Origin of the sequence: Pantoea sp. SIMBA_079, from assembly GCF_046940275.1 — a bacterium.
Taxonomy (GTDB): Bacteria; Pseudomonadota; Gammaproteobacteria; order Enterobacterales; family Enterobacteriaceae; genus Pantoea; species Pantoea borealis.
Map to the genome: position 1 here is coordinate 1 of NZ_JAWRYR010000006.1, position 57,671 is coordinate 57,671.

52 protein-coding genes (1 of these 52 running past the window's edge) are annotated in these 57,671 nt (G+C 56.4%); 36 read left to right on the plus strand and 16 right to left on the minus strand.

What is annotated here, in order from left to right:
• Positions 1–276: 276 nt before the first annotated feature.
• Complete coding sequence (gene mdtD / locus SB719_RS10095; RefSeq protein WP_314688434.1) at positions 277–1,680, plus strand: multidrug transporter subunit MdtD; 1,404 nt, start codon at positions 277–279, stop codon at positions 1,678–1,680.
• On the opposite strand, the gene rbsR is transcribed toward mdtD, so the two are convergent.
• From rbsR to SB719_RS10130, 7 genes are all read right to left on the minus strand, one after another.
• A complete protein-coding gene (gene rbsR / locus SB719_RS10100) occupies positions 1,677–2,669 on the minus strand; it encodes a ribose operon transcriptional repressor RbsR (RefSeq protein WP_412159209.1) in 993 nt (330 codons plus the stop codon). The two genes, mdtD and rbsR, sit on opposite strands and share 4 nt — an antisense overlap.
• A gap of 4 nt (positions 2,670–2,673) precedes the next feature.
• Positions 2,674–3,603: a ribokinase gene (rbsK, locus tag SB719_RS10105; protein ID WP_065647911.1), complete on the minus strand. Its 930-nt coding sequence runs from the start codon at positions 3,601–3,603 to the stop codon at positions 2,674–2,676.
• Positions 3,604–3,666: 63 nt separating this feature from the next.
• Positions 3,667–4,542, minus strand: a complete 876-nt coding sequence (gene rbsB / locus SB719_RS10110) for a ribose ABC transporter substrate-binding protein RbsB (RefSeq protein WP_065647910.1) — start codon at positions 4,540–4,542, stop codon at positions 3,667–3,669.
• Positions 4,543–4,569: 27 nt separating this feature from the next.
• Positions 4,570–5,541, minus strand: coding sequence for a ribose ABC transporter permease (rbsC, locus tag SB719_RS10115; RefSeq protein ID WP_065647909.1), 972 nt, complete (start codon positions 5,539–5,541; stop codon positions 4,570–4,572).
• Positions 5,538–7,046 (minus strand): ribose ABC transporter ATP-binding protein RbsA, encoded by a 1,509-nt coding sequence (rbsA, locus tag SB719_RS10120; RefSeq protein WP_412159210.1) that lies wholly within the window; start codon positions 7,044–7,046, stop codon positions 5,538–5,540. Before rbsA ends, rbsC begins: the two co-directional genes overlap by 4 nt.
• Before the next feature lie 7 nt (positions 7,047–7,053).
• A complete protein-coding gene (gene rbsD / locus SB719_RS10125) occupies positions 7,054–7,473 on the minus strand; it encodes a D-ribose pyranase (protein WP_065647907.1) in 420 nt (139 codons plus the stop codon).
• A gap of 214 nt (positions 7,474–7,687) precedes the next feature.
• A complete protein-coding gene (locus SB719_RS10130; protein WP_292970639.1) occupies positions 7,688–8,086 on the minus strand; it encodes a YgiW/YdeI family stress tolerance OB fold protein in 399 nt (132 codons plus the stop codon).
• Between the two features lie 179 nt (positions 8,087–8,265).
• Here SB719_RS10130 and qseB point away from each other — a divergent pair, with 179 nt between their 5' ends.
• Both qseB and qseC read left to right on the plus strand, forming a co-directional pair.
• Positions 8,266–8,928, plus strand: a complete 663-nt coding sequence (gene qseB / locus SB719_RS10135; RefSeq protein WP_039381386.1) for a quorum sensing response regulator transcription factor QseB — start codon at positions 8,266–8,268, stop codon at positions 8,926–8,928.
• On the plus strand, positions 8,925–10,298 hold the full coding sequence (gene qseC / locus SB719_RS10140) for a quorum sensing histidine kinase QseC (protein ID WP_412159211.1): 1,374 nt from the start codon (positions 8,925–8,927) through the stop codon (positions 10,296–10,298). Before qseB ends, qseC begins: the two co-directional genes overlap by 4 nt.
• Here the strand turns inward: qseC and kup are convergent.
• The gene (gene kup / locus SB719_RS10145; protein WP_065647904.1) at positions 10,267–12,135 is read right to left on the minus strand and encodes a low affinity potassium transporter Kup; all 1,869 of its coding nucleotides are present in this window, start codon (positions 12,133–12,135) and stop codon (positions 10,267–10,269) included. The two genes, qseC and kup, sit on opposite strands and share 32 nt — an antisense overlap.
• 285 nt (positions 12,136–12,420) lie before the next feature.
• Between kup and ravA the strand changes: the two genes are divergently transcribed.
• From ravA to SB719_RS10265, 24 genes are all read left to right on the plus strand, one after another.
• Positions 12,421–13,917 (plus strand): ATPase RavA, encoded by a 1,497-nt coding sequence (gene ravA, locus SB719_RS10150; RefSeq protein WP_065647927.1) that lies wholly within the window; start codon positions 12,421–12,423, stop codon positions 13,915–13,917.
• Positions 13,914–15,374, plus strand: a complete 1,461-nt coding sequence (gene viaA, locus SB719_RS10155; RefSeq protein ID WP_293006261.1) for an ATPase RavA stimulator ViaA — start codon at positions 13,914–13,916, stop codon at positions 15,372–15,374. Before ravA ends, viaA begins: the two co-directional genes overlap by 4 nt.
• 72 nt (positions 15,375–15,446) lie before the next feature.
• On the plus strand, positions 15,447–17,585 hold the full coding sequence (ovoA, locus tag SB719_RS10160) for a 5-histidylcysteine sulfoxide synthase (RefSeq protein ID WP_314688423.1): 2,139 nt from the start codon (positions 15,447–15,449) through the stop codon (positions 17,583–17,585).
• Positions 17,586–17,689: 104 nt separating this feature from the next.
• On the plus strand, positions 17,690–18,151 hold the full coding sequence (gene asnC / locus SB719_RS10165) for a transcriptional regulator AsnC (RefSeq protein WP_039381403.1): 462 nt from the start codon (positions 17,690–17,692) through the stop codon (positions 18,149–18,151).
• Positions 18,152–18,304: 153 nt separating this feature from the next.
• Entirely contained in the window at positions 18,305–18,745 is a 441-nt protein-coding gene (gene mioC / locus SB719_RS10170; RefSeq protein ID WP_304236118.1) for an FMN-binding protein MioC, read from the plus strand.
• 439 nt (positions 18,746–19,184) lie between these two features.
• Positions 19,185–21,074, plus strand: coding sequence for a tRNA uridine-5-carboxymethylaminomethyl(34) synthesis enzyme MnmG (gene mnmG, locus SB719_RS10175; protein WP_412159212.1), 1,890 nt, complete (start codon positions 19,185–19,187; stop codon positions 21,072–21,074).
• A gap of 48 nt (positions 21,075–21,122) precedes the next feature.
• Positions 21,123–21,740 (plus strand): 16S rRNA (guanine(527)-N(7))-methyltransferase RsmG, encoded by a 618-nt coding sequence (gene rsmG / locus SB719_RS10180; protein WP_065647899.1) that lies wholly within the window; start codon positions 21,123–21,125, stop codon positions 21,738–21,740.
• 713 nt (positions 21,741–22,453) lie between these two features.
• Complete coding sequence (atpI, locus tag SB719_RS10185; RefSeq protein WP_304236112.1) at positions 22,454–22,834, plus strand: F0F1 ATP synthase subunit I; 381 nt, start codon at positions 22,454–22,456, stop codon at positions 22,832–22,834.
• A gap of 8 nt (positions 22,835–22,842) precedes the next feature.
• On the plus strand, positions 22,843–23,661 hold the full coding sequence (atpB, locus tag SB719_RS10190; protein ID WP_065647897.1) for a F0F1 ATP synthase subunit A: 819 nt from the start codon (positions 22,843–22,845) through the stop codon (positions 23,659–23,661).
• 49 nt (positions 23,662–23,710) lie between these two features.
• Positions 23,711–23,950 (plus strand): F0F1 ATP synthase subunit C, encoded by a 240-nt coding sequence (gene atpE, locus SB719_RS10195; RefSeq protein WP_003849523.1) that lies wholly within the window; start codon positions 23,711–23,713, stop codon positions 23,948–23,950.
• 108 nt (positions 23,951–24,058) lie between these two features.
• Positions 24,059–24,529 (plus strand): F0F1 ATP synthase subunit B, encoded by a 471-nt coding sequence (gene atpF / locus SB719_RS10200; RefSeq protein WP_039381418.1) that lies wholly within the window; start codon positions 24,059–24,061, stop codon positions 24,527–24,529.
• 14 nt (positions 24,530–24,543) lie between these two features.
• Positions 24,544–25,077 carry a F0F1 ATP synthase subunit delta gene (gene atpH / locus SB719_RS10205; RefSeq protein WP_065647896.1) on the plus strand — a complete coding sequence of 178 codons (534 nt, stop codon included), beginning with the start codon at positions 24,544–24,546 and terminating at the stop codon, positions 25,075–25,077.
• Positions 25,078–25,091: 14 nt separating this feature from the next.
• Entirely contained in the window at positions 25,092–26,633 is a 1,542-nt protein-coding gene (gene atpA, locus SB719_RS10210; RefSeq protein WP_039381427.1) for a F0F1 ATP synthase subunit alpha, read from the plus strand.
• 52 nt (positions 26,634–26,685) lie between these two features.
• Entirely contained in the window at positions 26,686–27,552 is an 867-nt protein-coding gene (gene atpG, locus SB719_RS10215; RefSeq protein WP_039381430.1) for a F0F1 ATP synthase subunit gamma, read from the plus strand.
• 63 nt (positions 27,553–27,615) lie between these two features.
• The gene (gene atpD / locus SB719_RS10220) at positions 27,616–29,013 is read left to right on the plus strand and encodes a F0F1 ATP synthase subunit beta (RefSeq protein ID WP_065647895.1); all 1,398 of its coding nucleotides are present in this window, start codon (positions 27,616–27,618) and stop codon (positions 29,011–29,013) included.
• 24 nt (positions 29,014–29,037) lie between these two features.
• Positions 29,038–29,457 (plus strand): F0F1 ATP synthase subunit epsilon, encoded by a 420-nt coding sequence (locus SB719_RS10225; RefSeq protein ID WP_039381436.1) that lies wholly within the window; start codon positions 29,038–29,040, stop codon positions 29,455–29,457.
• Positions 29,458–29,656: 199 nt separating this feature from the next.
• Positions 29,657–31,027 carry a bifunctional UDP-N-acetylglucosamine diphosphorylase/glucosamine-1-phosphate N-acetyltransferase GlmU gene (gene glmU / locus SB719_RS10230; RefSeq protein WP_412159213.1) on the plus strand — a complete coding sequence of 457 codons (1,371 nt, stop codon included), beginning with the start codon at positions 29,657–29,659 and terminating at the stop codon, positions 31,025–31,027.
• A 144-nt stretch (positions 31,028–31,171) separates the two neighbouring features.
• Positions 31,172–33,001 carry a glutamine--fructose-6-phosphate transaminase (isomerizing) gene (glmS, locus tag SB719_RS10235; protein ID WP_039381443.1) on the plus strand — a complete coding sequence of 610 codons (1,830 nt, stop codon included), beginning with the start codon at positions 31,172–31,174 and terminating at the stop codon, positions 32,999–33,001.
• Positions 33,002–33,173: 172 nt separating this feature from the next.
• Positions 33,174–34,217 (plus strand): phosphate ABC transporter substrate-binding protein PstS, encoded by a 1,044-nt coding sequence (gene pstS, locus SB719_RS10240; RefSeq protein ID WP_065647893.1) that lies wholly within the window; start codon positions 33,174–33,176, stop codon positions 34,215–34,217.
• A gap of 85 nt (positions 34,218–34,302) precedes the next feature.
• A complete protein-coding gene (gene pstC, locus SB719_RS10245; RefSeq protein WP_065647892.1) occupies positions 34,303–35,265 on the plus strand; it encodes a phosphate ABC transporter permease PstC in 963 nt (320 codons plus the stop codon).
• A complete protein-coding gene (gene pstA / locus SB719_RS10250) occupies positions 35,262–36,149 on the plus strand; it encodes a phosphate ABC transporter permease PstA (protein WP_065647891.1) in 888 nt (295 codons plus the stop codon). The genes pstC and pstA overlap by 4 nt, the downstream gene beginning before the upstream one ends.
• Positions 36,150–36,193: 44 nt before the next feature.
• The gene (gene pstB, locus SB719_RS10255) at positions 36,194–36,967 is read left to right on the plus strand and encodes a phosphate ABC transporter ATP-binding protein PstB (protein WP_039381453.1); all 774 of its coding nucleotides are present in this window, start codon (positions 36,194–36,196) and stop codon (positions 36,965–36,967) included.
• Positions 36,968–36,981: 14 nt separating this feature from the next.
• The gene (gene phoU / locus SB719_RS10260; protein ID WP_065647890.1) at positions 36,982–37,716 is read left to right on the plus strand and encodes a phosphate signaling complex protein PhoU; all 735 of its coding nucleotides are present in this window, start codon (positions 36,982–36,984) and stop codon (positions 37,714–37,716) included.
• Positions 37,717–37,821: 105 nt separating this feature from the next.
• Positions 37,822–39,060: an MFS transporter gene (locus SB719_RS10265; RefSeq protein ID WP_065647889.1), complete on the plus strand. Its 1,239-nt coding sequence runs from the start codon at positions 37,822–37,824 to the stop codon at positions 39,058–39,060.
• Positions 39,061–39,680: 620 nt separating this feature from the next.
• On the opposite strand, the gene yieH is transcribed toward SB719_RS10265, so the two are convergent.
• Positions 39,681–40,358: a 6-phosphogluconate phosphatase gene (gene yieH / locus SB719_RS10270; protein ID WP_412159214.1), complete on the minus strand. Its 678-nt coding sequence runs from the start codon at positions 40,356–40,358 to the stop codon at positions 39,681–39,683.
• Positions 40,359–40,507: 149 nt separating this feature from the next.
• Between yieH and SB719_RS10275 the strand changes: the two genes are divergently transcribed.
• Entirely contained in the window at positions 40,508–41,821 is a 1,314-nt protein-coding gene (locus SB719_RS10275; RefSeq protein ID WP_065647887.1) for an NCS2 family permease, read from the plus strand.
• A gap of 30 nt (positions 41,822–41,851) precedes the next feature.
• Here the strand turns inward: SB719_RS10275 and SB719_RS10280 are convergent, their stop codons facing one another.
• From SB719_RS10280 to rpmH, 7 genes are all read right to left on the minus strand, one after another.
• Positions 41,852–42,613, minus strand: a complete 762-nt coding sequence (locus SB719_RS10280) for a 4'-phosphopantetheinyl transferase family protein (protein WP_304234954.1) — start codon at positions 42,611–42,613, stop codon at positions 41,852–41,854.
• 181 nt (positions 42,614–42,794) lie between these two features.
• Positions 42,795–43,385: a malonic semialdehyde reductase gene (locus SB719_RS10285; protein ID WP_293006248.1), complete on the minus strand. Its 591-nt coding sequence runs from the start codon at positions 43,383–43,385 to the stop codon at positions 42,795–42,797.
• Positions 43,386–43,536: 151 nt separating this feature from the next.
• Positions 43,537–44,901 (minus strand): tRNA uridine-5-carboxymethylaminomethyl(34) synthesis GTPase MnmE, encoded by a 1,365-nt coding sequence (mnmE, locus tag SB719_RS10290; RefSeq protein WP_065647884.1) that lies wholly within the window; start codon positions 44,899–44,901, stop codon positions 43,537–43,539.
• Between the two features lie 105 nt (positions 44,902–45,006).
• On the minus strand, positions 45,007–46,653 hold the full coding sequence (gene yidC / locus SB719_RS10295; RefSeq protein ID WP_065647883.1) for a membrane protein insertase YidC: 1,647 nt from the start codon (positions 46,651–46,653) through the stop codon (positions 45,007–45,009).
• Positions 46,654–46,655: 2 nt separating this feature from the next.
• Positions 46,656–46,913, minus strand: coding sequence for a membrane protein insertion efficiency factor YidD (yidD, locus tag SB719_RS10300; protein WP_071668252.1), 258 nt, complete (start codon positions 46,911–46,913; stop codon positions 46,656–46,658).
• Positions 46,877–47,236, minus strand: coding sequence for a ribonuclease P protein component (gene rnpA / locus SB719_RS10305; RefSeq protein WP_071668251.1), 360 nt, complete (start codon positions 47,234–47,236; stop codon positions 46,877–46,879). Before rnpA ends, yidD begins: the two co-directional genes overlap by 37 nt.
• 15 nt (positions 47,237–47,251) lie before the next feature.
• Positions 47,252–47,392, minus strand: a complete 141-nt coding sequence (gene rpmH / locus SB719_RS10310; RefSeq protein ID WP_003849659.1) for a 50S ribosomal protein L34 — start codon at positions 47,390–47,392, stop codon at positions 47,252–47,254.
• Positions 47,393–47,991: 599 nt separating this feature from the next.
• Between rpmH and dnaA the strand changes: the two genes are divergently transcribed.
• From dnaA to SB719_RS10350, 8 genes are all read left to right on the plus strand, one after another.
• Positions 47,992–49,395 (plus strand): chromosomal replication initiator protein DnaA, encoded by a 1,404-nt coding sequence (dnaA, locus tag SB719_RS10315; RefSeq protein WP_039381492.1) that lies wholly within the window; start codon positions 47,992–47,994, stop codon positions 49,393–49,395.
• Positions 49,396–49,400: 5 nt separating this feature from the next.
• Complete coding sequence (gene dnaN, locus SB719_RS10320) at positions 49,401–50,501, plus strand: DNA polymerase III subunit beta (protein ID WP_065647881.1); 1,101 nt, start codon at positions 49,401–49,403, stop codon at positions 50,499–50,501.
• A 172-nt stretch (positions 50,502–50,673) separates the two neighbouring features.
• Positions 50,674–51,762, plus strand: a complete 1,089-nt coding sequence (gene recF / locus SB719_RS10325; protein ID WP_065647880.1) for a DNA replication/repair protein RecF — start codon at positions 50,674–50,676, stop codon at positions 51,760–51,762.
• A gap of 17 nt (positions 51,763–51,779) precedes the next feature.
• The gene (gene gyrB, locus SB719_RS10330; protein WP_039381501.1) at positions 51,780–54,188 is read left to right on the plus strand and encodes a DNA topoisomerase (ATP-hydrolyzing) subunit B; all 2,409 of its coding nucleotides are present in this window, start codon (positions 51,780–51,782) and stop codon (positions 54,186–54,188) included.
• A gap of 194 nt (positions 54,189–54,382) precedes the next feature.
• The gene (gene yidA / locus SB719_RS10335) at positions 54,383–55,192 is read left to right on the plus strand and encodes a sugar-phosphatase (protein WP_065647879.1); all 810 of its coding nucleotides are present in this window, start codon (positions 54,383–54,385) and stop codon (positions 55,190–55,192) included.
• Between the two features lie 456 nt (positions 55,193–55,648).
• Positions 55,649–56,347 carry a FadR/GntR family transcriptional regulator gene (locus SB719_RS10340; RefSeq protein ID WP_065647878.1) on the plus strand — a complete coding sequence of 233 codons (699 nt, stop codon included), beginning with the start codon at positions 55,649–55,651 and terminating at the stop codon, positions 56,345–56,347.
• Positions 56,344–57,222, plus strand: coding sequence for a 2-dehydro-3-deoxygalactonokinase (locus SB719_RS10345; RefSeq protein ID WP_412159215.1), 879 nt, complete (start codon positions 56,344–56,346; stop codon positions 57,220–57,222). The genes SB719_RS10340 and SB719_RS10345 overlap by 4 nt, the downstream gene beginning before the upstream one ends.
• A protein-coding gene (locus SB719_RS10350) for a 2-dehydro-3-deoxy-6-phosphogalactonate aldolase (protein ID WP_412159216.1) crosses the window boundary here: on the plus strand, positions 57,206–57,671 show its 5' portion. It continues 152 nt past the right edge of the window; only the first 466 of its 618 coding nucleotides appear in the window; the start codon lies at positions 57,206–57,208; its stop codon lies beyond the right edge, outside the window. Before SB719_RS10345 ends, SB719_RS10350 begins: the two co-directional genes overlap by 17 nt.

Sequence of the window (57,671 nt, forward strand, 5' to 3'; positions counted from 1 at the left end):
ATCACTTCACGCCCTGCTGAGCCCGTCTGCGTTGCCGCTTTGCCGTCTCAGTGGTGGCGCATTATAGGGAGTTCTCGGCGGGTGACAAGTGTTTATTGCAAAAAAATAGCCGAGCGTCTCTTTTTTGAGCGAAAGCGTTAAAAGCAGGCATTAAATGTCCAATTAATGGCCAAAACGGCGCTGCAACAGGCACAAATCAACGTCATTGCCTGTAACGGCAATGCTATTCTTTTCTGATAATGCTGTTTGCCAGCACCACCAATAGAAGGATTTTCGATGATTCGTTCTGCGCGCAGTATGGCTGGCTTGCCGTGGATAGCCGCAATGGCGTTTTTTATGCAGGCACTCGACGCAACCATTCTTAATACAGCGCTTCCGGCCATAGCCACCAGCCTTGAACGCTCCCCCCTTGCTATGCAATCCGCCGTTATCAGCTATACCCTGACTGTCGCTATGCTGATACCGGTCAGCGGCTGGCTGGCCGACCGGTTTGGTACCCGCCGTATTTTTATTATTGCCGTTTCACTGTTTACGCTGGGATCGCTGGCCTGCGCCCTGTCAGGCTCGCTGAGTATGCTGGTTGTGTCGCGCATTGTGCAGGGCGTGGGCGGTGCCATGATGATGCCGGTGGCGCGTCTGGCGCTGCTGCGTGCCTATCCGCGCAGTGAACTGCTGCCGGTGCTTAACTTTGTGACAATGCCGGGCCTGGTCGGCCCTATCCTCGGACCCATGCTGGGAGGCCTGCTGGTGACCTACGCCAGCTGGCACTGGATTTTCCTGATCAATATTCCCATCGGTATTGCCGGCATTTTTTACGCGCGTAAATATATGCCGGATTTCACCACGCCAAAACGCCGCTTCGATTTTACCGGCTTTCTTCTTTTCGGTCTGGGGCTGGTGCTGATCTCAGTGGGCATTGAGCTGTTCGGCGAGCGCATTGTTGCGTCATGGCAGGCGCTGCTGGTGCTGTTTGGCGGCTTTGCACTGCTGCTTCTTTATATACTGCATGCGCGGCGCCATCCCGCACCGCTGATCGGCCTGCCGATGTTCCGCACCCGCACCTTTTCTGTCGGCATTCTCGGCAATATTGCGGCGCGCCTCGGCACCGGCTGTATTCCCTTTCTGATGCCGCTTATGCTCCAGGTGGGCTTCGGCTATCCGGCTATTATTGCAGGTTGCATGATGGGACCTACGGCCATTGGCTCGCTGCTGGCTAAATCGACGGTGACGCAGGTGCTGCGCCGTTTTGGCTATCGTCGCACCCTGGTGGGCATTACTATCATTATTGGCATCCTGATCGCCAGCTTCTCGCTACAGTCACCGGGTGAGGGCGCGGTAATGCTGCTGACAGGGCTGTTTGTGCTCGGCATGGCGATGTCTACGCAGTTCACCGCGATGAACACGATTACGCTGGCCGATCTGAATGATGACAACGCCAGCGGCGGCAATAGCGTACTGGCGGTAACGCAGCAGGTCTCAATCAGTTTTGGTGTGGCGGTCAGCGCGGCGGTGCTGCGCTTTTATCAGGATATTGAAAGCACAACCGTGCAGCAGTTTCACGCCACGTTTCTGACTATGGGCGTCATTACCGTGCTGTCTGCCGCCGCCTTCCTGCTGCTGCGGCCGGGCGATGGCCGTAACCTGATCGCCAACCGGGAAAAGAAAAAGAAAGCGGCTTAAACAGAACCGCGTTCCACCAGCTCCGGCGTCAGCACCAGCGTTTGCTGGCTGGCGTCGGGTGCGCCCATGCGGTGAATTAATGTATCAATAGCCAGTTCGCCCAGCTCATCTTTTGGCTGATGCACCGTAGTCAGCGGCGGTGTCAGATAACGAGCCAGCTCAATGTTGTCATATCCCATGACCGCAATATCCTGCGGCACCTTCAGACCCGCCTGATATAACGCGTGATAAACGCCCACCGCCATCGCATCATTACTGGTAAACACCGCCTCCGGTACCGGCTCCAGTGCCAGCAGCTGCGTCATGGCATTGAATCCGCCCTGGAACTCAAAATCGCCGTCAACCACATACCCCTCAGGCACCGTTAAACCGTGTGCCGCCATCGCCTGATGAAAGCCCTCAAGGCGAAGTCGCGCCGGCGTTTTGTCCTGCGGTCCCGCAATACAGGCAATACGCCGGTAGCCTCGTTCAATCAGATGGCGGGTCGCCATTTCACCGCCCAGTAAGGCGTTATCCTGAATGATATCGCCCCGTCCTTCGAACGGTGCCCAGTCCATCATCACCATCGGCACCGAGGGATAACGATTCAGGATCTCAGCTGAAGGCAGATGCGTCTCCGTGCACATCAGCAGCAGGCCATCGACGCGCTTCTGCATCAGCGTTTCCAGGCTGCGATTCATGCGCTCCTCATCCCCTTCGGTATTGCACAGGATCAGACTATAGCCGCGTTCATAACAGCTGTTCTCCACGCCGCGTACCACTTCTGCATAGAAAGGGTTGCTGCTGGCCGTCAGTAACATACCGATAGTACGCGTCTGCCGGATTTTCAGGCTGCGCGCCAGCGCCGAGGGCGCATAGTTCAGCTCACGGATAGCCTGTTCAACCTTTTCGCGCACCTGCTCGCTGACAAAGCGATTGTTATTGATCACATGCGAAACAGTAGAGGTGGAAACGCCCGCCTGACGGGCAACATCTTTCATGGTAGCCAAGGGCTTATTCCTGTTGCTGCAGGAAGGCATCGATTTCATGGCGCCACGGCACTGCAGGCTGAGCGCCAGGCCGCGTAACCGCTATCGCTGCCGCCGCATGCGCAAACCGTACCGCATCATGCATCGCCAAGCCTTCCAGCCGCGCGGTGATAAAAGCCCCGTTGAAAGTGTCACCTGCGGCGATGGTGTCAACAGCCTGTACGCTAAAGCCAGGAATACGCTGCCCGTTACCTTCTTCGCTCAGCCATACGCCGCGCCGCCCCAGCGTAATCAGCACGGTGCGGATCCCTTTGGCATGCAGCGCCTGCGCGGCCTGTGCGGCCTCCGCGTCACAGGTTACGGCAATTCCGGTCAGGATCTCCGCTTCGGTTTCGTTAGGCGTAATAATGTCGATCTGCGCCAGCAGTTCATCAGTCAACCTGGTCGCAGGGGCCGGATTGAGGATCACCTGCGTGCCGTGCTGCCGCGCAATCTGTGCAGCTGCAAGCACGCTATCAAGCGGGGACTCCAACTGCATCAGCAGCGCCGCTGCGTCAGCGATCACCTGCTGATGACGCCGCACGTACTCCGGCGTCAGCGCGGCGTTAGCACCGGCATAAATGCCGATGTTGTTTTCACCCTCACCGTTTACGAAGATCATCGCCACGCCGGTTGCCTCTGACGGGATGGCTTCAACCGGCGCAATATCAATATTGTCGCGCTGCAGCTGCTCACAGATGCGTTCGCCCGTGTCATCGCCGCCTACGCAGGCGATAAAAGCGATGTCAGCGCCCGCACGCCCGGCTGCCACCGCCTGATTAGCGCCTTTGCCGCCAAACGCGATCTGATACGCCTTACCGATAACGGTTTCACCGGGGCGGGGGAAGTGGCTCAGGTTCAGGATATGATCGGCGTTAATGCTGCCCATTACCGCCAGTGTTGCGCATTTGCTCATAGAGAGGGATCCAGGAAGTTGCGCCACCCTGAGGGTGGCGCGTGGCCACGCTTTTCTTTGGTTTTATTGAGTGACGAGTTTCAGGTCAACCGGATTGATCGCCTGCACTTTTTCACCTTTCAGCACTTTGTCTGCGGTATCCACACCAATCATACCGATCTTGTCCGGCATCTGCGCCACAGTTGCGGTCAGCTTACCTGACTCAACCGCTTTCACACCGTCGGCCGTACCATCAAACCCTACCACCAGCACGTCGGTTTTACCGGCCGTCTGCAGCGCACGCAGCGCACCCAATGCCATCTCATCGTTTTGTGCAAACACGGCCTGCACATCAGGATGCGCCTGCAGCAGGTTCTGCATCACGTTCAGCCCTTTAGTACGATCAAAGTCAGCCGGCTGGCTGGCAAGAATAGCAAATTTATGCGCGTCAGCTGCCTGTTTAAAGCCTTCACCCCGCTCGCGCGCGGCTGACGTACCGGCAATGCCCTGCAGCTCAATGATTTTTGCTCCGTCACCCAGTTTCTTCGCAATAAAATCACCCGCCATTTTACCGCCAAACCGGTTGTCAGAAGCCACGTGGCTTACTACCTTGCCCTGTGCTGCCATACGGTCCAGCGTAATCACTGGGATGTTTGCCTGGTTAGCCATTTTCACGGCGTTGCCAACGGCGTCGGAATCTGTCGGGTTGATCAGCAGCAGCTTAGTGCCGCGAACGGTCAGATCCTGCACGTTAGCCAGCTCTTTTGCCGGGTTGTTCTGGGAGTCCAGCACCACCAGGTTATAGCCAAGCTTATCCGCTTCTTTCTGAGCGCCATCTTTAAGCGAGACAAAGAAGGGGTTGTTCAGGGTAGAAACCACCAGCGCAATCGTATCCTTGGCCATTGCGCCGGCACTCAGGGTGGCACCAAGAATGACGGCCAGTGCAGTTAATTTTTTCATTTACAGAATCCTGTGTGAGGGTCAGAGTTATTTACTGCTTTTGTTATCTACCAGCACCGCCAGCAAAATCACGACGGCTTTAACAATCATCTGGTAGTAGGAAGATACGCCCATCAGGTTCAGGCCATTATTCAGGAAACCCAGAATCAGCGCGCCAATCAGCGTACCCATAATACGGCCTTTACCGCCTGCCAGGCTGGTGCCGCCCAGTACTACAGCCGCAATCGCATCCAGTTCATAACCGGTGCCAGCCGTAGGCTGTGCTGAGGAGAGACGGGCCACTTCAATCGTGCCTGCCAGCGCTGCCAGCAGTCCGCTCAGCGCATAGACGGTAATTTTGACGCGGTTAACGCTGATGCCTGACAGACGGGTAGCGGCTTCATTACCGCCCAGCGCATAAATATAGCGACCGAGGCGGGTGTGATGCAGCATGTACCACGCCAGCGCGAATACCAGTGCCATCAGCCATACCGGCGTCGGGATCCCCAGCGGGCGACCAATACCGAACCAGCCAAACAGATCGGCGTTTTCACTGAAGCCGGTATTAACCGGACTGCCGTCGGTATAGACCATGGTGACACCGCGCAGCAGCAGCATCATCACCAGCGTCGCGATAAATGCCTGCACCTTGCCGCGCGCCACGATCACGCCGGTGATCCCGCCAATAAATGCGCCCAGCGCCAGGGAAGCAGCAACGGCAACCAGCGCATTAACCTCCATGCCGACTATAGATGCGGCAACCGCACCGGTCAGCGCCAGCAGCGAGCCTACCGACAGGTCGATGCCTGACGTCAGGATCACCAGCGTCATGCCCACTGCCATAATGGCGTTGACCGAGGTCTGCTGCAGGATGTTGAACATGTTGGCCAGCGTAAAGAAGTTCGGGCTCTGGCTGGCGACCACGGCGATCAGCACAATCAGCGCAATCAGTGACTTCTGCTCCAGCAGCCAGCTTTTACTGAACCAGCGGCGGCTGGCGGGTAGGGTGTGGGTACTCATACGACTAAATCCTCGCTGTGTTGCTTACCGACCGCCGCCGCCATCAGGGATTCCTGGGTAGCCTGCTCACGGGAAAATTCGCCACTGATACGGCCTTCATGCATCACCAGAATGCGATCGCTCATGCCCAGTACTTCCGGCATTTCCGATGACACCAGAATGATGCTCAGCCCTTCCGCTTTGAACTGATTGATTAACTGATAGATCTCTTTTTTGGCACCCACATCGACGCCGCGCGTCGGTTCATCCAGGATCAGCACGTCCGGACGGGTCATCAGGCCGCGGGCAATCGCCACCTTTTGCTGGTTACCGCCGGAGAGCAGGCCGATCGGCTGCATCATTGAAGGCGTTTTAACATTGAACAGGCGGATAAAATCACCTACCGCCAGCTGCTCTTCCGCATGCTTCAGATTGCCGCCGGCGTGGCTGAAATAGCGCAGCGCCGTCAGCGACATGTTCTCTTTTACTGACATCCCCAACACCAGTCCGTCGCGCTTACGATCTTCAGAGATATAAACGATACCGCTGGCGAGCCCCTCCTGCGGTGAACGTACGTTCACCGTACGGCCATTGAGCGTGACGCTGCCGCTGCGGCGCGGCAGGGCGCCATACAGCACTTTCATCAGCTCCGTTCGCCCGGCTCCCATCAGCCCTGAAATCCCCAGAATTTCGCCTTTGCGCAGGGTAAAGCTGACATCCTCCACGCCTGAGCCACAGAGTTTTTCAACCTGCAGACGGATTTCACCGGGCGAGTGATCGAGATGGGGATACTGATCTTCCAGCTTGCGTCCTACCATCATCTCAATCAGCTGCTCTTCGCTCAGATCGCTGACGGCGCGCTCGGCAATAAACTGCCCGTCACGGAATACGGTTACGTCATCGCAGATCTCAAAAATTTCTTTCATACGGTGCGAGATATAGACAATGCCGCACCCCTGCGCTTTCAGTTCGTTAATAACGTGAAACAGCGACAGCGTTTCGGTATCCGTCAGCGCATCCGTCGGCTCATCCATGATGATGACGCGTGATTCAAAACTCAGTACTTTGGCAATCTCTACCATCTGCTGATCGCCAATTGAGAGATCGCCCACCAGTTTGTAGCTGCTGAAACGCAGGTTAAGACGCTTAAGCAGCGCCTCTGCCTCACGATGCATCTTTTTCCAGTCGATACGGCCAAACCGGTTTATAAACTCCCGGCCCAGGAAAATATTCTCCGCCACGCTCAGCTGCGGGATCAGATTAAGCTCCTGGTGAATAATGCCGATGCCTGCCTCCTGCGACGCCTTTGGGCCGGAGAACGCAACAGGTTCGCCCAGCCACTGCAGCGAGCCGGCGTCCATGGTGTAGATGCCGGTCAGCACCTTCATCATGGTGGATTTACCGGCTCCGTTTTCGCCCACCAGCGCCATAACGCGCCCCGGGTAGACCGCCAGCGAGGCACCATTCAGCGCCTTTACGCCAGGAAACGACTTTTCGATCCCTTTAAGTTGCAGTAATGGTTGCATAGCGGCCTCAGAAGGTGACGCCGGCGCTCAGGATGACATTCGCATACGGAGAACACTCTCCGCTGCGAATGACCGCCTGACTGCGCTGCGTCTGCTGTTTGAATTGTTCATGAGTGATGTAACGGATGGTAATGCTATTCCCCTGGTGCTGTTGCAAGGCTTCGAGCACGGCGATCAGCTGGCTGTGAAGGTGCGGATTGTGTTCTTTAATCTCCTCCGCAATCAGGGCGCTTTCTACCTGCATCTCCTGCGTGACGATGTCCACAACCTGTAAAAATCCGGGCGTACCCGGCGTCAGCGCCAGGTCAATACGCCGGGGTCCGTGCGGAATGGGCAGGCCTGCATCCGCAAGGGTCAGCGTATCGGTATGCCCGAGGCGGGCAATCACATGAGAGAGTTCAGCGTGTAACAGGCGACCTTTTTTCATTTCATCCACTCCACAGCGAAACGTTTCGCTGTGGAGCAGTGTATAAAAGCAGCATAGTAACGCAACGACACCATCACGGAAGTGTGATCGCCATCGAAACGTTTCGCTGTCGACCGGAAAAATTTGAGTCAGGGAGTGCAGAGAGGCAGGAAATATCGCGGCAGTGCTCTGCCGGAATGAACGAAGCCACTTATGCAGTGGCCTCGTAGTGTGCTTATGGCAGCTTGCGAACCTGTTTTACGTCAAGCTCAATGGCGTTGAAATCTTTATCCAGCTCGCCGGTCAGTTCGACCCGATCTTTTGGCGTAATGGTCACGCCGTTCCAGTGCTTGTGGTCAATCTCAACTTTCATCGTGCCGCTGCTGTCGCGGAACAGATAATCTTCATCGCCAACCTGCTTTTCCAGCGTGCCGCGCACGGTGATCCAGCTGTCATCTTTCATCTCTTCAGCCTGTTTTACCGTCACGACGCTGGTGTCGCCGGCTTTAAAACCGCCCGCCTGATGACTCTGTGCGGCTGGCGCAGCGGGATCCATAAAGCCGCCCTGTGGCGCGGCGAGTACCGGTGCGGTGGCCAGGGCAATCAGGGTCATTAACGCTATACGTGTTTTCATTAGTTACCTCATTTCTGTGAACAGGTGGAATGTCAGCCAGTAAACCAGACACTCCTTAACAGGATCTTAAGAGGTTCTTTTTTTTACCGTTGCGTGAAAAATAGCTGAAAATCGCGCTGCTGGGCTGTACAAGCCCGGACGGGCTTCGTATAACTCGCCTGTAGCCGGGGGAGAGCACAATGCGAATTCTGTTGATTGAAGATGACACGCTGATTGGCGACGGGCTGAAGGTCGGCCTGACAAAACTGGGATTCAGCGTCGACTGGTTTATATCCGGTGAGGCCGGATGTCAGGCGCTGAGCGCAGCGCCCTGGGATGCAGTGGTGCTGGATCTGTCGCTGCCGGAACGCGACGGGCTGGATATCCTGCGCCAGTGGCGCGCTGCAGGCGCGGATATTCCGGTGCTGATCCTCACCGCGCGCGACGCACTGGACCAGCGCGTACAGGGTTTACAGCTGGGTGCCGATGACTATCTCTGCAAACCGTTCGCACTGACCGAAGTGGCTGCGCGACTGCAGGCGCTGATCCGCCGCCGGCATGGCCAGCTGCAGCCTGAGCTGCGGCACGGCAATGTTGTCATGCAGCCCGCCAGCCACAGCGTTCTGCTCAATGGCGAACCGCTTGAACTGAAAAGCCGCGAACTGGCGCTGCTGGAGCTGTTTCTGCGACATCCGGCTCAGGTGCTGACGCGCAGCCAGCTTGAAGAGAAGCTTTACAGCTGGGATGACGATGTCTCCAGCAACGCGGTAGAAGTACATATTCATCATCTGCGCAAAAAACTGGGCAGCCAGTTTATCCGCACCGTGCACGGTATTGGCTATACGCTGGGAGCGGCAGAATGAGCCTGTTTGTCCGGCTGGCGATAGGCTTTGTGCTGCTGATCTTGCTGTGCGGTGCCAGCGCCGGCTGGAGCGCGTGGCAGCAGACGCGCGATACGGTTAATGAACTGTTTGATACCCAGCAGATGCTGTTTGCCAAACGGCTGCTGGCGCTCGACCCCATCAGCCTGCATCACGCGGCATTACCGAAAACCAAAACCCTTTTACGCCATCATCGTGGCGATCAGGATGATGATGCGCTGGCCTTTGCGGTATTTCGCATCGACGGTACACCGCTGCTCAACGACGGCGAGAACGGGCGCGGGTTAGCGTTCGATACGCGACGTGACGGCTTTCGCGACGGACAGCTGCGCGACGACGATGAGCCCTGGCGTTTGCTCTGGCTGACGTCGCCCGATAAACAGTATCGCGTGGTGGTGGGGCAGGAGCAGGATTACCGGGATGACATGACGCGCGATCTCGCCTCGGCCGCGCTGCTGCCGTGGCTTGTTGCGATACCGTTTATGCTGCTGCTGCTGCTCTTGCTGGTGTGGTATGAACTGCGGCCGCTGAAGCAGCTGGCGCATATGCTGCAGCAGCGTGTGCCGGATGATGCAACCACGCTGCCGGTGACGCGCCTGCCCCGGGAAGTGCAGCCGCTGGTGACGGCGCTCAATGATCTCTTCGGACGCACGGCGCAGCTGGTACAGCGCGAGCGCCGCTTCACATCCGATGCTGCCCATGAGCTGCGCAGCCCGCTGGCTGCCCTGCGCGTGCAAAGTGAGGTGATCCAGCTGGCCGCAGATGATGAACAGGTGCGACTGCGGGCGCTGCAGCAGCTCGATAGCGGTATTATCCGCGCAACCCGGCTGGTGGATCAGCTGCTGACGCTGTCGCGCGTTGAAGCGGACGATCTGCGCAGTGAATTTCAGCCGGTTGCACTGGTGCCGCTGCTGCAGGCGCTGGTCGCTGAACATCTGCCGCAGGCCGCAGCGCAGCAGAAAGAGATAACGTTAACGATTGATGCAGAGCCGGTGATGAACGGTCATCCGCTGCTGCTGAGCCTGATGATACGTAATCTGCTGGATAATGCGCTGCGCTATGCGCCGGCACACAGCCGGATAGCGCTGCGGCTGGGGCCGGAAAACATCGTGGTTGAAGACACTGGTACAGGTGTGTCGGACGAGCAGCTGGCGCGGCTTGGTGAACGTTTCTGGCGCCCGCCTGGTCAGGCGCAGAGCGGCAGTGGCCTGGGCCTGTCGATTGTGAAAAACATTGCACAGCTGCATGGCCTGCAGCTGTGCTTCAGTCACGCCGTGCCGCAGGGACTACGCGTGACGCTGACCGGGCTACGCACGGGCGCTAAATCTCAACCTGCGTGCCCAGCTCAATGACCCGGTTAGGCGGAATTTCAAACTGATCCGGCGCGCGCAGCGCATTGCGCTGCAGCGTCAGGAACAGTTTGCCGCGCAGGCGCAGATACCAGGGCCGCTTGCCGATGATCAGCGATTCATGTGACATAAAGAATGACGTTTCCATCATCCGGCAGTTAAGCCCCTCCAGCCCGCAGCGGTGAAAAATCTCCTCCACGTTTGGCGTCTCACGCCAGCCGTAGCTCGCCACCACGCGCCAGAATGTGGGCGACAGCTGTTCAATCGTTACCCGGCGTACGTTATGCACATAGGGTGAATCTTCCGTGCGCAGCGTCAGCAGCACCACGCGCTCATGCAGCACCTTGTTGTGCTTGAGGTTATGCAGCATCGCGAAGGGGATCACGTTCAGTGCACGCGACATATATACCGCCGTCCCCGGTACGCGTACCGGCGGTGATTTTTCCAGTGAAGCGATCATCGCGTCCAGCGAGTTGCCGTGCTCATGCATGCGGCGCAGCAGACGAAAGCGTTCACTTTTCCAGGTCGTCATGATGATGAACATCATTAGCGCCAGCGTCAGCGGCAGCCAGCCGCCGGAGAAAACTTTGATCAGGTTAGCGGAGAACAGCGACACATCGATACAGAGCATCGCGGCCAGCATCAGCATGACCAGATAACGGTTCCAGTGCCAGTTCTGAATTGCCACCGTGGCACAGAGGATCGCGGTCAGCACCATGGTGCCGGTCACGGCAATGCCGTAGGCCGCGGCCAGATTACTGGAGTGCTCAAAGCCGACAATCACAATTACCACCGCGGCGTAGAGCAGCCAGTTGATCACCGGGATATAGATCTGCCCTGACTCCTCTTCAGAGGTGTGAACAATGCGCATCGGCGGCAGATAACCCAGTCGCACCGCCTGACGCGTCAGTGAAAAGACGCCGGAGATCACAGCCTGTGAGGCGATAACCGTCGCCAGCGTGGCAAGCAGCAGCATCGGGATCAGCATCCAGTCCGGTGCCAGCAGGAAAAACGGGTTCTTAATCGCTTCCGGATGCGCGAGCAGCAGCGCGCCCTGGCCAAAATAGTTCAGCACCAGCGAAGGCAGCACCACCACAAACCACGCCAGACGGATCGGAAATTTGCCGAAGTGCCCCATGTCCGCATAGAGCGCTTCAACGCCGGTGATCGCCAGCACCACCGCGCCCAGCGCAAAAAAGGAGACGGACTTGTACTGAACGAAGAAGTGCAGCGCCCAGTAAGGATTCATCGCGTGAAGGACATCAGGATTATTCAGAATGCTGCGCGCGCCCAGCACCGCCAGCACCAGAAACCATACCAGCATAACCGGCGCAAACAGCTTGCCTACAATACCGGTGCCCTGTTTCTGGATCATAAACAGCAGCGTCAGCACGGCGATCGCCAGCGGGACGATCCAGGTATCAAGACCGGGCGCGGCGATCTCCAGTCCCTCAATCGCTGAGAGCACGGATACGGCCGGAGTAATTACGACCTCACCATAAAAGAAGCTGCCGCCAATCAGCCCCATGATCACCAGAACGGCAGTGGCACGCGCGCCGGTATGACGACCCGCCAGCGACATCAGCGTCAGAATGCCGCCTTCACCGGCATTGTCGGCGCGCATGACGTAGCTGATGTATTTCAGCGACACCACCAGAATCAGCAGCCAGAAGATCAGCGACAAAAAGCCGAAGACCGCTTCGCGTTCAACGCCAAAGCCGAACTGACCGGAAAGGCATTCACGTAAGGTATACAGCGGACTGGTACCAATATCGCCATAGACCACGCCGATTGCCGCAAGCGTGACGGCGCCAAGAGACTGTTTCTTATCCGAGCTCATAGGGTGTCTTGTGTTGGAGCCGTGACGACTCAGGCCATCAAAAAGCGCACAGTATGCACACAATTGGCAGAAACCAACAGACAGCGCTGTTGATTATGCGCAGCGTAATCTGCTTTTTCGCCGAAAATCAGGCAGAAAACGGCATGAAAACCGCACGTTGTGCTGCCACAACCTTCTGAAACAAAAAAGCTGACGGCTATCAACGCATTCAAGCATGATAAACAGTAGAGTATTGCGCTCGCCAGACCGTAACGGCACCAGGTTCAGAAGGACAATGATGTGATTATGGCTCAACCCCATCTGTTGGCAGAAAGAATTTCCCGACTGAGTAATGCGCTGGAAAAAGGGCTGTATGAACGGCACCATGCCATTCGCCTCTGCCTGCTGGCAGCGTTAAGCGGCGAAAGCGTGTTTTTACTCGGCCCGCCTGGCATTGCCAAAAGCCTGATCGCCCGCCGTCTTAAATACGCTTTTCAGCACGCCCGCGCCTTTGAATACCTGATGACCCGTTTTTCCACGCCGGAAGAGGTGTTTGGTCCGCTGTCGATCCAGGCCCTGAAAGATGAGGGACGCTATCAGCGTCTGACCAGAGGCTATCTGCCGGATGCGGAGATCGTTTTCCTGGATGAGATATGGAAAGCGGGTCCGGCTATTCTGAACACGCTGCTGACCGCCATTAACGAGCGGCGCTTCCGGAACGGCGACTGCGAAGAGGCGATTCCGATGCGTTTGCTGGTGACCGCCTCAAACGAACTGCCGGAAGCAGACAGCGGCCTTGAAGCGCTCTATGACCGCATGCTGATCCGCCTGTGGCTGGATAACGTGCATGAGAAGCAGAACTTCCGCAGCATGCTGACCCACCAGCAGGATGAAAACCTTAACCCGGTCGCGGAGTCGCTCTGCATCAGTGATGAAGAGTATCTGCAGTGGCAAAAAGGCATCAGTCAGGTCAGGCTGCCTGACGATGTGTTTGAGCTTATCTATCAGCTGCGTCAGCAGCTGGAAAATCTGCCGGATGCGCCCTATATCTCCGATCGCCGCTGGAAAAAGGCGATCCATCTGCTGCAGGCCAGCGCCTTTTACAGCGGGCGAACCGCGATTGCGCCTATCGATCTGGTGCTGCTGAAAGATTGCCTCTGGCATGACATCGCTTCAATGACGCTGCTGGATCGCGAAATGGATGCGCTGATGACGCAGCACGCCTGGCAGCAGCAGGCGATGCTGCACCGGCTGCAGCAGATCACTGCGCAGCGTCTGGCACTGCAGCAGCAGCAGAGCGTGACGCAGGCGCTGACGCTGGAGAAGCACAGCGGCATGTTCAGCCGTAAGCCACATTATGAGCTGCCGGAGTCTGTTGCCGGCGAACAGCTGACCCTGATGCTGCAGCAGCCGCTGACGCTGCACGATATGCAGGTCAGCCATATAGTAGTAAGCCGCGAGGCCCTGGTTCAGTGGCTGCTGAAAGGCGGAGATATGCGCGGCAAGCTGAACGGTATCGGCTTTGCACAGTCGCTCGATCTGCTGGTCGATACCCATCACTGCCTGACGCTGCGCGATGTCAGCCTGCAGTCCACGCGCCTGACCCTGCCCGGGGCGGCAAGTCTGCAGGCGCTGCCGCCGGAGATCGTAGAGGAATATGATGCGCTGGAGACCCGTTTGCGGGCGCAGCGCGCGCTGTTCAGCCAGCATCAGCGCTGCCTGTTTATCAGTGATGACTGGCTGGCACGCATTGAGACCAGCCTGCAGGATGTGGCAGAGCAGCTGAAACAGGCGCGGAAATGATCTCGCTGGAAACGCTCAGTACATTGCTCTCAATTGGCGAAGCAGAGCTGATTGATGAGCTGATTCTGGCGCTGCTGGCTACTCCGCAGCTGGCGCTGTTTTTCGAGAAATTTCCCCGCATGAAGCAGGCGATGTTGCGCGATCTGCCGCGCTGGCGTGCTGAAATCACCGGGCAGATGAAAGCGACGCCGGTACCCGCTGCGCTGGCGCAGGAGTTTCAGCTGTTTGAGCAGTTACAGCTGCTCAGCAGCCGTGATTTCAGTGCTCAGCTGCCGCACCTCCTTGATCAGTTGCAAAGACTGCCCTCTCCTTTTCTCACCGAAGCCGGTACGCTGCTGCAGCGTAATGAAGGCCCGGAACTGAGCCATGCACAGCACCGGCTGTTTCTGCAGCGCTGGCGACTGAGCCTGACGCTGCAGACGCTGACGCTGAATGAAACGTTACTCGAGGCGCAGCGTGAACGGCTGCTGGCAGAACTGCAGCAGCGTATGGCGCTGAGCGGCCAGCTGGCACCGGTGCTGACTGATGAAGATGAAGCGGCCGCCGGCCGGCTGTGGGATCTCAGTAAAGCTTCACTGCAGCCAGGCGACTACGCGCTGATTGTGCAATATGGTGATTTTCTGGCGCAGCAGCCGGAGCTGATGCAGCTGGCACAGCAGCTGGGTCGCAGCCGCGAAGCCAAATCGGTGCCGGCACGTGATGCACCGCTGGAAGCGTTCCACCAGCTGGTGCATGAGCCAGACAATGTACCGGAAGAGGTCAGTGGTATTCATCAGAGCGATGATGTGCTGCGTCTGCTGCCGCCGGAGCTGGCTGCGCTCAGTATCAGTGAACTGGAGCTGGAATTTTACCGGCGTCTGGTAGAAAAACGCCTGCTGACCTATCGCCTGCAGGGTGATGCCTGGCATGAAAAAACCGCGCTGAGGCCGGTAAGCCATCAGCAGCATGAAACCGAGCCGCGCGGCCCGTTTATTGTCTGCGTGGATACGTCCGGTTCGATGGGCGGTTTTAATGAACGCTGCGCCAAAGCCTTTTGCCTCGCGCTGCTGAAAATTGCCCTGGCAGATCGGCGTCGCTGCTACATTATGCTGTTTGCCCATGAGGTGGTCGGCTATGAGCTTACCGCCGATAACGGCATTGAACAGGCGATTCGTTTCCTCAGCCAGCGTTTTCGCGGCGGCACCGATCTGACGGCCTGCCTGAGTGCCGTGGTGCAGCGCATGGAAGGCAGCCAGTGGCAGGAGGCAGACGCGGTGATCATCTCTGACTTTATTGCCCAGCGCCTGCCGGAAGAGCTGATTAACATCGTGAAACAGCGGCAGCGGATTCAGCAGCAGCGGTTTCACGCGGTGGCGATGTCGGCGCACGGCAAACCCGGCATTCTGCGCATTTTCGATCATATCTGGCGCTTTGATACCGGGCTAAAAAGCCGCCTGCTGCGCCGCTGGACGCGTTGATTCATCTGACAGAAATCCGCATTTGCTATAGTGAATGACCCGCTGTGTTTATTCAGCCTTACGGAGTTCACTGTGACAACCGCCGACGTATCCTGCCAACTGCCTGCTCCGACCCGCACCCCGCGCCTTTCCGGTGGCACGGCTGAAGAGAAGCGGGCCGAACTGCTCGCCTATTTCACCCGGACCTGGTCGCTCTATGAAAGCCTGTTCGACTGCCTGAGCGATGAGCGCGCCTGGTTTAATAAAGCCATTCCGCTGCGCCATCCGCTGATTTTTTATTTTGGCCATACCGCATCCTTTTATATCAACAAACTGATGGCAGGACGCTATCTCGATCGGCGCGTTGACGCACGCATTGAGGCGATGATGGCCATTGGTGTGGATGAGATGAGCTGGGACGATCTCAACGACAACCATTACGACTGGCCCGATGTGGCAGAAGTGCGCGATTATCGCGGCAAAGTAAAAGCGCTGGTGACTGACTTTATCCGTACTATGCCGCTTGAGCTGCCGATTGGCTGGGAGAGTCCGGCCTGGGTCATTTTGATGGGCATTGAACATGAGCGCATCCATCTGGAGACCTCCAGCGTCCTGATCCGCCAGCTGCCGCTGGAATGGGTGCAGCCGCAGCCGGCCTGGCCTGCCTGCCCGCTGGCGCGTCACGATCGCGCCGCCGTACCGGAAAACAGCCTGGTTGCGCTGGCGGGTGGATCGGTGCTGCAGGGAAAAACAGATGATACTTACGGCTGGGATAATGAGTATGGCCACCAGAAAACTGAGCTCAGACCGTTTCAGGCCAGCAAAATGCTGGTCAGCAATGCTGAATTTTATCAGTTTGTCGCGGCCGGCGGCTATCAGACAGCGCGCTGGTGGGATGAAGAGGGAGAGGGCTGGCGTAAATTTGCCGGCGTACAGATGCCCACTTTCTGGGTCGGTGATATTACACAACCTGACGCGCTGCGCCTGCGCCTGATGACGCAAGAGGTGCCGATGCCGTGGGACTGGCCGGCTGAAGTTAATCAGCTGGAGGCGGCCGCCTTCTGCCGCTGGCTGGCAGAAGAGAGCGGTAAGGCGATTCAGCTGCCGTGTGAGGCGGAGTACATGCTGCTGCGCGAACAGGTCAGCGGCGATCAGCCAGACTGGACGCAGGCACCCGGTAATATCAACCTGGCGTACCACGCCTCTTCCTGCCCGGTGGATCATTTTGCTCAGGGCGATTTCTTTGATTTGGTGGGTAACGTCTGGCAGTGGACCACTACGCCAATCAATGGCTTTGAAGGATTCCGCGTACATCCTCTGTATGACGATTTTTCCACCCCTACGTTTGATGGAAAGCATGCAATCATCAAAGGCGGCAGCTGGATCTCAACCGGTAATGAGGCGTTAAAATCGTCGCGCTACGCTTTTCGTCGTCACTTTTTCCAGCATGCCGGTTTCCGTTATGTGGTGTCAGCGCATAAAGAGAGTATGCAACTTAACCCGTATGAAACTGACAGCATGGTGTCGCAGTATCTCGACTTCCAGTACGGACCGGGCTACTACGGCGTAGAAAACTATGCGGAAAAACTGGTTGAGCTGGTGCTGCCGCACTGCCGTCAGCACGGGCATGCGCTGGATATCGGCTGTGCCACCGGTCGCGCCAGCTTTGCCCTGGCGCGTCACTTTGCCGCCGTTACCGGCATGGACTACTCCGCGCGCTTTATTGATGTGGCGCTGCAGCTTACTTCCGGTGAGGATTTCCGCTATGTGGTACCGGAGGAGGGCGAGCTGGTTGCGTATCGCCAGGTGCGGCTGAAGGAGATCGGAATTGACCGGCAGCAGGCTGAACGGATCCGGTTCGTTCAGGGTGACGCCTGCAACCTGAAGCCGCAGCCGGATCGGTACGATCTGGTGCTGGCCGCCAATCTGATTGATCGTCTGCGTCAGCCAAAGCGTTTCCTGCAGGATATTACGCCGATGATCCGTCAGGGCGGCGTGCTGGCCATCTCTTCACCTTACACCTGGCTTGAGGCGTTCACGCCTAAAGAGAACTGGCTGGGCGGTATCCGTGAAAACGGTGAGGCGCTGACAACCAGTCAGGCACTGCAGCGCCTTCTGCGCGATGAGTTTGAAGAAATCGCTCCGCCACAGGATGTGCCCTTTGTGATCCGCGAAACCGCACGCAAGTTTCAGCACACTCAGGCGCAGCTTACGCTCTGGCGTAAACGCTAAAAGCGTGCAGACTGCGGCATGCCCGCAGTCTGCATCTTGCCTGCCCCGCTAAATTCCTGCACATTCACCTCTGTTCAGCGAAGAAGAATTTAAGAGGAAGGATGATGGCAGAACATCTGCAACTGGATAATCTCGACCGCGGCATACTCAATGCGCTGCTGGAGAATGCCCGTACGGCTTACGCAGAGCTGGCAAAGCAGTTCAATGTCAGCCCCGGCACGATTCATGTCCGCGTCGAGAAAATGCGCCAGGCCGGTATTATTCTGGGCACGCGCGTGGAGATCGATCCGCGCCAGCTGGGGTTCGATGTTTGCTGCTTTATTGGCATCATTCTGAAGAGCGCACGCGACTATCCGGCAGCGCTCAGCAAGCTTGAGGCGCTGGATGAAGTGGTTGAAGCCTGGTATACCACCGGCCACTACAGCATTTTCATTAAGGTTATGTGTCGATCTATCGATGCGCTGCAGCAGGTGCTGATCAACAAGATCCAGACCATTGATGAGATCCAGTCCACTGAAACCCTGATCTCACTGCAAAACCCGATCATGCGTACCATCAAGCCCTGAATCACATCAGTCTGTGCATAAAGTTATGCAGAAAGGATCCGGCGCGGTAACTGGTTTGTCCGCGGATGCTTTCTGTTATTAACCCTGTTTTCCACAGGTGGATCACGGCTTGATCACAGCGTACAATGCCTGCCTTTAGTGCGGGAGACGATCATGGCTGATATTACCTTAATCACTGGCAGTACCCTTGGCAGTGCCGAATATGTCGCAGAACATCTGGAAGAGAAGCTGCAGGATGCAGACTTCGAAACCAGCGTACTGCACGGCCCGGCGCTTGATGAGGTGCCTGCATCGGGTATCTGGCTGGTGGTGACTTCCACACACGGTGCCGGTGAATTGCCTGACAATCTGCTGCCTTTTTATGAGGCGCTGCAGACAGAAAAACCCGATCTCTCTGCCGTGCGCTTTGGTGCTATAGGCATCGGCAACCGCGAATACGATCTTTTCTGCGGCGCAATAAAAACGCTGGAGGCCCAGCTGATCGCGCTGGGTGCCACGCGCATCGGTGAACGGCTGGAAATTGACATGCTTGAGCATGAGATACCGGAAGATGCCGCTGAAGCCTGGGTAACGGGCTGGATTGAACAGATCTGACGGATCGTGGCTGGCAGGGGATCGGGAAATAGTGACGATCCCCAGACGATTACACTGTATTTATCCTGGATCCTGCCGATCGCCTGTGGATAAAACAGCCTGAATCATGCGTATAACCGGTAGTTATCCCAGTAATAACTGCTGATGCTTTTTTAATCTGTGGATAACTAGCAAAGTTGATCCCAGCTTATCTGGATCAGGATCACCGATCTTTCACAGCAAACGATCCTTCTCAGGCCGATGTAAAATAACGGGTTTGCCACGTTATCCACAGAAACCGGCGATCCTAATAAGAGATCTAACAAGAAGATCATATAAAAGAGTAAAGATCCTTTCTATAAACACGCAGGATCCGCCGCTTTCGCCTGAACCATAATTTCAGTAGAATCCACCGCCCAGGGCAACGATCCCTGTCTGAACTTTAACGAGGACCCACTTCATGTTTTATCCAGATCCTTTTGACGTCATCGTAATCGGTGGTGGTCATGCGGGTACCGAAGCCGCCATGGCGGCCGCCCGAATGGGTCAGCAAACGCTGTTACTCACGCATAACATCGACACGCTGGGACAAATGTCCTGCAATCCGGCGATCGGTGGTATCGGAAAGGGACACCTGGTAAAGGAAGTGGACGCCCTCGGCGGCCTGATGGCCACCGCGATCGATCAGGCAGGTATTCAGTTTAGGATACTAAACGCCAGTAAAGGCCCGGCGGTACGTGCTACGCGTGCACAGGCGGACCGTGTACTGTACCGCCAGGCGGTACGCACTGCGCTGGAGAACCAGCCCAACCTGATGATCTTCCAGCAGGCGGTTGACGATCTGATCGTTGAAAACGATCGGGTGGTCGGTGCCGTCACGCAGATGGGACTGAAGTTCCGGGCGAAAACGGTTGTGCTGACCGTCGGCACGTTCCTTGATGGCAAGATTCATATCGGTCTTGATAATTACAGCGGTGGTCGTGCTGGCGATCCGCCTTCTGTCCCGCTGGCAAAACGGCTGCGGGCGCTGCCGCTGCGCGTAAATCGTCTCAAGACCGGTACACCACCGCGTATTGATGCGCGCTCTATCGATTTCTCTGTCCTGACGCCACAGCACGGCGATACGCCGATGCCGGTGTTCTCGTTTATGGGCAATACGGCACAGCATCCGCAGCAGGTTCCCTGCTGGATCACCTATACCAACGAACAGACGCATGATGTGATCCGCAACAATCTCGATCGCAGTCCGATGTATGCCGGCGTTATTGAGGGAATTGGTCCGCGTTACTGCCCGTCGATTGAAGACAAAGTCATGCGCTTTGCCGATCGTAATGCTCATCAGATCTTCCTTGAGCCGGAAGGACTGACCAGCAATGAGATCTACCCGAACGGCATTTCCACCAGTCTGCCCTTTGATGTGCAGATGCAGATTGTCCGCTCAATGAAAGGGCTGGAGAACGCCACCATTGTGCGTCCTGGCTATGCTATCGAGTACGATTTCTTCGATCCGCGCGATCTGAAACCCACGCTGGAGAGCAAGTTTATTCAGGGTCTCTTCTTCGCTGGCCAGATCAACGGCACCACCGGTTATGAAGAAGCTGCAGCCCAGGGGCTGCTGGCTGGCCTCAACGCTGCGCGCCAGTCTGCGGACAAAGAGGGCTGGGCACCGCGCCGCGATCAGGCTTATCTTGGCGTGCTGGTCGATGACCTCTGCACGCTGGGTACCAAAGAGCCCTACCGCATGTTTACCTCACGCGCCGAGTATCGTCTGATGCTGCGCGAAGACAATGCGGATCTGCGTCTGACTGAAACGGGCCGCGAGCTGGGCCTGGTCGATGATACGCGCTGGGCGCGCTATAACCAGAAGCTCGAAGCGATTGAGCTGGAACGCCAGCGTCTGCGCAGCCTGTGGGTACATCCGAAGTCAGAGAATGTGGCTGACGTAAACAGCATCATCAGTGCACCGCTGACAAAAGAGGCCAGCGCAGAGGATCTGCTGCGTCGTCCGGAGATGACTTATGCCCGGCTGATGACGCTGCCGGATTATGGTCCGGCGCTGTCTGATGAGCAGGCGGCTGAGCAGGTTGAAATCCAGGTTAAATATGAAGGTTATATTGCGCGTCAGCAGGAGGAGATAAACCGCCAGCTGCGCAATGAGAACACTTTACTGCCTGTCACGCTTGATTACCGTCAGGTCAATGGCCTGTCAAACGAAGTGATCGCCAAGCTCAACGATCATAAGCCGACCTCAATCGGCCAGGCATCGCGTATTTCCGGCATCACGCCAGCCGCGATCTCAATTCTGCTGATCTATCTCAAAAAACAGGGTCTGCTGCGTAAAAGCGCCTGACCGACCATCGGGGCAGCTCCGGCTGCCCCTGTTAACGGAAACATCGCTGTGATTAACAAACTCTCCCGGCTGCTCGACGCAGCAAATATTTCGCTCTCCGATCAACAAAAACAGCAGCTGGTTGGCTATGTGGAGCTGCTGCACAAGTGGAATAAAGCGTATAACCTGACTTCAGTACGCGATCCGCAGCAAATGCTGGTACGCCATATCCTCGACAGCGTGGTGGTAGAGCCGCATCTGCAGGGGGAACGCTTTATTGATGTGGGTACCGGACCGGGACTGCCGGGTATTCCCCTGGCCATTGTCCGTCCGCAGGCGCATTTTACGCTGCTGGACAGCCTGGGTAAGCGGGTACGCTTTCTGCGTCAGGTGCAGCATGAGTTAGGACTTACTAACATCACGCCAGTGCAGAGCCGGGTTGAAGAGTTCCCGGCAGATCCGCCGTTTGATGGCGTTATCAGCCGGGCATTTGCCTCGCTGGAGGATATGCTGACCTGGTGCCGCGCATTACCCGGCACACACGGACGCTTTTATGCGCTGAAAGGCGTACGTCCGGATGAGGAGATCGCTTCGCTGCCGGCAGGCTTTAGCGTGGAAAAAATTGAAGCTTTACGCGTTCCGGAACTGGAAGGCGAACGTCATCTTGTGGTGATTTCGCAGCAATAACCCTGTAAAAAGCAGGGTTTTTATTCAGCTTCTGGCCCCGGAAGGGTCGTCAGAGCTGAATAAAAAAACAGCGGTTGAACACGCTGTGACAAACGCTTTTATTCGGCAGGGGAGGGGAAAGGCGTTAACATCTTTCGCCGTAATTATCCGAAAAGCGTTGTTACATTTAACGATTAATTCACAATTCATTGCCACTAATGTCACATGATAACGGCTGTTTTCCGCTTTCGATTATCACGCAGGGAAATATGACACGGCAATAAATCGGCGGGCGTAATATTATTATTTCGATTTTAATTCTGCCTGCAGTGTCAACCGGATGTTTTTATCAGAAAAGAGTGAGCTGAAGCAGATTTAAATTTATAACAAGCTGATTTTAAAAGGTTAACAAGGGCGTTTTATTCGTGCGCATTATGCATTCTGGTAAAATTTTCAGCGCCTTATTGTTTATTATGTGATCTGCAGCACGCTTTATATCCCGCTTTAGCTGAAAAACAGCAACTTTCCTGATGGCTTTCCGGGTTAGGAATCTTTGGAAAAATAGCCCTTCAGAAAGAAATTTAAATAATTGTTCACCTTTTCGCTACTTAGCGATTGAAATCGCAGGTGCGGCCCGTATAATTTGCACGGCTTTTGCTGCTTGACTCAAAACGGCAAAGGCAGTCTTATACGACACGCGACATACCCCGTTCGGGGCAGGAGAGTTAAGCGTCATGTCAGTGTCTCTTTACAGTGTGAAATTAGCCCGAGCCGTTCTGGTTGTCCAGCTGGTGACGTTTGTCGTAATCGGTGCGCTGTTTGCCCTGAAAGATGTTGCCTGGGGCGCCTCTGCTATCGCGGGTGGTGTGGCAGCCTGGCTGCCAAACATACTGTTCACGTTTTTAGCCTGGCGTCTGCAGGATCAATCGCCGGCTAAAGGGCGTGTCGCCTGGAGTTTCGCCCTGGGTGAAGTTCTTAAGGTGTTTGCCACCGTTATTTTTCTCGCTGTGGCGTTAGGTGGGTTCGGAGCGGTCTTCTGGCCACTCGCAATCACCTGGTTATCGGTGCTGGTGGTGCAAATCGTCGCGCCGGCTGTAATTAACAACAAAGGGTAAGAGGCATCATGGCCGCAGGAGAAATCTCAACGCCGCAGGAATACATAGGACATCATCTGACGCATCTTCAGATGGACCTGCGTACTTTCGAGCTGGTGAATGCACACGACGCGCCAGCAACATTCTGGACGTTAAACCTGGACTCCATGTTTTTCTCTGTTGCACTCGGAGTATTATTCCTTGTGCTGTTCCGCAAAGTGGCGAAAAGCGTCACCAGCGGTGTGCCAGGGAAAATGCAGGCGGCTATCGAGCTGGTTGTCGGCTTTGTTGATAGCAACGTTCGCGACATGTACCACGGTAAAAGTAAAGTTATCGCCCCGCTGGCTCTGACAATTTTTGTCTGGGTCTTCCTGATGAACTTCATGGATCTGCTGCCTATTGATTTGCTGCCGTTTATTGGTGAGCACTATCTGGGCCTGCCGGCGCTGCGCGTCGTGCCGTCAGCAGACGTGAACATCACGCTATCTATGGCGCTGGGCGTATTTATTTTGATTCTGTTCTACAGCATCAAAATGAAAGGGGTAGGCGGCTTTGCCAAAGAGCTGACTCTGCAGCCTTTTAATCACCCGATCTTCATCCCCATCAACCTGATTCTTGAAGGTGTCAGCCTGCTGTCAAAACCGGTTTCACTCGGTCTGCGACTGTTCGGCAACATGTATGCGGGTGAGCTGATCTTTATCCTGATTGCCGGTCTGCTGCCGTGGTGGTCGCAGTGGGTGCTGAATGTGCCATGGGCCATTTTCCACATCCTGATTATTTCGCTGCAGGCTTTCATTTTCATGGTCCTCACGATTGTCTATCTGTCGATGGCATCTGAAGAACATTGATTTTTTTTCTCAACAACTTAAGCATAACTGAAACAAACTGGAGACTGTCATGGAAAACCTGAATATGGATCTGCTGTACATGGCTGCCGCTGTGATGATGGGTCTGGCGGCAATCGGTGCTGCGATCGGTATCGGCATCCTCGGAGGTAAATTCCTGGAAGGCGCAGCGCGTCAACCGGATCTGATCCCTCTGCTGCGTACGCAGTTCTTTGTTGTAATGGGTCTGGTGGATGCAATCCCGATGATCGCTGTTGGTCTGGGTCTCTACGTGATGTTTGCTGTCGCCTAAAGCCTGTAGCCATTGTTCACTCATGGCACCTGGTGTGATGAGGAACAGATTCTGCCGTTTATCAATGATAGCGGCAGAGCACGTTAACTTAATAAGAGGCATTGTGCTGTGAACATTAACGCAACAATCCTCGGCCAGGCCATCGCGTTCATCCTGTTTGTCGCGTTCTGCATGAAGTACGTATGGCCACCGATCATGGCTGCCATCGAAAAGCGCCAGAAAGAAATTGCTGAAGGCCTTGCTTCTGCTGAACGCGCGAAGAAAGATTTGGATCTCGCGCAGGCCAATGCGACCGACCAGCTGAAAAAAGCGAAGGAAGAAGCTCAGGTCATTATCGAGCAGGCGAACAAACGCCGTGCCCAGATTCTGGACGAAGCCAAAACCGAAGCCGAAACTGAACGTAACCGCATCGTCACTCAGGCGCAGGCAGAAATTGAAGCCGAGCGCTCACGTGCACGTGAAGAGCTGCGTAAACAGGTCGCGTTGCTGGCATTAGCTGGCGCCGAGAAAATCATCGAACGTTCCGTGGATGAAGCTGCTAACAGCGACATCGTTGATAAACTGGTCGCTGAACTGTAAGGAGGGAGGGGCTGATGTCTGATCTGATTACTGTAGCTCGCCCCTACGCCAAAGCAGCTTTTGACTTTGCTGTTGAGCATCAAAGTATCGAACGCTGGCAGACCATGCTGGCGTTTGCCGCAGAAGTGGCTCGCAACGAACAGATGGCAGAAGTACTCTCCGGTGCCTTAGCACCTGAAGCGTTATCTGCCTCTTTCAATGCAGTCTGTGGTGATCAACTTGATGAACACGCTCAGAACCTGATCAAGGTAATGGCGGAGAACGGACGTTTGACAGCGCTTCCAGCCGTACTGGAGCAATTTATTCAACTGCGTGACGCTTATGAAGCGACAGCCGAAGTTGATGTAATCTCCGCCAGTGCGCTGAGTGACAGCCAGCTGACCAAAATCAGCACCGCGATGGAAAAACGTCTGTCACGCAAAGTTAAGCTGAATTGCAAAATTGATAAGTCTGTATTGGCAGGTGTGGTTATCCGTGCGGGTGACCTGGTGATTGATGGCAGCGTGCGCGGCCGTCTTGACCGTCTGGCAGACGTCTTGCAGTCTTAAGGGGACTGGAGCATATGCAACTGAATTCCACCGAAATCAGCGAACTGATCAAGCAGCGCATTGCTCAGTTCAATGTCGTGAGTGAAGCTCACAACGAAGGTACTATTGTTTCTGTAAGTGACGGTATCATCCGCGTACACGGCCTGGCCGATGTTATGCAGGGTGAGATGATTGCCCTGCCGGGCAACCGTTACGCTATCGCACTGAACCTCGAGCGCGACTCGGTTGGTGCGGTCGTTATGGGCCCGTACGCTGACCTTGCCGAAGGCATGAAGGTTAAGTGCACCGGTCGTATTCTGGAAGTACCGGTTGGCCGTGGCCTGCTGGGTCGTGTGGTGAACACCCTGGGTGCACCTATCGACGGTAAAGGCGCAATCGACAACGACGGCTTCTCGCCAGTTGAAATGATTGCACCAGGCGTTATCGATCGTCAGTCTGTTGATCAGCCTGTTCAGACGGGCTACAAATCTGTCGATGCGATGATTCCAATCGGCCGTGGCCAGCGTGAGCTGATCATCGGTGACCGTCAGACCGGTAAGACTGCAATGGCTATCGACGCCATCATCAACCAGCGTGATTCAGGCATCAAGTGTGTCTACGTCGCGATTGGTCAGAAAGCGTCGACCATCTCTAACGTGGTTCGTAAGCTGGAAGAACACGGCGCGCTGGCTAACACCATCGTGGTTGTCGCTTCTGCATCGGAGTCTGCTGCACTGCAGTACCTGTCTCCATACGCGGGCTGTGCCATGGGCGAATACTTCCGCGACCGCGGTGAAGATGCGCTGATCGTTTACGATGATCTCTCTAAGCAGGCTATCGCTTATCGTCAGATCTCCCTGCTGCTGCGCCGTCCACCGGGCCGTGAAGCATTCCCAGGCGACGTGTTCTATCTCCACTCTCGTCTGCTGGAGCGTGCATCACGCGTAAGCGCTGACTACGTTGAGCGTTTCACCAACGGTGCTGTGAAAGGCCAGACCGGTTCTCTGACCGCGCTGCCAATCATTGAAACCCAGGCTGGTGACGTTTCTGCGTTCGTTCCGACCAACGTTATCTCGATCACTGATGGTCAGATCTTCCTGGAGTCGAACCTGTTCAACTCCGGTATCCGTCCAGCCGTTAACCCGGGTATCTCCGTATCCCGTGTTGGTGGTGCTGCACAGACCAAGATCATCAAGAAACTGTCCGGTGGTATTCGTACCGCGCTGGCACAGTATCGTGAACTGGCAGCGTTCTCTCAGTTCGCTTCCGATCTGGATGATGCAACGCGTAAACAGCTGAGCCACGGTCAGAAAGTGACCGAGCTGCTGAAACAGAAACAATATGCGCCAATGTCCGTTGCGCAGCAGGGTCTGGTGCTGTTTGCTGCTGAGCGCGGCTTCCTGAACGACGTTGAACTGGCGAAAATCGGCAGCTTCGAAGCCGCTCTGCTGGCGTACGCCGATCGCGAACACGCTGAGCTGATGGCTGAAATCAACCAGGCGGGTAACTACAACAACGATATCGAAGCGAAGCTGAAAGGCCTGCTCGAAACGTTTAAAGCAACCCAGTCCTGGTAATGTCTGGCGGCTTGTCTGAAAAGACAGGCCGCAAGGCTTTGAGGAGAAGCTAATGGCCGGCGCAAAAGAAATACGTACCAAGATCGGAAGCGTAAAAAATACGCAGAAGATCACCAAAGCGATGGAAATGGTCGCCGCCTCCAAAATGCGTAAAACGCAGGAACGCATGGCGGCCAGCCGTCCGTATGCAGATACCATGCGCAAAGTGATTGGTCACCTTGCACTGGGTAATCTGGAATACAAGCACCCTTACCTGGATGAGCGCGACGTTAAGCGCGTCGGCTACCTGGTCGTTTCGACTGACCGCGGGCTTTGTGGTGGTTTGAACATTAACCTGTTCAAAAAATTGCTGGCTGAAATGAAAGGCTGGGCAGACAAAGGCGTTCAGAGCGATCTGGCGATTGTCGGCTCAAAAGGCGTTTCATTCTTCGGCTCGGTCGGTGGCAACGTCGTGGCTCAGGTTACCGGCATGGGCGATAAGCCTGCGCTGTCTGATCTGATTGGCCCGGTAAAAGTTATGCTGCAGGCCTACGATGAAGGCCGTATCGACAAGCTGTATATCGTCAGCAACAAGTTTAACAACACCATGTCTCAGACTCCGACCATTACCCAACTGCTGCCGTTACCGCCAGCGGAAGGTGAAGAAGAGATGAAGGCGAAGACCTGGGATTACCTGTACGAACCCGATCCGAAGGCGCTGCTCGATACGCTGCTGCGTCGTTATGTCGAATCGCAGGTTTATCAGGGTGTGGTGGAAAACCTGGCCAGTGAGCAGGCCGCGCGTATGGTAGCGATGAAAGCCGCAACCGATAACGGCGGAAACCTGATCAAAGAGCTGCAGTTGGTCTACAACAAAGCTCGTCAGGCCAGCATCACCCAGGAACTTACCGAGATCGTCTCGGGAGCCTCCGCGGTTTAACCAGGCATATATCCTGTCGCCCGAGCGCGGCCGGATATTCTCGTATTAGGTAGAGGATTCAAGATGGCAGCTGGAAAGATTGTCCAGATTATCGGCGCCGTAGTTGACGTCGAATTCCCTCAGGACGCGGTACCACAGGTATACAGCGCTCTCGAGGTTAAGAATGGTGATACTCGTCTGGTGCTGGAAGTTCAGCAGCAGCTGGGTGGTGGCGTAGTACGTACTATCGCCATGGGTTCTTCTGACGGCCTGAAGCGCGGTCTGGAAGTAATCGATCTGAAAAAACCTATTCAGGTTCCGGTTGGTAAAGCGACCCTTGGCCGTATCATGAACGTGCTGGGCGAGCCTATCGACATGAAAGGCGACCTGACAGAAGAAGATGGCAGCGCAGTAGAGGTTTCCTCTATTCACCGCGCGGCGCCTTCTTATGAAGATCAGTCAAACTCGCAGGAACTGCTGGAAACCGGCATCAAGGTTATCGACCTGATGTGTCCGTTCGCTAAGGGCGGTAAAGTCGGTCTGTTCGGTGGTGCGGGCGTGGGTAAAACCGTAAACATGATGGAGCTGATCCGTAACATCGCGGCTGAGCACTCAGGTTATTCGGTCTTTGCTGGTGTAGGTGAGCGTACTCGTGAGGGTAACGACTTCTACCACGAAATGACTGACTCCAACGTTATCGATAAAGTAGCGCTGGTGTATGGCCAGATGAACGAGCCGCCGGGTAACCGTCTGCGCGTAGCACTGACCGGTCTGACCATGGCGGAAAAATTCCGTGATGAAGGCCGTGACGTTCTGCTGTTCATCGACAACATCTACCGTTATACCCTGGCAGGTACTGAAGTGTCTGCACTGCTGGGCCGTATGCCATCTGCGGTAGGTTATCAGCCAACGCTGGCTGAAGAGATGGGTGTGCTGCAGGAGCGTATTACCTCCACCAAGACCGGTTCAATCACCTCCGTACAGGCCGTTTACGTTCCTGCGGATGACCTGACTGACCCGTCTCCGGCAACCACCTTTGCTCACCTGGACTCAACCGTTACGCTGAGCCGTCAGATCGCCTCTCTGGGTATCTACCCGGCCGTTGACCCGCTGGATTCTACCAGCCGTCAGCTGGATCCACTGATCGTGGGTCAGGAGCACTATGACGTCGCACGTGGCGTACAGTCACTGCTGCAGCGTTACCAGGAGCTGAAAGACATCATCGCCATCCTCGGTATGGACGAGCTGTCTGAAGAAGATAAACTGCTGGTGGCACGTGCGCGTAAGATCCAGCGCTTCCTGTCTCAGCCATTCTTCGTTGCTGAAGTCTTCACCGGTTCTCCGGGTAAATACGTGACGCTGAAAGATACCATTCGTGGTTTCAAAGGCATCATGGAAGGCGAATTCGACCACCTGCCAGAGCAGGCGTTCTACATGGTCGGCGCTATCGAAGAAGCCGTAGAAAAAGCGAAGAAACTGTAATAACGGTTTCCCGGGAGGAATGGTATGGCTATGACTTATCATCTGGACGTGGTCAGCGCGGAGCAGCAGATGTTCTCCGGTCTGGTACAGCGTATCCAGGTGTCAGGTAGCGAAGGCGAGCTGGGGATCCACCCGGGCCACGCCCCGCTGCTGACTGCCATCAAGCCTGGCATGATTCGCATCGTGAAACAGCACGGCGACGAGGAGTATATCTACCTCTCCGGCGGCGTGCTGGAAGTACAGCCGGGCAGCACGACCGTTCTGGCCGACACCGCTATTCGCGGTGAAGACCTTGACGAAGCGCGCGCGCTGGAAGCGAAACGTAAAGCAGAAGAGCACATGAACAGCAGCCACGGCGACGTGGACTACGCTCAGGCCTCTGCGGAGCTGGCGAAAGCTATCGCGAAACTGCGTGTTATCGAGCTGACCAAAAAAGCGATGTAATCAGGCTTTATGCGTCATGAAATGCCAGCCCACCGGGCTGGCATTTTTTTTGCTCCGCGCCCGGCAAACCTGTTGTTATGCTCTGTCTCTGATCCCCCTTTCCGCTTTCCTCCGGTTGTCTAATTTCGCCACGAGAAAAATGTAGTAATCTCAGGGGTAAACCTTACACTTTCGAAAGTTAAATTGAGTCTGGAAAATTATGTCTGTAAGCGCGATGAGTGTGGTGATCCTGGCCGCTGGCAAAGGCACCCGTATGTATTCCGATCTGCCTAAAGTTCTGCACACGCTGGCAGGTAAACCCATGGTGCAGCATGTTATTGATGCTGCCACCGGGCTTGGCGCCCGGCAGGTCCATCTGGTCTATGGTCACGGTGGTGAGCTGCTGCAGCAAAAGCTGGCGCACAACACCCTGAACTGGGTGCTGCAGGCGGAACAGCTGGGTACCGGACACGCTATGCAGCAGGCGGCGCCCTTCTTTGCGGATGACGAAGATATTCTGATGCTGTATGGCGACGTCCCGCTTATCTCGCAGGCAACGCTGCAGCAGCTGCGCGCGGCAAAACCCGCTGGCGGCATCGGGCTGCTGACCGTGGTGCTGGATAACCCCACCGGCTATGGCCGGATTGTGCGGGAAAACACGATCGTGACCGGCATTGTTGAACAGAAGGATGCATCTGCTGAGCAGCTGGCTATTCAGGAGATCAACACCGGTATCCTGATCGCCAGCGGGGGCGATCTCCGGCGCTGGCTGGCACAGCTGGATAACAATAACGCGCAGGGCGAGTTCTACATCACCGATATCATCGCGATGGCGCATCAGGAAGGCCGCGTGATTAATACCGTTCATCCGGCGCGCATCAGTGAAACGGAAGGCGTAAATAACCGTCTGCAGCTGGCTACGCTGGAGCGTGCTTTTCAGCAGGAGCAGGCGGAAAAGCTGCTGCTGGCGGGCGTAATGCTGCGCGATCCGGCGCGTTTTGATCTGCGCGGTACGCTGGCGCACGGGCGCGACGTGGAGATTGATACCGGCGTCATCATCGAAGGGGATGTCACGCTCGGCAACCGGGTAAAAATTGGCACCGGCTGCGTGATCAAAAACAGCATTCTGGGTGATGACTGTGAGATCAGCCCTTACTCTGTGATTGAAGACGCGACGCTGGCTGCAGCCTGCACGGTCGGGCCGTTTGCCCGGCTGCGCCCGGGCAGCGAGCTGGCGGAGCAGGCGCACGTTGGCAACTTTGTAGAAATGAAAAAAGCCACGCTCGGCAAAGGCTCCAAGGCGGGCCACCTCTCCTACCTGGGTGATGCCGAAATAGGCGCGGGCGTTAACATCGGGGCAGGCACCATCACCTGCAACTACGATGGGGCTAACAAATTCAAAACGATTATTGGTGACGACGTCTTTGTCGGCTCCGATACGCAGCTGGTGGCGCCGGTGCGCGTGGCCGCCGGTGCAACGATTGCCGCCGGTACCACGGTGATGAAAGATGTCACCGCCGCCGATCTGGTCTACAACCGCAAAGAACAGCAGCAGAAAGCGGGCTGGCAGCGCCCGGTGAAGAAAAAATAAATTTTAAGGGCCGGCAAAGATCGGCCCGTTTAGCAGTGCTATAACGATATCCCCACTCTCTACAAGGCTCGGGGAACCGGCGTAGCCGGAAATCAGGTCAGATGACAACGCAATGGCCGAACGCCATGAAGTCAGGAAACGAATATGTGTGGAATTGTTGGAGCAGTAGCGCAGCGTGACATTGCAGAGATCCTGCTGGAAGGTCTGCGTCGTCTGGAGTATCGCGGTTATGACTCAGCCGGTCTGGCGGTCGTTGATCGTCAGGGGCACGTGACGCGTCTGCGTCGCGTAGGCAAAGTGGCTAATCTGGCGGAGGCCGCAGATCAGCAGCCGCTGATTGGCGGTACCGGTATTGCCCACACCCGCTGGGCTACGCACGGTGAACCTTCAGAGGCAAATGCGCATCCGCACGTCTCAGAGCAGATCATCGTGGTGCATAACGGCATTATCGAAAATCATGAGCCGCTGCGTGCGCAAATGATCGAACGTGGCTACCATTTTGCCTCCGAGACGGACACCGAAGTGGTGGCGCATCTGGTGCACTGGGAGCAGAAGCAGGGCGGTACGCTGCGCGAGGTGATCCTGCGCGTGATCCCACAGCTGCGCGGTGCTTACGGTATGGTTATCATGGACAGCCGCGATCCGTCGGTGCTGGTAGCCGCGCGCTCCGGCAGTCCGCTGGTGATTGGCCGTGGTGTGGGCGAGAACTTTATCGCATCCGATCAGCTGGCACTGCTGCCGGTTACCCGCCGCTTTATCTACCTGGAAGAGGGCGATATTGCTGAGGTTACCCGCCGCGAAGTCACTATCATCGATCGCGAAGGCCATCAGGTACAGCGTGCCGAGATCGAATCAAACGCGCAGTATGACGCGGGTGATAAAGGGATCTATCGCCACTATATGCAGAAAGAGATCTACGAGCAGCCTAACGCCATCAAAAACACGCTGGCGGGTCGCTTCCACGACGGGATTGTCGATCTGCGCGAGCTGGGTGAGCATGCAGAGTCGCTGCTGAGCAAAGTAGAGCATATCCAGATTATCGCCTGCGGCACCTCCTACAACTCCGGTATGGTATCGCGCTACTGGTTTGAATCACTGGCGAACATCCCCTGTGACGTTGAGATCGCTTCTGAGTTCCGCTACCGCAAATCCGCAGTACGTAAAAACAGCCTGCTGATCACCCTGTCGCAGTCGGGCGAAACCGCTGATACGCTGGCGGCCCTGCGCCTCTCTAAAGAGCTGGGTTATCTTGGCTCACTGGCTATCTGCAACGTGGCCGGTTCTTCACTGGTGCGCGAATCCGATCTGGCGCTGATGACCAAAGCGGGCACGGAAATTGGCGTGGCTTCCACGAAAGCCTTTACCACGCAGCTGACGGTACTGCTGATGCTGGTGGCTAAACTGGGCCGCCTGCACGGTATGAAGCCGGAAACCGAGCATGAGATTGTCCACGCGCTGCAGGCGCTGCCAAGCCGTATTGAGCAGATGCTGGCGCAGGACAAGATCATTGAGAGCCTGGCAGAAGATTTCTCTGACAAGCATCATGCACTGTTCCTTGGCCGCGGCGATCAATACCCGATTGCCATGGAAGGGGCGCTGAAGCTCAAAGAGATCTCCTATATTCATGCGGAAGCCTATGCGGCTGGCGAGCTGAAACACGGCCCGCTGGCGCTGATTGATGCTGATATGCCGGTGATCGTGGTCGCACCTAACAATGAGCTGCTGGAAAAACTGAAGTCCAACATCGAAGAAGTGCGCGCACGCGGTGGCCTGCTCTATGTCTTCGCCGATGGCGATGCAGGCTTCAGCGACAGCGAAGGGATGAAAATTATCTCACTGCCGCACGTGGAAGAGGTGATCGCCCCTATCTTCTACACCGTGCCGCTGCAGATGCTCTCTTATCATGTGGCGCTGATCAAAGGCACCGACGTGGACCAGCCGCGTAACCTGGCAAAATCGGTTACCGTTGAGTAATCGCTAAGCCGGACGGGCCTGCAACGGGCCCGCCCGGTTTTTATCTTCGTCATAAAACTGTCATATTTCGTACATTTCGCTGTCATCAAACTGTCCTATTTTCCCTCCAGCAGCAATCACTGACTCCAACTAAAACGGCGTTAAGCCTGATTTATACTCCCCCGGAGGGAACATGACACTGATGCGTAGCACCGTAGCCCGACTCCTCGCCGCCACTTTCGCCGTCAGCGCAGTTTCTGCGTTTGCCGCCACCGATCTGACGGGCGCTGGCGGGACCTTCCCGGCCCCGGTTTATGCCAAGTGGGCAGCAGAGTATCAGCAGGCCACCGGTAGCAAAATCAACTATCAGGGGATCGGCTCTTCGGGTGGCGTAAAGCAGATCATCGCGAAAACGGTGGATTTCGGTGCCTCTGATGCGCCGATGAAAGAGGAAGATCTGCAGAAAAATGGCCTGTTCCAGTTTCCGACCGTTATCGGTGGTGTGGTGCTGGCCGTTAACCTTCCGGGTGTGAAGTCAGGCGAGCTGACCCTTGACGGCAAAACCGTGGGTGACATCTATCTTGGCACCATCAAAAAGTGGAACGATCCGGCGATTGCTAAGCTGAACCCGGACCTGAAGCTGCCTGACACCAATATCAACGTTGTGCGCCGCGCCGATGGCTCCGGTACCTCCTTTGTGTTTACCAGCTACCTGACCAAAGTGAACAGTGACTGGGCAGGCAAAGTAGGCAAAGGCAACACCGTTAACTGGCCAACCGGCCTTGGCGGCAAAGGCAATGATGGCGTGGCCGCCTTTGTACAGCGTCTGCCAGGTTCAATTGGCTATGTCGAATATGCCTATGCGAAACAGAACAACCTGACCTACACCAAACTGCTGGATGCGGATGGCAAGCCGGTGGCCCCGAGCGAAAGCAGCTTTGCCAACGCCGCGAAAGGCGCTGACTGGAGCAGCTCGTTTGCCCAGGATCTGACGTTCCAGAAAGGTGACGACGCATGGCCGATCGCCTCCACCACTTTTATCCTGATTTACAAAGATCAGGCCAATGCGGAGAAGGGCGCAGAAGTGCTGAAGTTCTTTGACTGGGCCTATAAAGGCGGCAGTAAAACCGCAACGGCGCTGGATTATGCAGCGCTGCCGGAGAGCGTGGTGACGCAGATCCGCGCGGCATGGAAAGCGAATATCAAAGACAGCAGCGGCAAAGCGCTCTGGCAGTAAGCCACTGTCAGACTCGGCGGCTGGCTGAGTATTCCGGGGGCGGCTATCTGGCCGCCCTGCATATCCTCTGAGAACCGAGAATTTTATGGCTGCTACCAAGCCGACATTCAAAGCACCGGGTAAGCAAGGCGACATGATTTTTGGCGCACTGGTCAAACTCTCTGCGCTGATTGTCCTGCTGCTGCTGGGTGGCATTATTGTCTCCCTGATCGTCTCTTCCTGGCCCAGCATTCAGAAGTTTGGCTTCGCCTTTCTCTGGACCAAAACCTGGGATGCCCCAAACGAAGAGTTTGGCGCACTGGTGCCGATTTACGGCACGCTGGTGACCTCCCTGATCGCACTCATCATCGCGGTACCGGTAAGCTTCGGGATCGCGCTGTTTCTGACCGAGCTGGCACCCGGCTGGCTGCGTCGTCCGCTTGGCACCGCCATTGAGCTGCTGGCGGCCATCCCGAGCATTGTTTATGGCATGTGGGGTCTGTTTATCTTTGCGCCGCTGTTTGCAGAATATTTTCAGACGCCGGTCGGCAACGTCATGGCTAACATTCCCATCGTCGGCACCCTGTTCTCCGGCCCGGCGTTTGGTATCGGTATCCTGGCCGCAGGCGTCATTCTGGCGATTATGATCATTCCCTATATCGCTTCGGTGATGCGTGACGTTTTTGAACAGACGCCGGTGATGATGAAAGAGTCCGCATATGGCATCGGCTGCACCACCTGGGAAGTGATCTGGCGCATCGTGCTGCCGTTTACCAAAAACGGCGTTATCGGTGGCGTAATGCTGGGACTGGGGCGTGCGCTGGGAGAGACCATGGCGGTGACCTTTATTATCGGTAACACCTACCAGCTCGACAGCGCTTCGCTGTTTATGCCCGGCAACAGTATCACCTCAGCGCTGGCTAACGAGTTTGCTGAAGCGGAGTCGGGCGTGCATGTCGCTGCGCTGATGGAGCTGGGTCTGATCCTGTTTGTCATCACTTTTATCGTTCTGGCGATCTCGAAGCTGATGATCCTGCGGCTGGCCAAAAGTGAAGGGGCCCGTTCATGACCGCTATAGAAATGCAGAGCCGTACTGAGCTGGAAGCCTCGCGCCGTAAAATGCAGGCGTGGCGCAGTACAAAAAATAAAATCGCCCTGACGCTGTCGCTGCTCACTATGGCGTTTGGCCTCTTCTGGCTGATCTGGATCCTGTTCACCACGGTGACCAGGGGCGTCGACGGGCTAAGCTGGTCGCTGTTTACCGAGTCGACGCCGCCGCCCAATACCGCCGGCGGCGGGCTGGCAAATGCGCTGGCGGGCAGCGGCCTGCTGATTTTCTGGTCCACCTTTTTTGGTACACCGCTGGGTATTATGGCCGGGATCTGGCTGGCGGAGTATGGCCGTAAGAGCTGGCTGGCAGAGGTGATCCGCTTTATTAACGACATCCTGCTCTCCGCGCCTTCTATTGTGGTCGGACTGTTTGTTTACACCATTGTGGTATCGCAGATGCAGCACTTCTCCGGCTGGGCAGGCGTTGCGGCGCTGGCGCTGCTGCAGATCCCGATTGTGATCCGTACCACCGAGAATATGCTGCGGCTGGTGCCGGACAGCATGCGCGAAGCGGCATACGCGCTGGGCACGCCGAAGTGGAAGATGATCTCAGCCATTACGCTGAAAGCGTCGGTCTCCGGCATCATTACCGGCGTACTGCTGGCAATTGCGCGTATCGCCGGTGAAACCGCCCCGCTGCTGTTTACCGCGCTCTCAAATCAGTTCTGGAGCACTGACATGATGCAGCCGGTGGCTAACCTGCCGGTCACTATCTTCAAGTTCGCCATGAGCCCGTTTGCCGAATGGCAGAGTCTGGCGTGGGCGGGTGTGCTGATCATTACGCTGTGCGTGCTGCTGCTGAATATTGTTGCCCGCATGATCTTCACCAAAGGCAAACACTAATTTTCCGGCGCGGCTCTGGCGGCGCTGCATAAGAGAGATAAGCAATGAGTATGGCAACCCCTTCTGCCGGTAAAATCCAGGTGCGCAATCTGAACTTTCATTACGGTAAATTTCACGCGCTGAAAGATATCAATCTGGATATTGCCCGAAATCAGGTCACCGCGTTTATCGGCCCGTCAGGCTGCGGAAAATCCACGCTGCTGCGCACGTTTAATAAAATGTATTCGCTCTATCCGGAGCAGCGTGCAGAGGGTGAAATTCTGCTGGATGGCGACAATATCCTCGCGTCACACCAGGATATCGCCCTGCTGCGCGCGCGCGTCGGCATGGTGTTTCAGAAGCCAACGCCGTTTCCGATGTCAATTTATGACAATATCGCCTTCGGCGTGCGTCTGTTTGAGAAGCTGTCGCGCGCGGATATGGATGAGCGCGTGCAGTGGGCGCTGACCAAAGCCGCGCTGTGGAACGAAACCAAAGACAAGCTTCATCAGAGCGGTTACAGTCTTTCCGGCGGGCAGCAGCAGCGTCTCTGCATCGCACGCGGTATCGCCATCCGGCCGGAAGTGCTGCTGCTGGATGAGCCCTGCTCGGCGCTGGACCCTATCTCCACCGGCCGCATCGAAGAGCTGATCACCGAGCTTAAGCAGGATTACACCGTGGTGATTGTGACGCACAATATGCAGCAGGCCGCCCGCTGCTCCGATCATACGGCGTTTATGTATCTTGGTGAGCTGATTGAGTTCAGCGACACCGATACGCTGTTTACCAAACCCGCACAGAAGCAGACTGAAGATTACATCACCGGTCGTTACGGCTGATTCAGGAGAGACCCATGGATAATTTAAATCTTAATAAACATATCTCCGGTCAGTTTAACGCCGAGCTGGAGCACATTCGCACGCAGGTGATGATCATGGGCGGCATGGTGGAGCAGCAGCTCACTGACGCCATTACCGCCATGCATAATCAGGATGCGGAACTGGCGCGCCGGGTGATTGAGGGCGACCAGAAGGTCAATATGATGGAGGTGGAGATTGATGAGGCGTGCGTGCGTATTATCGCCAAGCGTCAGCCCACCGCCAGCGACCTGCGGCTGGTGATGGCCATTATCAAAGCGATCTCTGAGCTGGAGCGTATTGGTGACGTGGCGGAGAAAATCAGCCGCACCGCGCTGGAAAAGTTTGGTCAGCAGCATCTGCCGCTGCTGGTCAGTCTGGAGTCGCTGGGCCATCACACGGTGCAGATGCTGCATGACGTGCTGGATGCGTTTGCGCGCATGGATCTCAGCGCCGCCATCACTATCTACCGCGAAGATAAAAAAGTGGATAAGGAGTACGAAGGCATCGTGCGCCAGCTGATGACCTACATGATGGAAGATCCGCGCACTATTCCCAGCGTGCTGACCGCCCTGTTCTGCGCGCGCGCCATTGAGCGAATTGGCGACCGCTGTCAGAATATCTGCGAAATCATCTTCTATTTTGTTAAAGGGCAGGATTTCCGCCATGTTGGCGGCGACCGGCTGGATGAACTGCTCTCCGGCGACGACGGCAGCAACCGGCCCTCCTGATTATCCTTTCCGGCTGCCGGCGCGGCAGCCATTACCATTTCTGATTGGTCACTCCGCCGCCCGCTCTTTATACTTGGCGCACTTTTTTTCGCCAGGTACTCTTTTATGTCCCTTTCCCGTTCTGCTAAACCTGCCGTAACGCCGGCTAAAGCGATGCTGGCCGCAATCAGCGGCTACGCCATGGATGGATTTGATCTGCTGATCCTCGGTTTTATGCTGCCGGCCATTAGCGTATCGCTGGTACTCGACCCGTCGCAGGCGGGCTCGCTGGTGACCTGGACGCTGATTGGTGCAGTGATCGGCGGCATTCTGTTTGGTCATCTCAGCGATCGCTTTGGCCGGATCCGCATCCTGACCGTGACGATACTGATGTTTTCCCTGTTTACCGGTCTGTGCGCGGTGGCGCAGGGCTACTGGGATCTGCTGGCGTACCGGACCCTGGCCGGGGTGGGGCTGGGCGGTGAATTTGGTATCGGTATGGCGCTGATCGCCGAAGCCTGGCCGCAGGAGAAGCGCAACCGTGCATCGGCCTGGGTCGGCATCGGCTGGCAGCTCGGCGTCCTGCTGGCTGCCTTTATCACGCCGCCGCTGCTCAGCGTAATTGGCTGGCGCGGCATGTTTCTGGTGGGCATGCTGCCTGCGCTACTCTCCTTTGTTCTGCGGCGCAGTATGGGTGAGCCGGAGAGCTTCACACGGCAGGTAAAAAGCGTACCGGCACTCTCATTTACAGCCCGTATAAAAATGCTGTTTGCTGACCGTGCCACCCGCAAAGCGAGTCTGGGCATTTTTATCCTCTGCTCGGTACAGAACTTTGGCTACTACGGTCTGATGATCTGGATGCCGAGCTATCTCTCCTCCAGCTTTGGTTTCAGCCTGACAAAATCGGGACTGTGGACCGCGGTGACCGTAGTGGGTATGACCCTGGGGATCTGGCTGTTTGGCGTGCTGGCCGATCGCTTCGCCCGCTGGAAAATTTTTCTGCTGTACCAGTTCGGTGCCGTGGCGATGGTGGTGGTGTATGCGCAGCTACGCGATCCGACGATCATGCTGTTTACCGGCGCCATCATGGGGATGTTTGTTAACGGCATGATTGGCGGCTATGGCGCGCTGATCTCCGATACGTTTCCGCCGCAGGCGCGTGCCACCGCGCAAAATGTACTGTTTAACCTCGGGCGCGGCGTTGGCGGTTTTGGTCCGCTGGTGATTGGCGCGCTGGCTACGCAGATTTCATTCACCGCGGCCATTACGCTGCTGGCGCTGATTTATCTGCTGGATATTTTCGCCACGCTGTTTCTGCTGCCGAAGAAGCAGAGTAATGAGGACTCGCTGGGCGCAATAGGCTGATAGCCTGCACGCACGCCAGGGGCGCATAAATGCGCCCCCTACAGAGCATTGCAGGGGCAGCATTAGATGCATCCGCAGGGGCGGCATTCATGCCGCCCTGGTATCAGGCGATGCACGGCGTCTCATACCAGGGGCGCATAAATGCGCCCCCTACAAAACATTGCAGGGGCAGCATTAGATGCATCCGCAGGGGCGGCATTAATGCCGCCCTGGTATCAGGCGATGCACGGCGTCTCATACCAGGGGCGCGTGAATGCGCCCCCTACAAAACATTGCAGGGGCAGCATTAGATGCATCCGCAGGGGCGGCATTCATGCCGCCCTGGTATCAGGCGATGCACGGCGTCTCATGCCAGGGGCGCATAAATGCGCCCCCTACAAAACATTGCAGGGGCAGCATTAGATGCATCCGCAGGGGCGGCATTAATGCCGCCCGGGTTATCAGGCGATGCACGGCGTCTCATACCAGGGGCGCATAAATGCGCCCCTACAAAACATTGCAGGGGCAGCATTAGATGCATCCGTAGGGGCGGCATTAATGCCGCCCTGGTATCAGGCGATGCCGCCCGGGTTATCAGGCGATGCACGGCGTCTCATACCAGGGGCGCGTGAATGCTCCCCCTACAAAACATTGCAGGTGGATACCAGCGTCCAGCCGCGTGCCTGCCACAGCGCCGGTAGCTGCGCCATATCATCAAACCGCGTTACCAGCGGATGATCGATTGCGGGATTATGCGCATCGGCGCAGTAATAAAACACCGGAATACCTGCGGCAATGCCGGCGCGGGCGCCCGCTTCGGAATCATCCACCAGAATGCAGCGGTCAAGCGGCACCTGCATCTGTTCTGCAGCGTGAAACATCAGCTGCGGATCGGGTTTCCATGCCTGAATGTCATAGCCGCTGTAGAGGCGATCGGTAAACCACGGCAGCATGTCGGTGAGACCCAGCGAATGCTGCATTTTCTTTACCGGTCCGTTGGAAACCACGCACATCGGAACGCGGATCTGCGCCACCAGCGCCGCTGCACCGCTGATCGGCTGCAGCTCTTGCTCAAACAGGCGTGCGACTTCGGTGCGATAGGCGTGCTCCACCTCTGTTACCGGCAGCGCCTGATGATACTGTTCGCTGATGTCGCGAATAATGTCGTAAAGCTTCACGCCTTTATACCGCTCAAACATCTGCTGCAGCGATAGCGTAATGCCATAGCGCGCAAAAGTATTCACATAGCCCTGCGTGCAGAGCATTTCGCTGTCGACCAGCGTGCCGTCACAATCAAAGAACACACACTCCACTGTCATTGCATTCTATCCTTTTGATAACTGTTCAGCTTTTACTCTAGCCTGGATTACGCCAGGCAGCAGCAGGCAACCGGTTGCGAAAATTCCGTGTTTTACCGCGATAAAGCCTATAGGATACGCGGCGATAAATTTTTCAGCGGAACAGCAAAATGAAGACTCAGGGCCTGCTGCAGCGCATATTTAAACTGCAGGAACACGGGACCACGGTACGCACTGAAGTGATTGCCGGGTTCACCACTTTTCTGACGATGGTCTATATCGTCTTTGTTAACCCGCAAATCCTCGGCGCTGCCGGTATGGATACCCAGGCGGTATTTGTCACCACCTGCCTGATTGCCGCCTTTGGCAGTATCCTGATGGGGCTGATAGCAAACCTGCCGGTTGCGCTGGCACCGGCGATGGGTCTGAACGCCTTTTTCGCTTTTGTGGTAGTCGGTGCAATGGGGTATTCCTGGCAAATAGGCATGGGCGCCATTTTCTGGGGCGCGCTGGGACTGCTGATTCTGACGCTGCTGCGCGTGCGCTACTGGATGATAGCCAATATTCCGCTCTGCCTGCGTACCGGGATCACCGCCGGTATTGGCCTGTTTATCGCAATGATGGGGCTGAAAAATGCCGGCATCATTGTGCCAAACGCGGAAACGCTGGTGGCGGTCGGTAATCTGACGTCGCACAGCGTGCTGCTGGGGGCGCTGGGCTTTTTCATTATCGCTATTCTGGCATCGCGTAATATTCATGCGGCGGTGCTGGTCTCTATTGTGGTCACAACCAGCATAGGCCTTGCGCTGGGTGACGTCAGGTTCACCGGTTTCTTTGCGCCGCCGCCGTCAATCTCGGCGGTAGTGGGTGCGGTGGATATTAAAGGCGCGTTCAATATCGGTATGGCAGGCGTGATCTTCTCCTTTATGCTGGTCAATCTGTTTGACTCGTCCGGTACGCTGATTGGCGTGACGGATAAAGCGGGCCTGACCGATGAAAAAGGAACGTTTCCGCGTATGAAGCAGGCGCTGTATGTGGACAGCATCAGCTCCGTCACGGGGGCACTGGCCGGTACGTCATCGGTGACAGCCTATATTGAGAGTTCGTCAGGGGTTGCCATTGGCGGCCGTACCGGGCTGATGGCGGTTATTACCGGCCTGCTGTTCCTGCTGGCGATATTCCTGTCGCCGCTGGCGGCGATGGTGCCGGGCTATGCGGCAGCGGGTGCGCTGATCTATGTCGGCGTACTGATGACGGCATCGCTGTCGCGCGTACGCTGGGACGATCTTACCGAAGCGGTACCGGCCTTTGTCACCGCGGCGATGATGCCGTTCAGTTTCTCAATTACGGAAGGGATCGCGCTGGGCTTTATCGCCTACTGCGTGATGAAGCTGGGAACCGGACGCTGGCGTGAAATCAGCCCCTGTGTCGTGGTGGTTGCGCTGTTGTTTACACTGAAAATCGCGTTTATCGACGCGCACTGACGCTTCAGGTGGCCTGGGCGGCCACCCGCTTCAGAGCTGTCGCATCTCCTGCTGTCCGGCAATACGCTCGCCGGGCAGGCTGGTCAGCCGCAGCGTATGCGAATCCATGTTCGGCTTATTCATTTCAATATCACGCAGCGCAACCCACTGCTGCTGCGCGTCAATCTCCCACAGGCGCAGATGCTCTGTGCCAGGTGAAAGTGCACATGACCAGACCAGCGTCGGCTCGGCGTCGCAGACGGCCTGAATATCGGGAAATACCGTGGACCGCAACCGGCCTGACGCCGGATGAAGCCGCAGCGAAGAGAGGCCCCGATCTGCTTCATCGGTCAGCTTGAGAACGCTCTGGCGCAGCGTCCAGATTTGCGTTGCTGCCTCCATAAAATCCTGCTGCGCGTTGATCCACGCTTTTTCACCGGAAGAGAGCTCCTGCATCAGCGCTTCCTGCGTCTGCCGGCTGTGCGCGCGCACAATCTCCATATCCAGTCCGGCACGCCCGCCTTCTTCCGCCAGCAGCACGCCGGTGATATGGCCTGTATAGGAGATGCTGAAATCAGGCAGGGCCGGGTCGGCAAAGCGCGGCCGCCCGCTGTTGCTGACGCTCAGCTGCGGCAGCTGATCAATGCCGTAGATCCGCAGCATCAGCTGTGCCAGCAGTTCGCGGGCAGCCAGAAAACGCCCGCGTCGCCGGTCGGGCAGACGGGCTGCGCTATCCAGCACATCCGGGGGGATCCGTGAAGTCGTTACCGGCAGGGGCGTGGTGCCCGTCCAGCGCACAAAATGACCAGCCATCTGTCGCTCCGTGAAAATGGGCGAATAATCATCAGCGGCATTGTAAGAATTTTCTTAGATGTTTGCATCCGGCTTTCCCTGAAGAACGGTAAATTCAGATAAGACTGAATATCAGCGCAGAATAAGGCGGGACAGAAACTCTGCCGGACCGACCGGCAGAGCGCAGACGGACTGCCGGCTTTCAGGCAAAGGCGGTGGCTTCATCGAAACCGAGTCGCGTCAGGCGCGGATGCAGTTTACCTGCCTCACCGTAGCCAAGATTGATCAGCATGTTAACCTGCCATTTGCTTTCGCTGAAGAAAGCGGCATTAACTTTGGCGGGATCAAAGCCGGACATCGGACCGGCATCCAGGCCGAGCGAACGCGCGGCAAGGATCATGTAGCCTGCCTGCAGGCTGCTGTTACGGAACGCGGTCTCTTTCGTCAGCTCCGGGCTGCTGGTAAACCAGTTGCGCGCGTCACCAAACGGAAACAGTTTTGGCAGCTGCTCAAAAAATTCCGGATCCCAGGCGACAATCACCGTTACCGGTGCCGACATGGTTTTGTCCACGTTGCCTGAAGAGAGGGCGGGCTTCAGCTTTGCTTTGCCTTCCGCCGAGGTAACAAACACAAAGCGGCCCGGCGAACAGTTAGCAGAGGTCGGGCCCAGTGCTGTCAGGGTATAGAGCTCCCGCAGCAACGCCTGTGAAACCGGCTTATCCTGCCAGTGGCTGTGGGTGCGGGCGTCAGTAAACAGCGCATCAAGCGCCGCGCTGTCGAGCGGTGTACTCATGTTTCTCTCCTGTTCAGGCTGCGGCGCAGGCCCGGTTTTTAGCATGAATAATAGAGGCTGCGTTTAACGCAGCCTTCATCGTTATACTGTAAAGGAGAAAGGGTGCCAAATAACAAAGATGTATGATCGACCGGCAAAGAGCGGTACGCGCTTATTTCCCGATGCAGAAGCTGGAGAAAATACGGCCCAGCAGATCGTCAGAGGTAAATTCGCCGGTGATTTCACTCAGCGCCTGCTGTGCCAGCCGCAGCTCTTCCGCGAGCAGCTCTCCCGCCCACGCGCCCAGCAGCTGCGCTTTTCCCTGCTGCAGATGCGCGGCGGCACTTTCCAGCGCCTGCAGGTGGCGGCGGCGCGCAAGGAACCCGCCTTCCATATTTCCGGCAAAGCCCATGCTCTGCTTCAGATGATCGCGCAGCGTTTCCACGCCGTCGCCGGTGCGGGCTGAAAGGCGGATCAGCGCATGGCCGTTTGCCTCACTCAGTCCCAGGGTCTCACCGGTCATGTCCGCTTTGTTACGCACTACGGTAATGGGCAGCGCCGCCGGTAAGCGCGCGACAAAATCGGGCCAGATAGCCGCTGCCTCGGTAGCGTCCGTGGTTGTACCATCCACCATAAACAGCACCCGATCGGCCTGTTCAATCTCCTGCCAGGCGCGCTCAATGCCGATGCGCTCCACTTCATCGCTGGCTTCACGCAGTCCGGCGGTATCAATGATGTGCAGCGGCATTCCATCAATATGAATATGTTCGCGCAGAACATCGCGCGTGGTGCCGGCAATATCAGTGACGATAGCCGCTTCGCGTCCCGCCAGCGCATTCAGCAGGCTCGATTTACCTGCGTTCGGGCGCCCGGCAATCACCACTTTCATGCCTTCACGCAGCAGGCTGCCCTGACGCGCTTCGGCGCGTACGCCATTCAGGTCGCCGATCACCGCATTAAGCTGCGCTTCAATCTTACCGTCGGAAAGAAAGTCGATCTCCTCATCCGGAAAGTCGATGGCGGCCTCGACATAGATACGCAGATGGGTCAGCGCCTCCACCAGCGCATTCACGCGCTGTGAAAATACACCCTGCAGCGAGTTCACCGCCGAGCGCGCCGCCTGCTCCGAGCTGGCATCAATCAGGTCGGCAATCGCCTCGGCCTGCGCCAGATCGAGCTTGTCATTCAGAAACGCACGCTCAGAAAACTCACCCGGTTGCGCAATGCGCAGGCCGGGCAGGGCGACAATGCGTTTCAGCAGCAGGTCGAGGATCACCGGTCCGCCGTGACCCTGCAGCTCCAGGACATCTTCACCGGTAAAGGAGTTCGGACCCGGGAACCACAGCGCAATGCCCTGATCCAGCACGCTGCCATCTGCATCGGTAAAGGGCAGGTAATCGGCGTAGCGCGGCTTTGGCAGTTTACCCAGCACAGCCTGTGCAACGTCTGCTGCCCGGCTGCCTGAGATACGCAGTATACCGACGCCGCCGCGGCCCGGCGGGGTTGCCTGCGCAACGATAGTATCGCTGTGGCTCATGATCGTCCTCTTGCCCGCGCTGTGCCGGGCTGAAAAAATAGAAAAAAAACAGGGCGACATAAATGCCGCCCCTTGATTATACCTGTTGCTCAGCCGGGCTGAAGGTTACGCTTTCTTCTTGTCGCGGCTATGCAGGCCCCGTTTTTCCAGGCCGCGGTAAATCAGCTGCTGCTGGAGAATGGTGACCAGGTTGCTGACGATGTAGTACAGCACCAGACCCGCCGGGAACCACAGGAAGAAGACGGTGAAGATCACCGGCATATAGGTCATGATCTTCTGCTGCATAGGATCGGTCACGGTGGTCGGTGACATCTTCTGGATGAAGAACATGGTGATCCCCATCAGCACCGGCAGAATGTAGTACGGGTCCTGCGCAGAGAGGTCATGGATCCACAGTACAAACGGCGCGTGGCGCAGTTCTACCGAGCCAGACAGCATATAGTAGAGTGCCAGGAAGATTGGCATCTGAATAACCAGCGGCAGACAGCCACCCAGCGGATTCACTTTTTCCGCTTTGTAGAGCGCCATCATTTCCTGGCTCTGCTTCTGCTTGTCATCGCCCAGACGCTCACGCATCGCCTGAATCTTCGGCTGCAGCATGCGCATCTTGGCCATCGAGGTGTACTGCGCTTTGGTCAGCGGGTACATGATGCCGCGCACGATGAAGGTGATGACGATAATGGAGAAGCCCCAGTTACCGATAAAGCTGTGCAGGAACTTCAGCAGCTTGAACAGCGGCTGAGAGATAAACCACAGCCAGCCGTAATCCACGGTCAGGTCAAGGTGCGGCGCAATGGCAGCCATCTTATCCTGAATTTCCGGGCCGACCCACAGCGTTGCGCCCAGCGTCTGCTGTGCACCTGCACCAACCGTAACCGGCGCTGACTTATAGCCAATCGCCGCCACACCGTTGCCGAGGTTGCTGGTATACAGGGTGTTGTTGCCCTGTGTACGCGGCACCCATGCCGTGGCGAAATACTGCTGCAGCATCGCGACCCAGCCGTTGCTGGTGGTGGTGCTCAGGTTTTCGTTATCAGCGATGGTATCGAACTTATATTTCTCATATTTCGCATCGCTGGTGGAGTAGGCGGCACCGCGGAACGTGTGCAGCGCAAAGTTGTTGCTGCCCGTATCGCGATGTTTAGGCAGGTCGATGGTCTGCTTCAGCTGACCAAACATCGCCACTTCCAGCGGCTGCTGTGAGGTGTTATTGATGTTGTAGTCAACGTTAACCGCAAACTCGCCACGCTTAAAGATGAAGGTTTTGGTATAAACCACACCGTTTTCGCCGGTCCAGCTCAGCGGCACACGCAGTTCAGTCTGGCCATCGGCCATGTCAAAGCTATCCTGTGCGGCAGTATAGAGTGGACGCGCGCCATTGTTCGGGTTATCCGGGCCGTTACGACCGGTCAGGCCGCTCTGCGCCTGATAAACAAATGCCGGCGTGGTTTCCAGCAGCTGGAATGGGGCGTCGGAGCCGAGCTTATCCGGGTAGGTCAGCAGCTGAGCCTGTTCAATATCACCACCGCGCGTGTTGATATTAAGTGACAGGACGTCAGTTTTAACGGTGATCGTTTTGCCCTGACCGCTGGCCGGCACGCCGGAAGTGGCGGCATCACCCGCTGCGCTGCTTGTGTTCTGCGTGGTCTGGGTCTGCTGTGGCTGCGGAGCGTGGTCCGTCTGCCAGGCTTGCCAGATCATAAAAGACACGAACAGAAAAGCGATGAGAAAAAGATTGCGTTGCGAATCCATCGTTAATGTTCTCTGGTATCAAAGGTTTTTGGCGGCACAGGATCGTCGCCACCCGGGTTCAAGGGGTGGCATTTTAATACGCGTTTAATCGTCAACCAACTGCCTTTTATCACGCCGAAACGGCGCAGGGCCTCAATCCCGTACTGCGAACAGGTGGGATGGAACCGGCAATGAGGTCCCAGCAGAGGGCTGATAGCGCGTTGATAGACGCGTATCAGGGCGATCAGGAGCCGCGAGCCAGGCGACAGTGACGACGCCATAGTTTCTCCAACGCTTCCATCAGTGCCCGGTTATCGAGGTCGGCAATCCCTTTTTTCGCAACAATAACAAAATCCATCGCAGGCAGTTCATGCTGACGCAGACGAAAACTTTCGCGGGTCAATCGCTTGATCCGGTTGCGTTCATGCGCGCGCTTTACATGTTTTTTAGCGACGGTAAGACCGATGCGGGGATGCCCCAGCGAATTGCGGCGGCCGAGGATGGTGATTTGCGGCGTGCCAGCCCGAAGAGGTTGCTGGAAGACGAAAGTGAAATGAGCGGGAGTTAACAAACGTAACTCCCTGGGAAATGCGAGCTGAACCACGAGGGTTAGCTTTTATTACTTAGAAACGGTCAGACGAGAACGGCCTTTAGCACGACGACGTGCCAGAACCTGACGACCATTTTTGGTTGCCATACGAGCACGGAAGCCGTGTGAACGGTTGCGCTTCAGTACGGACGGTTGAAAAGTGCGTTTCATGGCGATTTCTACCTAAACTTGAAAAATTTCACTGGGTGACGCGTTTTCGGGGCAGTAAAGCGACCGACGCCTCAATGTGTCTTTAATAAAGAGGCGGGATTGTAATAATTGTACAGTCCGGAGTCAATTTACTTCGCTGGTCGCGGGACCTGAATACCCGGAAACACCGCAATTCCGGGCATTAATGCACCACGTGCCAATGCCGGGTGGGGAATTATACGGCCTGTAAAGGAAAGCGCAAGGATCGTCCAGGATCTTCTTGCGATCGCACACGCTATCCACAGGAAAAAAAACGCGACGGCGGCTGAAAAATTCGCGTCTGCTGCGCGATCTTCGCTTGCTTTTTTGCCAGAACGGATAAACTGTTCAAAGGTTTTACACCCTGTGGATAAATTGGATCAAAACTGTGTAGAAAGGGAAGATCTCTGGTGCGCTTTGCGCTATGATCCGCCCTTCCGCTGACGATCCTCACTGCGATCGCCGGGGATGACTACCGCAGACAGCGGTCGCAGGCGCTTTCTGACCGCCTGTGTCAAAAAAGACAGTTTCTATTATTAGCGCCTGAAATTCTTATCGATTTTGTACGAGTGGAGTCCGCCGTGTCACTTACGCTTTGGCAACAGTGTCTTGCCCGTTTGCAGGATGAATTACCTGCCACCGAATTCAGCATGTGGATCCGTCCACTGCAGGCTGAGTTAAACGACAATACGCTGGCCTTGTATGCACCAAATCGGTTTGTACTCGACTGGGTTCGGGATAAATATCTTAACAGTATTAACGGGCTGCTGAACGAATTCTGCGGCGCAAATGTGCCGTTGCTGCGATTTGAAGTGGGCACGCGTCCTGTGGCTCAGGTTGCCGCTGCGCAGCCGGTGATGACCAGTACCGTCAGTGCGCCGGCGCCGGTGGAAACCCGCCCGGCACCGGCACAGCTGCTGCGTCCGAGCTGGGATTCCGTACCGGCACCTGCAGATGTGACGTATCGTTCGAATGTGAACAACCGCCATAACTTCGACAACTTTGTTGAGGGTAAATCGAACCAGCTGGCGCGCGCGGCGGCACGTCAGGTGGCTGATAACCCCGGTGGGGCCTATAACCCGTTATTCCTTTATGGCGGCACAGGCCTGGGTAAAACGCACCTGCTGCACGCGGTAGGGAATGGCATTATTGCCCGCAAGCCCAACGCCAAAGTGGTCTACATGCACTCTGAGCGCTTTGTGCAGGACATGGTAAAAGCGCTGCAGAACAATGCGATTGAAGAGTTCAAACGCTACTATCGTTCTGTGGACGCACTGCTGATCGATGATATCCAGTTCTTTGCCAATAAAGAGCGCTCGCAGGAGGAGTTTTTTCACACCTTCAACGCGCTGCTGGAAGGCAATCAGCAGATCATTCTCACCTCTGACCGTTATCCTAAAGAGATTAACGGCGTGGAAGATCGTCTGAAGTCGCGCTTCGGCTGGGGTCTGACTGTCGCCATTGAGCCGCCTGAGCTGGAAACGCGCGTGGCTATTCTGATGAAAAAAGCGGATGAGAATGACATTCGCCTGCCGGGTGAAGTCGCTTTCTTTATTGCCAAGCGTCTGCGTTCCAACGTGCGTGAGCTTGAAGGCGCGCTGAACCGCGTGATCGCAAATGCCAACTTTACCGGACGCGCCATTACTATCGACTTCGTGCGTGAAGCGCTGCGTGATTTGCTGGCGCTGCAGGAGAAGCTGGTTACCATCGACAACATTCAGAAAACCGTAGCGGAATATTACAAAATCAAAGTGGCGGATTTGCTGTCGAAACGTCGGTCGCGCTCTGTGGCGCGGCCGCGTCAAATGGCGATGGCGATGGCAAAAGAGCTGACCAACCATAGTCTGCCAGAGATTGGCGATGCGTTTGGTGGCCGTGACCATACCACCGTGCTGCACGCCTGCCGTAAAATAGAGCAGCTGCGTGAAGAGAGCCATGACATCAAAGAAGATTTCTCTAACCTTATCCGAACATTATCTTCCTGACGCATATGAAATTTATTGTTGAACGTGAGCAGTTGCTGAAGCCCCTGCAACAGGTAAGTGGTCCGCTTGGCGGACGTCCGACGCTGCCGATCCTCGGAAATTTGCTGCTGCAGGTAAATGAAGGATCGTTGCTGCTGACCGGAACCGATCTGGAAATGGAAATGGTGGCACGCGTGGCGCTGAATCAGGCTCACGAGCCGGGTGCAACCACGGTGCCGGCGCGCAAATTCCTTGATATCTGCCGCGGCCTGCCGGAAGGCGCTGAAATCAGCGTTATGCTGGAAGGCGATCGCATGCTGGTGCGTTCCGGGCGCAGTCGTTTTTCGCTGTCAACGCTGCCCGCCAGCGATTTTCCCAACCTGGATGACTGGCAAAGCGAAGTTGAATTTACGCTGCCGCAGGCCACGCTGAAACGGCTGATTGAAGCCACGCAGTTTTCAATGGCACATCAGGATGTACGCTACTATCTCAACGGTATGCTGTTTGAAACCGAAGGTGAAGAGCTGCGTACCGTCGCCACTGACGGCCACCGTCTGGCGGTCTGCGCCATGCCGATTGGCCAGGCGCTGCCAGACCACTCTGTGATCGTACCGCGTAAAGGGGTGATTGAGCTGGTTCGGCTGCTGGACGGCGGCGAGAACCCGCTGCGCGTGCAGATTGGCAGCAGTAACATCCGGGCGCACGTCGGCGATTTCATCTTTACCTCTAAGCTGGTGGATGGTCGTTTTCCTGACTACCGGCGCGTGCTGCCAAAAAATCCGGACAAGGCGCTGGAGGCGGGCTGCGATCTGCTCAAGCAGGCGTTTGCCCGTGCGGCCATTTTATCTAATGAAAAATTCCGCGGCGTACGCATCTATATCACCGAAAATCAGCTAAAAATCACGGCAAACAATCCGGAGCAGGAAGAGGCAGAAGAGATGCTGGATGTCTCTTACAGCGGCACCGAGCTGGAGATTGGCTTCAACGTCAGTTACGTACTGGATGTGCTGAATGCGCTGAAGTGTGAGAACGTCCGTCTGCTGCTCACCGACTCTGTGTCCAGCGTACAGATTGAAGACGTAGCCAGTCCAGCTGCGGCATACGTCGTCATGCCGATGCGCTTGTAGCAGAAAATATCGGCCTGGCTTACTTGCCATTCTGGTCCCGGGCAGTGCTCGCCCCTGGTCACATACTTCAGTATGCTCCCAGGATCTGCGCGCTGGCCGAGACCAGACTGCCTGCGCCGCCAACGGCCCGCATTGTTAACGTTAGGCTATTCCCTTCTGGCTGGATTCGTTCATGGCTTTAACCCGCCTTCTGATTAAAGATTTTCGTAATATTGAGCAGGCTGACTTAGACCTGGCACCCGGTTTCAACTTCCTCGTCGGCGCCAACGGCAGCGGTAAAACCAGCGTGCTGGAGGCGATTTACACGCTGGGCCACGGGCGGGCGTTTCGCAGCCTGCAGGCGGGACGGGTGATCCGTCATGAGCAGGAGGCGTTTGTACTGCACGGGCGTATTGATGGCAGCGGTGAACGCGCGCTGGCGGTGGGGCTGACCAAAAATCGTGCCGGCGACAGTAAAGTGCGGATTGACGGCAGCGACGGGCATAAAGTGGCTGAACTGGCACAGCTGCTGCCGATGCAGCTGATTACGCCCGAGGGGTTTACATTGCTCAACGGCGGCCCCAAATACCGCAGAGCCTATATCGACTGGGGCTGTTTTCATGCTTACCCTGGTTTTTTTATCGCCTGGAGCAATCTGCGTCGCCTGCTGAAGCAGCGCAACGCGGCACTGCGTCAGGCTTCACGCTACAGCCAGATCCGTCCGTGGGACCAGGAGCTGGTACCGCTGGCCGCACAGATCAGCGCCTGGCGCGCAGAGTACAGCGCGGCCATTGCCAGTGAGATCACTGCGACCTGCAGCCAGTTCTTGCCTGAGTTTGCCCTGTCGTTCTCTTTCCAGCGCGGCTGGGATAAAGAGAGCGACTATGGCGACCTGCTGGAGCGCAATTTTGAGCGCGATCGCGCGCTTACCTACACCGCCAGCGGCCCGCACAAAGCGGATTTCCGTATTCGTGCAGAAGGGACGCCGGTAGAAGATTTACTCTCACGCGGACAGCTGAAGCTGCTGATGTGCGCGCTGCGCTTAGCGCAGGGCGAGTACCTGACGCGCAGCAGCGGACGTCGCTGTTTATACCTGATTGATGACTTCGCATCCGAGCTGGATGACACACGCCGGCGACTGCTGGCAGAGCGGCTGAAAGCCACACAGGCTCAGGTGTTTGTCAGCGCTATTGGCACAGAGCATGTAATCGATATGAGCGACGAAAAGGGCAAGATGTTCCGCGTGGAACAGGGTAAAATAGCGGTTCAACCTGAAGATTAAATGAGCGAGAAACGTTGATGTCGAATTCTTATGACTCCTCAAGTATCAAAGTCCTGAAAGGGCTTGATGCGGTACGCAAACGCCCGGGTATGTATATCGGCGATACGGATGACGGCACCGGTCTGCATCACATGGTATTCGAGGTCGTGGATAACGCCATCGACGAAGCGCTCGCCGGACACTGCAGTGATATCGTGGTCACTATCCACGCGGATAACTCCGTGTCGGTGCAGGATGACGGGCGCGGTATTCCGACCGGTATTCACCCGGAAGAGGGGGTCTCTGCGGCGGAAGTGATCATGACCGTTCTGCACGCCGGCGGTAAGTTTGATGACAACTCTTACAAAGTATCGGGCGGCCTGCACGGCGTGGGCGTTTCCGTGGTTAATGCCCTGTCGCAGAAGCTGGAGCTGACCATTCGTCGCGACGGCAAAGTGCACCAGCAGACCTACGTGCACGGCGTGCCGCAGGCGCCACTGGCCGTTACCGGCGATACCGAGACGACGGGTACGCGCGTGCGCTTCTGGCCAAGCCACGAGACCTTTACCAACGTCACCGATTTTGAATATGAAATCCTTGCCAAACGCCTGCGTGAACTGTCGTTCCTGAACTCCGGCGTCTCTATTCGCCTGCAGGATAAGCGCGACGACAAGAGCGACCACTACCACTACGAAGGTGGTATCAGGGCGTTTGTCGAGTATCTGAACCGCAACAAAAACCCGATTCACCCTAACGTGTTCTACTTCTCTACCGAGAAAGATGGCATCGGAGTGGAAGTGGCGCTGCAGTGGAATGATGGTTTCCAGGAAAACATCTACTGCTTTACCAATAACATCCCGCAGCGCGATGGCGGAACGCATCTTGCCGGTTTCCGTGCGGCGATGACGCGTACGCTGAACGCTTATATGGATAAAGAGGGCTACAGCAAAAAAGCCAAAGTCAGCGCCACCGGTGATGATGCGCGTGAAGGCCTGATTGCTGTGGTTTCCGTGAAAGTGCCGGATCCGAAGTTCTCTTCGCAGACCAAAGATAAGCTGGTCTCCTCCGAAGTGAAATCTGCGGTAGAGCAGCAGATGAATGAACTGCTGAGCGAATACCTGCTGGAAAACCCGGCGGATGCAAAAATTGTCGTGGGCAAAATTATCGATGCGGCGCGCGCGCGCGAAGCAGCACGCCGTGCGCGTGAGATGACCCGCCGCAAAGGCGCGCTGGACCTGGCGGGCCTGCCGGGCAAGCTGGCAGACTGCCAGGAGCGCGATCCGGCGCTCTCTGAAATCTACCTGGTGGAGGGTGACTCTGCAGGCGGATCGGCGAAGCAGGGGCGTAACCGTAAAAACCAGGCGATTCTGCCGCTGAAAGGCAAAATCCTTAACGTAGAGAAAGCGCGTTTCGACAAAATGCTCTCTTCGCAGGAAGTCGCTACGCTGATCACCGCGCTGGGCTGCGGTATCGGCCGCGATGAGTACAACCCGGATAAGCTGCGCTATCACAGCATCATTATCATGACCGATGCGGACGTCGATGGCTCACATATCCGTACGCTGCTGCTGACCTTCTTCTACCGTCAGATGCCGGAAATCATTGAGCGCGGCCACGTTTACATTGCACAGCCGCCGCTGTTTAAAGTGAAAAAAGGCAAGCAGGAACAGTACATTAAAGACACCGACGCGATGGATCAGTATCAGATCGCCATCGCGCTGGACGGCGCTACGCTGCACACCAACGCCAGCGCACCGGCGCTGGGCGGTGAGCCGCTGGAGAGCCTGGTCGCTGAGTACAACAGCACGCAGAAGATGATCAAACGCATGGAGCGTCGCTTCCCGGCAGCCCTGCTTAATGCGCTGGTCTACCATCCAACGCTGGCAGGGCTGGATGATACCGCCGCCGTCAGCAGCTGGCTGGAAACGCTGGTAGCGTATCTTAACGAGCGTGAAGCACACGGCAGCACCTATGTGGCGCAGGTACGTGAAAACCGTGAGCTGCAGCTGGCTGAGCCGGTACTGCGTGTGCGCACCCACGGTGTGGATACCGACTACCCGCTGGATAGCGAGTTTATCGGTGGCCCGGAGTATCGCAAAATCTGTGCGCTGGGCGAGCAGCTGCGCGGCCTGATTGAAGAGGACGCCTATATCGAGCGTGGCGAACGTCGTCAGCCGGTTGCCAGCTTCGAGCAGGCGATTGAGTGGCTGGTGAAAGAGTCACGCCGCGGTCTCTCCATTCAGCGCTATAAAGGGCTGGGCGAGATGAACCCGGAGCAGCTGTGGGAAACCACCATGGATCCGGACAGCCGCCGTATGCTGCGCGTCACCATCAGGGATGCGATTGCTGCCGATCAGCTCTTCACCACGCTGATGGGCGATGCGGTGGAGCCGCGTCGCGCCTTTATCGAAGAGAACGCGCTGAAAGCCGCTAACATCGATATCTGATACGCTCTGACCCCTCCCGCCCGGGAGGGGTTTTTTATATCCGCAAAGTCCTTTCTCCTGCACCATCCGGCATCTCAACCACCAGGCTCAGCCTGCCGCCCACCGCATCTGCGATCCGCTGCGCCGATAAACTGGTCAATGAGAGCTGAATCGCGCTAGCATTAAAGCCAGACCCTGAATTAACCGAGGACGTTATGGCGATAAAACTGATTGCGATCGATATGGACGGCACGCTGCTGAATCCGCAGCATGAAATTACTCCGGCGGTAAAAGCAGCCATCGGGCGGGCGCGCGATAAAGGCGTGTCGATTGTGCTGGCAACCGGCCGTCCGTTTGTCGGCGTTGAGCGCTATCTGACGGAGCTGGATCTGCGCCAGCCGGGTCAGTACTGCATCAGCAACAACGGCGCGCTGGCGCACCGCGCTGACAGCGGCGAAGTGGTTGCCGAGAAAACGCTGAGCTTTGACGATTACCTCTATCTTGAGCAGCTGGCGCGTGAACTCGGCGTGCATTTTCAGGCATTCGACAAATCTTTCCTCTATACGCCTAATAAAGACATCAGCGAATACACCATTCATGAAGCCAGCCTGACCGGTATTCCGGTGCGCTATCGCGCGGTTGATGAGATGGATCCGGCGACGCGCTTCCCGAAAATTATGATGATCGATAAACCGGCGCTGCTGGATAAAGCGATCTCCGGGCTGCCGGCGAACATGCGTGACAGCTACACCGTGCTGAAAAGCGCGCCTTATTTTCTGGAAATCCTTAACCCGCTGGTGAACAAAGGCTATGGCGTGAAGATGCTGGCGGAAAAACTGGGCCTGCAGCAGTCAGAGGTGATGGCGATTGGCGATCAGGAGAACGATCTGGCGATGATTGAATATGCCGGCACCGGCGTGGCGATGGGCAATGCCATTGAGTCAGTGAAAAAAATCGCGCAGTTTGTGACCAAAAGTAACAGGGAAGATGGCGTAGCGCACGTTATCGAAGAGCTGGTGCTGTAACAGCATCAGGTTTATGTGGTTTCCGGCAAGCAGCATTTGTGCTGCTTTTTTGCGGCCCGACGGGCTGCGAAACTCTTACAGATAATTACCTCGCCGCTTTGCATCTATAGCGCGAAGGCTGCTGCAGGCCATGCACGCTTTCGCGTCCTTCAGGCTTCTTCATTGCCGTAATTAAAAACGCACCTCCATACAGGTAATGATGATCCGGCAGGGAGACCGCCTGCCAGAGCCCGCAGGAGCGGGTGTTGCCGTTCCCGGCGTGCTGACTCTCCTTTCTGACCCTGCGCCGTATCCACAACGGTAAAATCCGCTTGATTGTCTGTTTTGTGATCTGAATTGTAGTACGAGGAACATATATAGTACTACAATCGTCCGCAATGGCTCAGGCAGCCGTTAGGTTTCATACCAGGAACGCAGTAATCTGACAGGCTGACCCCCTGCATATACCGGACCCCTATGACACAACAACCGCTGAGTAAAACAGAGCGCATCATCCATACGCTGGGTGAAGAGATCGTCGCCGGAAAATATGTACCGGGCGCGGCGCTGCCTGCAGAAGCAGAGCTGTGCGAACAATTCGGGACATCGCGCAACATAATCCGCGAGGTTTATCGTGCGCTGATCGCAAAGCGCCTGATGGAGATGAAGCGGTATCGCGGTGCGTTCGTAACGTCACGCAATCAGTGGAATTATCTCGATAGCGATGTACTGCAGTGGGCGCTGGCGCACGATCAGGATCCGCGCCTGATTGCCGCCATGAACGAAGTGCGTGTGCTGGTGGAACCGCAGATTGCGCGCTGGTCAGCCGAGCGGGCGACCTCTACCGATCTGGCCGCTATTGAACAGGCTTATAACGATATGGTAGCCAACCATCTCGATCGCGAAGCATTTAACGACGCTGATATTCGCTATCACGAAGCAGTGATGGGGTCTGTACATAATCCGGTGCTGCAGCAGCTCAACGTGGCGATAAGCCAGCTGCAGAAAGCGGTGTTTGCGCAAACGTACATGGCGGACGCCGGCAACATGCCGCGCACATTAGCTGAACATAAAGCGCTGTACGACGCGATTCGCCATCAGGATGGCGATGCCGCGGAACGTGCAGCAAAAGCAATGATTGCCAGCTCCACGGCCCGACTGAGAGACATTTTGTGACCAGCTATATCGCTATTGACTGGGGCTCAACAAATTTGCGCGCCTGGCACTATCAGCAGGGCGTCTGCGTTGATGAGCGCCGTTCGCCCGCCGGCATCACGCGCCTCGGCGACCAGACGCCAGCGCAGGTCTTTGCCAGCGTCACTGCCGGCTGGCCCGTTGATGAGGTGCCGGTCATTATGGCTGGCATGGTCGGCAGTAATGCCGGCTGGCTGTCCGTTCCCTATCTGCCCTGTCCGGCCAGCCTGAATGCGCTGCACGATCATCTGACGTGTGTGGAGCAAAAAGCGTGGATTGTGCCGGGACTGAGCGTTGAACGTGATGATAACTATAACGTGATGCGCGGTGAAGAGACGCAGCTGCTGGGGGCGCTAACGCTGCAGCGGGTGCCGCTGTGCGTTATGCCTGGCACGCATGCCAAATGGGTTCAGCTGGAACAGGATCGGGTGCTTGATTTTCGTACGGTAATGACCGGCGAGCTGCACCATTTGCTGCTGCAGCAGTCGCTGATTGGTGCCGGTCTGCCCGGGCAGGAGACCTGCCAGGCGGCATTTATGCAGGGAGTGGAAAGAGGATGTCAGGATGCGTCTGTTATCGCCCGCCTGTTTGAAGTCCGTGCGGCGCATGTGCTGGGCGCACGCGATCGCCGGCATGTGAGCGAATTTCTTTCCGGCCTGTTGATTGGCCATGAAGTGGCGCTGATGACGCAGCAAATGGCATCGTCACCACAACCGATCGCCATTATTGGCGGTCATGCACTGGCGCAGCGCTACCAGCAGGCGCTGACTTTTATTAACCGGGATTCAGTTACGCTGGAAGGCGATGTTGCATTCCAGCATGGAATGAGGAGTATTGCGAATGTCCTGGCCCACTAAACTGCCGCTAATTGCCATTCTGCGCGGCATTACACCGGATGAAGCTGAAGCACATGTTGGTGCGCTCATTGAGGCTGGCTTTGATGCCATTGAGATCCCGCTGAATTCGCCCGACTGGGCGCAAAGCATCGGGGCGATGGTGGCAAAGTTTGGCGATAACGCGCTGATTGGTGCCGGAACGGTGCTGGAAACGGCGCAGGTCGACACGCTGGCAACGCTGAACAGTAAACTGGTGGTTACGCCTAATACGGATGCGGCCGTGATTCGCCAGGCGGTCGCGCAGGGCATGATGGTTGCGGCCGGTTGTGCTACCGCTTCAGAAGCTTTTACCGCTTTAAAAGCGGGCGCGCAGGCGCTGAAAATTTTTCCCTCTTCAGCCTTTGGCCCCGGCTATATCAAAGCGCTGAAAGCAGTCCTGCCGCCGGAAGTACCGATGTTTGCCGTTGGCG

What these genes read in the sequence shown, in the direction of transcription:
- phoU (WP_065647890.1), top strand. Translation starts at nt 36,982, where the DNA reads ATGGATAATTTAAATCTTAATAAACATATCTCCGGTCAGTTTAACGCC.
- rbsC (WP_065647909.1), bottom strand. Translation starts at nt 5,541, where the DNA reads ATGAGTACCCACACCCTACCCGCCAGCCGCCGCTGGTTCAGTAAAAGC.
- atpG (WP_039381430.1), top strand. Translation starts at nt 26,686, where the DNA reads ATGGCCGGCGCAAAAGAAATACGTACCAAGATCGGAAGCGTAAAAAAT.
- SB719_RS10130 (WP_292970639.1), bottom strand. Translation starts at nt 8,086, where the DNA reads ATGAAAACACGTATAGCGTTAATGACCCTGATTGCCCTGGCCACCGCA.
- SB719_RS10340 (WP_065647878.1), top strand. Translation starts at nt 55,649, where the DNA reads ATGACACAACAACCGCTGAGTAAAACAGAGCGCATCATCCATACGCTG.
- rbsB (WP_065647910.1), bottom strand. Translation starts at nt 4,542, where the DNA reads ATGAAAAAATTAACTGCACTGGCCGTCATTCTTGGTGCCACCCTGAGT.
- asnC (WP_039381403.1), top strand. Translation starts at nt 17,690, where the DNA reads ATGGCAGAACATCTGCAACTGGATAATCTCGACCGCGGCATACTCAAT.
- pstA (WP_065647891.1), top strand. Translation starts at nt 35,262, where the DNA reads ATGACCGCTATAGAAATGCAGAGCCGTACTGAGCTGGAAGCCTCGCGC.
- rpmH (WP_003849659.1), bottom strand. Translation starts at nt 47,392, where the DNA reads ATGAAACGCACTTTTCAACCGTCCGTACTGAAGCGCAACCGTTCACAC.
- glmS (WP_039381443.1), top strand. Translation starts at nt 31,172, where the DNA reads ATGTGTGGAATTGTTGGAGCAGTAGCGCAGCGTGACATTGCAGAGATC.
- rbsA (WP_412159210.1), bottom strand. Translation starts at nt 7,046, where the DNA reads ATGCAACCATTACTGCAACTTAAAGGGATCGAAAAGTCGTTTCCTGGC.
- SB719_RS10285 (WP_293006248.1), bottom strand. Translation starts at nt 43,385, where the DNA reads ATGAGTACACCGCTCGACAGCGCGGCGCTTGATGCGCTGTTTACTGAC.
- pstC (WP_065647892.1), top strand. Translation starts at nt 34,303, where the DNA reads ATGGCTGCTACCAAGCCGACATTCAAAGCACCGGGTAAGCAAGGCGAC.
- pstB (WP_039381453.1), top strand. Translation starts at nt 36,194, where the DNA reads ATGAGTATGGCAACCCCTTCTGCCGGTAAAATCCAGGTGCGCAATCTG.
- yidD (WP_071668252.1), bottom strand. Translation starts at nt 46,913, where the DNA reads ATGGCGTCGTCACTGTCGCCTGGCTCGCGGCTCCTGATCGCCCTGATA.
- atpH (WP_065647896.1), top strand. Translation starts at nt 24,544, where the DNA reads ATGTCTGATCTGATTACTGTAGCTCGCCCCTACGCCAAAGCAGCTTTT.
- qseB (WP_039381386.1), top strand. Translation starts at nt 8,266, where the DNA reads ATGCGAATTCTGTTGATTGAAGATGACACGCTGATTGGCGACGGGCTG.
- yidC (WP_065647883.1), bottom strand. Translation starts at nt 46,653, where the DNA reads ATGGATTCGCAACGCAATCTTTTTCTCATCGCTTTTCTGTTCGTGTCT.
- recF (WP_065647880.1), top strand. Translation starts at nt 50,674, where the DNA reads ATGGCTTTAACCCGCCTTCTGATTAAAGATTTTCGTAATATTGAGCAG.
- qseC (WP_412159211.1), top strand. Translation starts at nt 8,925, where the DNA reads ATGAGCCTGTTTGTCCGGCTGGCGATAGGCTTTGTGCTGCTGATCTTG.
- rbsK (WP_065647911.1), bottom strand. Translation starts at nt 3,603, where the DNA reads ATGAGCAAATGCGCAACACTGGCGGTAATGGGCAGCATTAACGCCGAT.
- gyrB (WP_039381501.1), top strand. Translation starts at nt 51,780, where the DNA reads ATGTCGAATTCTTATGACTCCTCAAGTATCAAAGTCCTGAAAGGGCTT.
- viaA (WP_293006261.1), top strand. Translation starts at nt 13,914, where the DNA reads ATGATCTCGCTGGAAACGCTCAGTACATTGCTCTCAATTGGCGAAGCA.
- atpD (WP_065647895.1), top strand. Translation starts at nt 27,616, where the DNA reads ATGGCAGCTGGAAAGATTGTCCAGATTATCGGCGCCGTAGTTGACGTC.
- mioC (WP_304236118.1), top strand. Translation starts at nt 18,305, where the DNA reads ATGGCTGATATTACCTTAATCACTGGCAGTACCCTTGGCAGTGCCGAA.
- yidA (WP_065647879.1), top strand. Translation starts at nt 54,383, where the DNA reads ATGGCGATAAAACTGATTGCGATCGATATGGACGGCACGCTGCTGAAT.
- yieH (WP_412159214.1), bottom strand. Translation starts at nt 40,358, where the DNA reads ATGACAGTGGAGTGTGTGTTCTTTGATTGTGACGGCACGCTGGTCGAC.
- SB719_RS10265 (WP_065647889.1), top strand. Translation starts at nt 37,822, where the DNA reads ATGTCCCTTTCCCGTTCTGCTAAACCTGCCGTAACGCCGGCTAAAGCG.
- ravA (WP_065647927.1), top strand. Translation starts at nt 12,421, where the DNA reads ATGGCTCAACCCCATCTGTTGGCAGAAAGAATTTCCCGACTGAGTAAT.
- atpB (WP_065647897.1), top strand. Translation starts at nt 22,843, where the DNA reads ATGGCCGCAGGAGAAATCTCAACGCCGCAGGAATACATAGGACATCAT.
- atpA (WP_039381427.1), top strand. Translation starts at nt 25,092, where the DNA reads ATGCAACTGAATTCCACCGAAATCAGCGAACTGATCAAGCAGCGCATT.
- dnaN (WP_065647881.1), top strand. Translation starts at nt 49,401, where the DNA reads ATGAAATTTATTGTTGAACGTGAGCAGTTGCTGAAGCCCCTGCAACAG.
- mdtD (WP_314688434.1), top strand. Translation starts at nt 277, where the DNA reads ATGATTCGTTCTGCGCGCAGTATGGCTGGCTTGCCGTGGATAGCCGCA.
- atpI (WP_304236112.1), top strand. Translation starts at nt 22,454, where the DNA reads ATGTCAGTGTCTCTTTACAGTGTGAAATTAGCCCGAGCCGTTCTGGTT.
- mnmE (WP_065647884.1), bottom strand. Translation starts at nt 44,901, where the DNA reads ATGAGCCACAGCGATACTATCGTTGCGCAGGCAACCCCGCCGGGCCGC.
- rbsD (WP_065647907.1), bottom strand. Translation starts at nt 7,473, where the DNA reads ATGAAAAAAGGTCGCCTGTTACACGCTGAACTCTCTCATGTGATTGCC.
- kup (WP_065647904.1), bottom strand. Translation starts at nt 12,135, where the DNA reads ATGAGCTCGGATAAGAAACAGTCTCTTGGCGCCGTCACGCTTGCGGCA.
- SB719_RS10225 (WP_039381436.1), top strand. Translation starts at nt 29,038, where the DNA reads ATGGCTATGACTTATCATCTGGACGTGGTCAGCGCGGAGCAGCAGATG.
- mnmG (WP_412159212.1), top strand. Translation starts at nt 19,185, where the DNA reads ATGTTTTATCCAGATCCTTTTGACGTCATCGTAATCGGTGGTGGTCAT.
- SB719_RS10275 (WP_065647887.1), top strand. Translation starts at nt 40,508, where the DNA reads ATGAAGACTCAGGGCCTGCTGCAGCGCATATTTAAACTGCAGGAACAC.
- atpE (WP_003849523.1), top strand. Translation starts at nt 23,711, where the DNA reads ATGGAAAACCTGAATATGGATCTGCTGTACATGGCTGCCGCTGTGATG.
- glmU (WP_412159213.1), top strand. Translation starts at nt 29,657, where the DNA reads ATGTCTGTAAGCGCGATGAGTGTGGTGATCCTGGCCGCTGGCAAAGGC.
- SB719_RS10280 (WP_304234954.1), bottom strand. Translation starts at nt 42,613, where the DNA reads ATGGCTGGTCATTTTGTGCGCTGGACGGGCACCACGCCCCTGCCGGTA.
- pstS (WP_065647893.1), top strand. Translation starts at nt 33,174, where the DNA reads ATGACACTGATGCGTAGCACCGTAGCCCGACTCCTCGCCGCCACTTTC.